The organism is Egibacter rhizosphaerae (assembly GCF_004322855.1).
Taxonomy (GTDB): Bacteria; Actinomycetota; Nitriliruptoria; order Euzebyales; family Egibacteraceae; genus Egibacter; species Egibacter rhizosphaerae.
This window is the reverse complement of sequence record NZ_CP036402.1, coordinates 1,136,669-1,194,169: the sequence shown is the minus strand read 5'-3', so window position 1 is coordinate 1,194,169 and position 57,501 is coordinate 1,136,669. Positions and strand designations below refer to the sequence as shown.

Annotated in this window: 49 protein-coding genes and 1 pseudogene (2 of these 50 only partly in view); 35 read left to right on the top strand and 15 right to left on the bottom strand. The window is 71.6% G+C overall.

Annotated elements, in window-relative coordinates:
* Positions 1-32: the 3' end of a sensor histidine kinase gene (locus ER308_RS05600; RefSeq protein WP_131154068.1), read on the top strand. Its footprint begins 922 nt before the window's first position; 32 of the gene's 954 nt are visible here — the last part of the coding sequence; its start codon lies off the left edge, out of view; it ends in the stop codon at positions 30-32.
* A gap of 96 nt (positions 33-128) precedes the next feature.
* On the opposite strand, the gene ER308_RS05595 is transcribed toward ER308_RS05600, so the two are convergent.
* Both ER308_RS05595 and ER308_RS05590 read right to left on the bottom strand, forming a co-directional pair.
* Positions 129-1,223, bottom strand: coding sequence for a homocysteine S-methyltransferase family protein (locus ER308_RS05595; RefSeq protein WP_131154067.1), 1,095 nt, complete (start codon positions 1,221-1,223; stop codon positions 129-131).
* 211 nt (positions 1,224-1,434) lie between these two features.
* The gene (locus ER308_RS05590) at positions 1,435-2,082 is read right to left on the bottom strand and encodes an alpha-ketoglutarate-dependent dioxygenase AlkB (protein WP_165491846.1); all 648 of its coding nucleotides are present in this window, start codon (positions 2,080-2,082) and stop codon (positions 1,435-1,437) included.
* Positions 2,083-2,226: 144 nt separating this feature from the next.
* Between ER308_RS05590 and ER308_RS05585 the strand changes: the two genes are divergently transcribed.
* A complete protein-coding gene (locus ER308_RS05585; RefSeq protein WP_131154066.1) occupies positions 2,227-2,697 on the top strand; it encodes a winged helix-turn-helix transcriptional regulator in 471 nt (156 codons plus the stop codon).
* Here ER308_RS05585 and ER308_RS05580 read toward each other — a convergent pair.
* Together ER308_RS05580 and ER308_RS05575 are read right to left on the bottom strand one after the other, a co-directional pair.
* Positions 2,694-3,851, bottom strand: a complete 1,158-nt coding sequence (locus ER308_RS05580) for a cystathionine gamma-synthase (RefSeq protein ID WP_131154065.1) — start codon at positions 3,849-3,851, stop codon at positions 2,694-2,696. The two genes, ER308_RS05585 and ER308_RS05580, sit on opposite strands and share 4 nt — an antisense overlap.
* A gap of 8 nt (positions 3,852-3,859) precedes the next feature.
* A complete protein-coding gene (locus ER308_RS05575) occupies positions 3,860-5,245 on the bottom strand; it encodes a cystathionine beta-synthase (protein WP_131154064.1) in 1,386 nt (461 codons plus the stop codon).
* 104 nt (positions 5,246-5,349) lie between these two features.
* Here ER308_RS05575 and ER308_RS05570 point away from each other — a divergent pair, with 104 nt between their 5' ends.
* Positions 5,350-6,129, top strand: coding sequence for an SGNH/GDSL hydrolase family protein (locus ER308_RS05570; protein ID WP_131154063.1), 780 nt, complete (start codon positions 5,350-5,352; stop codon positions 6,127-6,129).
* 92 nt (positions 6,130-6,221) lie between these two features.
* Here ER308_RS05570 and ER308_RS05565 read toward each other — a convergent pair whose 3' ends face one another.
* Positions 6,222-7,523 (bottom strand): cell wall-binding repeat-containing protein, encoded by a 1,302-nt coding sequence (locus ER308_RS05565; RefSeq protein WP_131154062.1) that lies wholly within the window; start codon positions 7,521-7,523, stop codon positions 6,222-6,224.
* A 321-nt stretch (positions 7,524-7,844) separates the two neighbouring features.
* Here ER308_RS05565 and ER308_RS05560 point away from each other — a divergent pair, with 321 nt between their 5' ends.
* From ER308_RS05560 to ER308_RS05545, 4 genes are all read left to right on the top strand, one after another.
* Positions 7,845-8,489 (top strand): lytic transglycosylase domain-containing protein, encoded by a 645-nt coding sequence (locus ER308_RS05560; RefSeq protein WP_165491845.1) that lies wholly within the window; start codon positions 7,845-7,847, stop codon positions 8,487-8,489.
* A gap of 125 nt (positions 8,490-8,614) precedes the next feature.
* Positions 8,615-9,037 (top strand): hypothetical protein, encoded by a 423-nt coding sequence (locus ER308_RS21385; RefSeq protein WP_165491844.1) that lies wholly within the window; start codon positions 8,615-8,617, stop codon positions 9,035-9,037.
* Positions 9,038-9,517: 480 nt separating this feature from the next.
* A complete protein-coding gene (locus tag ER308_RS05550; RefSeq protein WP_131154059.1) occupies positions 9,518-10,501 on the top strand; it encodes a COX15/CtaA family protein in 984 nt (327 codons plus the stop codon).
* Positions 10,502-10,611: 110 nt separating this feature from the next.
* A complete protein-coding gene (locus ER308_RS05545) occupies positions 10,612-13,575 on the top strand; it encodes a putative bifunctional diguanylate cyclase/phosphodiesterase (protein WP_131154058.1) in 2,964 nt (987 codons plus the stop codon).
* A 66-nt stretch (positions 13,576-13,641) separates the two neighbouring features.
* On the opposite strand, the gene ER308_RS05540 is transcribed toward ER308_RS05545, so the two are convergent.
* Positions 13,642-14,061: a thioredoxin family protein gene (locus tag ER308_RS05540; protein WP_131154057.1), complete on the bottom strand. Its 420-nt coding sequence runs from the start codon at positions 14,059-14,061 to the stop codon at positions 13,642-13,644.
* Between the two features lie 113 nt (positions 14,062-14,174).
* Positions 14,175-14,855 carry a PAQR family membrane homeostasis protein TrhA gene (trhA, locus tag ER308_RS05535; RefSeq protein ID WP_131154056.1) on the bottom strand — a complete coding sequence of 227 codons (681 nt, stop codon included), beginning with the start codon at positions 14,853-14,855 and terminating at the stop codon, positions 14,175-14,177.
* A 210-nt stretch (positions 14,856-15,065) separates the two neighbouring features.
* Between trhA and ER308_RS05530 the strand changes: the two genes are divergently transcribed.
* The 3 genes from ER308_RS05530 to ER308_RS05520 are packed head-to-tail and all read left to right on the top strand — an operon-like array spanning position 15,066 to position 17,635.
* Positions 15,066-15,845: an enoyl-CoA hydratase/isomerase family protein gene (locus tag ER308_RS05530; RefSeq protein ID WP_131154055.1), complete on the top strand. Its 780-nt coding sequence runs from the start codon at positions 15,066-15,068 to the stop codon at positions 15,843-15,845.
* 27 nt (positions 15,846-15,872) lie between these two features.
* Positions 15,873-16,787, top strand: coding sequence for a class I SAM-dependent methyltransferase (locus ER308_RS05525; protein ID WP_131154054.1), 915 nt, complete (start codon positions 15,873-15,875; stop codon positions 16,785-16,787).
* Complete coding sequence (locus ER308_RS05520; protein ID WP_165491843.1) at positions 16,784-17,635, top strand: acyltransferase; 852 nt, start codon at positions 16,784-16,786, stop codon at positions 17,633-17,635. Before ER308_RS05525 ends, ER308_RS05520 begins: the two co-directional genes overlap by 4 nt.
* On the opposite strand, the gene ER308_RS05515 is transcribed toward ER308_RS05520, so the two are convergent.
* Together ER308_RS05515 and ER308_RS05510 are read right to left on the bottom strand one after the other, a co-directional pair.
* A complete protein-coding gene (locus ER308_RS05515) occupies positions 17,602-19,251 on the bottom strand; it encodes a 1,4-alpha-glucan branching protein domain-containing protein (protein WP_131154052.1) in 1,650 nt (549 codons plus the stop codon). The genes ER308_RS05520 and ER308_RS05515 overlap by 34 nt on opposite strands.
* Complete coding sequence (locus tag ER308_RS05510; protein ID WP_131154051.1) at positions 19,251-20,105, bottom strand: class I SAM-dependent methyltransferase; 855 nt, start codon at positions 20,103-20,105, stop codon at positions 19,251-19,253. The genes ER308_RS05515 and ER308_RS05510 overlap by 1 nt, the downstream gene beginning before the upstream one ends.
* Before the next feature lie 304 nt (positions 20,106-20,409).
* Between ER308_RS05510 and ER308_RS05505 the strand changes: the two genes are divergently transcribed.
* From ER308_RS05505 to ER308_RS05490, 4 genes are read left to right on the top strand one after another with little or no spacing between them, the layout of a single operon-like run.
* Complete coding sequence (locus ER308_RS05505) at positions 20,410-21,201, top strand: electron transfer flavoprotein subunit beta/FixA family protein (protein WP_131154050.1); 792 nt, start codon at positions 20,410-20,412, stop codon at positions 21,199-21,201.
* A gap of 60 nt (positions 21,202-21,261) precedes the next feature.
* Positions 21,262-22,236 (top strand): electron transfer flavoprotein subunit alpha/FixB family protein, encoded by a 975-nt coding sequence (locus ER308_RS05500; RefSeq protein WP_131154049.1) that lies wholly within the window; start codon positions 21,262-21,264, stop codon positions 22,234-22,236.
* Between the two features lie 39 nt (positions 22,237-22,275).
* The gene (locus ER308_RS05495; RefSeq protein ID WP_131154048.1) at positions 22,276-22,770 is read left to right on the top strand and encodes a GNAT family N-acetyltransferase; all 495 of its coding nucleotides are present in this window, start codon (positions 22,276-22,278) and stop codon (positions 22,768-22,770) included.
* Positions 22,767-23,930, top strand: coding sequence for a cysteine desulfurase family protein (locus ER308_RS05490; RefSeq protein ID WP_165491842.1), 1,164 nt, complete (start codon positions 22,767-22,769; stop codon positions 23,928-23,930). The genes ER308_RS05495 and ER308_RS05490 overlap by 4 nt, the downstream gene beginning before the upstream one ends.
* A 124-nt stretch (positions 23,931-24,054) precedes the next feature.
* On the opposite strand, the gene ER308_RS05485 is transcribed toward ER308_RS05490, so the two are convergent.
* A complete protein-coding gene (locus tag ER308_RS05485) occupies positions 24,055-24,444 on the bottom strand; it encodes a globin (protein ID WP_131154046.1) in 390 nt (129 codons plus the stop codon).
* An 85-nt stretch (positions 24,445-24,529) separates the two neighbouring features.
* On the opposite strand from ER308_RS05485, the gene mnmA reads away from it, so the two are divergent.
* Positions 24,530-25,630 carry a tRNA 2-thiouridine(34) synthase MnmA gene (gene mnmA, locus ER308_RS05480; RefSeq protein WP_131154045.1) on the top strand — a complete coding sequence of 367 codons (1,101 nt, stop codon included), beginning with the start codon at positions 24,530-24,532 and terminating at the stop codon, positions 25,628-25,630.
* Positions 25,631-25,653: 23 nt separating this feature from the next.
* On the opposite strand, the gene ER308_RS05475 is transcribed toward mnmA, so the two are convergent.
* Positions 25,654-26,919, bottom strand: coding sequence for a hypothetical protein (locus tag ER308_RS05475; RefSeq protein WP_131154044.1), 1,266 nt, complete (start codon positions 26,917-26,919; stop codon positions 25,654-25,656).
* Between the two features lie 262 nt (positions 26,920-27,181).
* On the opposite strand from ER308_RS05475, the gene ligA reads away from it, so the two are divergent.
* The 11 genes from ligA to ER308_RS05420 all read left to right on the top strand — a co-directional run bounded on the left by ligA (position 27,182) and on the right by ER308_RS05420 (position 41,395).
* Positions 27,182-29,212, top strand: coding sequence for an NAD-dependent DNA ligase LigA (gene ligA, locus ER308_RS05470; protein ID WP_131154043.1), 2,031 nt, complete (start codon positions 27,182-27,184; stop codon positions 29,210-29,212).
* 144 nt (positions 29,213-29,356) lie between these two features.
* Positions 29,357-29,671, top strand: a complete 315-nt coding sequence (gene gatC / locus ER308_RS05465; RefSeq protein ID WP_131156912.1) for an Asp-tRNA(Asn)/Glu-tRNA(Gln) amidotransferase subunit GatC — start codon at positions 29,357-29,359, stop codon at positions 29,669-29,671.
* Positions 29,672-31,162, top strand: a complete 1,491-nt coding sequence (gene gatA, locus ER308_RS05460) for an Asp-tRNA(Asn)/Glu-tRNA(Gln) amidotransferase subunit GatA (RefSeq protein WP_131154042.1) — start codon at positions 29,672-29,674, stop codon at positions 31,160-31,162.
* A gap of 28 nt (positions 31,163-31,190) precedes the next feature.
* On the top strand, positions 31,191-32,663 hold the full coding sequence (gatB, locus tag ER308_RS05455) for an Asp-tRNA(Asn)/Glu-tRNA(Gln) amidotransferase subunit GatB (RefSeq protein ID WP_131154041.1): 1,473 nt from the start codon (positions 31,191-31,193) through the stop codon (positions 32,661-32,663).
* A 345-nt stretch (positions 32,664-33,008) separates the two neighbouring features.
* Entirely contained in the window at positions 33,009-34,043 is a 1,035-nt protein-coding gene (locus tag ER308_RS05450) for a polyprenyl synthetase family protein (protein ID WP_165491841.1), read from the top strand.
* Positions 34,040-35,608 carry a phytoene desaturase family protein gene (locus ER308_RS05445; protein WP_131154039.1) on the top strand — a complete coding sequence of 523 codons (1,569 nt, stop codon included), beginning with the start codon at positions 34,040-34,042 and terminating at the stop codon, positions 35,606-35,608. The genes ER308_RS05450 and ER308_RS05445 overlap by 4 nt, the downstream gene beginning before the upstream one ends.
* The gene (locus tag ER308_RS05440) at positions 35,605-36,711 is read left to right on the top strand and encodes a phytoene/squalene synthase family protein (protein WP_205745918.1); all 1,107 of its coding nucleotides are present in this window, start codon (positions 35,605-35,607) and stop codon (positions 36,709-36,711) included. Before ER308_RS05445 ends, ER308_RS05440 begins: the two co-directional genes overlap by 4 nt.
* Positions 36,712-36,754: 43 nt before the next feature.
* The gene (locus ER308_RS05435; protein WP_165491840.1) at positions 36,755-37,333 is read left to right on the top strand and encodes a secondary thiamine-phosphate synthase enzyme YjbQ; all 579 of its coding nucleotides are present in this window, start codon (positions 36,755-36,757) and stop codon (positions 37,331-37,333) included.
* 90 nt (positions 37,334-37,423) lie between these two features.
* Positions 37,424-38,512: a type 2 isopentenyl-diphosphate Delta-isomerase gene (gene fni / locus ER308_RS05430; RefSeq protein ID WP_131154037.1), complete on the top strand. Its 1,089-nt coding sequence runs from the start codon at positions 37,424-37,426 to the stop codon at positions 38,510-38,512.
* Between the two features lie 562 nt (positions 38,513-39,074).
* Positions 39,075-40,706, top strand: coding sequence for a sensor histidine kinase (locus ER308_RS05425; RefSeq protein WP_240732069.1), 1,632 nt, complete (start codon positions 39,075-39,077; stop codon positions 40,704-40,706).
* Complete coding sequence (locus ER308_RS05420) at positions 40,703-41,395, top strand: response regulator transcription factor (RefSeq protein ID WP_131154035.1); 693 nt, start codon at positions 40,703-40,705, stop codon at positions 41,393-41,395. Before ER308_RS05425 ends, ER308_RS05420 begins: the two co-directional genes overlap by 4 nt.
* A 13-nt stretch (positions 41,396-41,408) precedes the next feature.
* Here ER308_RS05420 and ER308_RS05415 read toward each other — a convergent pair whose 3' ends face one another.
* Complete coding sequence (locus ER308_RS05415; protein WP_131154034.1) at positions 41,409-42,356, bottom strand: carbohydrate kinase family protein; 948 nt, start codon at positions 42,354-42,356, stop codon at positions 41,409-41,411.
* Positions 42,357-42,366: 10 nt separating this feature from the next.
* On the bottom strand, positions 42,367-43,296 hold the full coding sequence (locus ER308_RS05410; protein WP_205745917.1) for a pseudouridine-5'-phosphate glycosidase: 930 nt from the start codon (positions 43,294-43,296) through the stop codon (positions 42,367-42,369).
* A gap of 638 nt (positions 43,297-43,934) precedes the next feature.
* On the opposite strand from ER308_RS05410, the gene ER308_RS05405 reads away from it, so the two are divergent.
* The 6 genes and pseudogenes from ER308_RS05405 (at position 43,935) to ER308_RS05380 (ending at position 51,507) form a co-directional block, all read left to right on the top strand.
* The gene (locus tag ER308_RS05405) at positions 43,935-45,746 is read left to right on the top strand and encodes an acetolactate synthase large subunit (RefSeq protein ID WP_131154033.1); all 1,812 of its coding nucleotides are present in this window, start codon (positions 43,935-43,937) and stop codon (positions 45,744-45,746) included.
* An 80-nt stretch (positions 45,747-45,826) separates the two neighbouring features.
* Complete coding sequence (gene ilvN / locus ER308_RS05400) at positions 45,827-46,351, top strand: acetolactate synthase small subunit (RefSeq protein ID WP_131154032.1); 525 nt, start codon at positions 45,827-45,829, stop codon at positions 46,349-46,351.
* Positions 46,352-46,499: 148 nt separating this feature from the next.
* Complete coding sequence (ilvC, locus tag ER308_RS05395; protein WP_131154031.1) at positions 46,500-47,504, top strand: ketol-acid reductoisomerase; 1,005 nt, start codon at positions 46,500-46,502, stop codon at positions 47,502-47,504.
* A 4-nt stretch (positions 47,505-47,508) separates the two neighbouring features.
* The gene (locus ER308_RS05390) at positions 47,509-48,705 is read left to right on the top strand and encodes an aminotransferase class V-fold PLP-dependent enzyme (RefSeq protein ID WP_205745916.1); all 1,197 of its coding nucleotides are present in this window, start codon (positions 47,509-47,511) and stop codon (positions 48,703-48,705) included.
* A 195-nt stretch (positions 48,706-48,900) separates the two neighbouring features.
* Positions 48,901-50,483 (top strand): annotated as a pseudogene (gene serA, locus ER308_RS23110) (phosphoglycerate dehydrogenase).
* A 103-nt stretch (positions 50,484-50,586) separates the two neighbouring features.
* The gene (locus ER308_RS05380) at positions 50,587-51,507 is read left to right on the top strand and encodes a D-isomer specific 2-hydroxyacid dehydrogenase family protein (RefSeq protein ID WP_131154030.1); all 921 of its coding nucleotides are present in this window, start codon (positions 50,587-50,589) and stop codon (positions 51,505-51,507) included.
* Here ER308_RS05380 and ER308_RS05375 read toward each other — a convergent pair.
* A complete protein-coding gene (locus ER308_RS05375) occupies positions 51,504-52,718 on the bottom strand; it encodes an MFS transporter (protein WP_131154029.1) in 1,215 nt (404 codons plus the stop codon). The two genes, ER308_RS05380 and ER308_RS05375, sit on opposite strands and share 4 nt — an antisense overlap.
* A gap of 72 nt (positions 52,719-52,790) precedes the next feature.
* Positions 52,791-53,744 (bottom strand): sirohydrochlorin chelatase, encoded by a 954-nt coding sequence (locus ER308_RS05370; RefSeq protein ID WP_131154028.1) that lies wholly within the window; start codon positions 53,742-53,744, stop codon positions 52,791-52,793.
* Positions 53,745-53,978: 234 nt separating this feature from the next.
* On the opposite strand from ER308_RS05370, the gene pdhA reads away from it, so the two are divergent.
* The 3 genes in view from pdhA to ER308_RS05355 are tightly spaced (at most 14 nt apart) and all read left to right on the top strand, a layout consistent with a single transcriptional unit that may run on beyond the window.
* Complete coding sequence (gene pdhA, locus ER308_RS05365; RefSeq protein WP_165491838.1) at positions 53,979-55,121, top strand: pyruvate dehydrogenase (acetyl-transferring) E1 component subunit alpha; 1,143 nt, start codon at positions 53,979-53,981, stop codon at positions 55,119-55,121.
* Positions 55,121-56,119: an alpha-ketoacid dehydrogenase subunit beta gene (locus tag ER308_RS05360; protein ID WP_131154026.1), complete on the top strand. Its 999-nt coding sequence runs from the start codon at positions 55,121-55,123 to the stop codon at positions 56,117-56,119. Before pdhA ends, ER308_RS05360 begins: the two co-directional genes overlap by 1 nt.
* A 14-nt stretch (positions 56,120-56,133) precedes the next feature.
* Positions 56,134-57,501, top strand: partial view of a dihydrolipoamide acetyltransferase family protein gene (locus ER308_RS05355; protein ID WP_131154025.1) — the 5' portion only. It continues 33 nt past the right edge of the window; only the first 1,368 of its 1,401 coding nucleotides appear in the window; it begins with the start codon at positions 56,134-56,136; its stop codon lies off the right edge, out of view.

Below are 57,501 nucleotides of genomic sequence, written 5' to 3'. Positions count from 1 at the left end.
CCGTGCTGCGCCTGGTCAAGCGTGTGCGCTGATCCCGCCCCGAACCGGTGATGCCGGACTGGGGATGTGGCACGCGCCCGGTGGCAGGGCGTCGGTCGCGAGTGGCAGGGCGTCGGTCGCGAGCCGGGTCACAGCGATGCCGCGACCTCTTCATGGTGGGAGGCGAGACTCGGGTCGGTGCCGAACGCGAAGTGCTTCGACATGTCCGGCGCGTAGCTGCTCGCAGGCCGCGTTCGTCCCAGCGCTTCCGCCATGGCCCGGATGTGATGCGGCGCGGCCCCGCAGCACAGCCCAAGGTAGCTGATGCCGGCCTCCCGCGCGGTGTCGGCGAACGCCGCCGCCTCGAAGCGGTTGCACTGGAACGGCTCCAGCGCGAGCGGGAACGGGCGGCCGTCCCCCAGCGCCGCGTGATCGGAATCCCGCAGGGTGAAGAAGGTGGGTTGTTGCGCGGTCGTGCGGTAGGGCACCGGTAACGCGGCGACCGGGACGTCGACGGCGGCGCGGATGCCCCGCAGGGCGGGCAGGATCGTGTCGAAGCCGCGGAAGCAATTGAGACCGACCACCGCCGCGCCCCGCTCCGCGAGCCGAACACAGGCGGCCTCGACCTCGATGTCGTCCAGGAGCACGCCCGTGGCCGGGAGGCCGAAGGTCACGACGGCCGGGAGCCCCGTCTCGGACATCGCCTCGAGGGCGAGTTCGGCCTCGTGGGCGTAGTAGAAGGTCTCGCCGATGAGGTAGTCGACCCCGCCTTCGGCGGCCCACCGGGCCTGCTCGGCGAACATGCCGCTGGCCTCCGCGGCCGTGCGCGGGTCGTCGGGGCGGTATGTGTTCGTGTTCGCGAGGTTGCCGGCCACCAGAGGGGGGTCGTGGGGGAACTCGGCGGCGACCTCGTGCGCGAGCTCGATGGCGCGGCGGTTCATCGGCTCGAGGAGGTGCTCCTTGCCGATCAGCCGGAGCTTCTCGCGGTGTGCGTAGTAGGTGAATGCCTCAATCACGTCGGAGCCGGCCCGCACGAGCTCGCGGTGGAACTGCGCGAGTGCTCCGGGGTGCTCCAGGACGACCTCGGGCACGAACGTGCCCGCCTGCAGGTACCCCCGCCGCTCGAGCTCGAACAGGTACCCCTCGGCACAGATCACCGTCCCGCTCTCGAGTCGCTCGAGGAGTCCTCGTGACGTCCTCGTCCCGTTCCGGTCGCGCGGATCGTCGTTCGCGTGTGCGCTCATGCCAACGCCACCTTCCCCCTTGAGCGACGTCCCCCGTCGCGCGTGTCCCCCGTCGCGCGTCGCCGATGGATCGACCGGGCTGTCCCCAGGGAGGACGTTTGGCGGTCGCCGCCGATTGCACGCGAGCCGCCCTGATCCGGTCGGCAGCCTCCAGCATGCTCCCGCCGCATGGTCCCGCACAAGCGTCGTTGTGCCGCCCGGACCTGGCCTGTCAGGCGCTGCGGTCCCGGTGGATCGGCGCGCCCGCGTCCCGACGTATCGAGACCATGTAGCGGGGCTCGTCGCCCAGCGCGCCGCTCACGGCGTGGAACGGCCGCCCGTCGTCGACGCCACCCAATCCGGGGCCGCGCAACAGCACGAGGTCCCCCGGCGCGATGCCCCAGTCGTGGACGGGTTCGCCGTGGCGCTCGCGGTGGACGGTGAAGCGCGCGCGACCGGCCACCGTGAACACGGCAACGAGAGGGCGGAAGCGGGAGCCGTCCAGGTGTGGCGTGATCCCCCCGCTGCCGGGGGCGTAACGCTGGACGTGGACCTGGTTCGCGTCGAACGAGGTGATCCCGTCAAGGTGTGCGCCCGCGTCCTGCACACGCTCGGTCAGCTCGCGGCGGAGGCGGTCGGCCAGCGGGTACGCGCCGGCTCGTACCGGATCCAACACGAAGCCCTCGACCTCCTGGCGGACCTCGCCGACCTCACGAGTGGCCGGGGTGAACGGTCCGGAGGCGACCTCCTCGAGTAGCCGTCCGCGAAACGCGGTATCGAGCGCGTCACGCAGCCGTGCCGCGCCGTGGCGGGCCGTCGTCCAGAGGCCCACGCCGAGTTCGAGATCGCGGCGCAGACAGGGGTCGATCGCGGCGGTCACGTGGCTGTTCCTTCCCGGGGAGCGCGGGCGCCTCACACGTGCGTGCCTGGTGGGAGCGCCACCTGATGGGTCTCCTTGTGCAACCCTACGATCGGATGTGCATTCGTTCGAACAACCCTGGTGGCCATTCGGTACGATCACGCCATGCGGCGAACGAGGTTCGACGACGCGCCGTGTCCGGTGGCGCGCACCACCGATCTGGTCGGCGATTGGTGGACGCCCCTGGTGTTGCGCGAGTGCTTCTACGGAGTGACCCGCTTCGACGACTTCTGCCGGCGGCTCGGGATCGGACGCAACGTGCTCACGCAGCGCCTCGGGCGGCTCGTGGACGAAGGGGTGCTCGAGCGCCAGCGCTACGAGGAGCGTCCGCCGCGAGACGAGTACCTTCTGACCGAGAAGGGGCGGGAACTGTTCGGGGTGCTGGCGGCGATGCTCGCTTGGGGCAACGCCTGGTTGTCCTCCGACGGGGACCTCGTCGAACTCGTCGACCGCACGACGGGGCGCAAGGTGGATCCCGTGCTCGTCGATCGAACGACGGGCCGGCGGATCGATCCGGATCGACTGTCGATGCAACCGGGTCCGGGCGTCTGGGCCGGCCGCGGGCGCCCGACCTAGCGCGCGCCGGTGACGGCCTGCTGCAGGTCGGCGGCGAGGTCCTCCGGGTCCTCGAGGCCCACCGAGAGGCGCACGAGATCGCCGGGCACGGCGATGGGGGAGTCCGCGGTCGAGGCGTGCGTCATCGCGGCGGGATGCTCGACGAGCGATTCGACCCCTCCGAGTGACTCCGCGAGCGTGAAGACCGTGAAGCGCTCGCACGCGCGCCTCGCCGTCTCGCCATCGGCCAGTCGGAGCGAGACCATGCCCCCCGGACCGCACATCTGGCGTTCCGTGATCTCGTGGCCGGGGTGCCCGGGCAGTCCGGGCCAGAGGACCTCACGGACCCCGGCGAGCGTTTGCGCGGCCTCGACGACCCGAGCCGCGCCTTCCATGTGCGCGCGCATCCGCACGGGCAGCGTCTTGAGGCCCCGCAGGACGAGGAAGCAGTCCCACGGGCCCGGCACGGCGCCCACGGCGTTGGCGTGGAACCGGTAGGCGGCGGCGCGGTCGTCGTCGTTCGTGACGACGGCGCCCCCGACGACGTCGCTGTGGCCACCCAGGTACTTCGTCGTGGAGTGCACGACGACATCGGCTCCCAGCGAGAGTGGGGTCTGCAGCACGGGGGTCGCGAAGGTGTTGTCGACCACGACGCTGATGTCCCGTTCGTGTGCGAGCTCGGCAAGGGCCGCGATGTCGAACACCGTCAGCAGGGGGTTCGTCGGTGACTCGACCCATAGGATCCGCGTCTGTGGGCGGAACGCGGCCGCGACGGCATCGAGATCGCCGAGATTGACGGGGTCGAAGGTCAATCCCCACGGTGCGTGCACCTTCGCCAGCTGGCGATAGGTGCCGCCGTACACGTCGTTGGCCATGACGACGTGGTCCCCGGGTCGCAGTTGGCGCAGGACGGCGTCCGAGGCCGCGAGGCCCGAGGAGAAGGCGACGCCGTGCGGCCCCACTTCGAGGGAGGCGATGGCCTCCTCGAGCGCGTCACGGGTCGGGTTGCCGCCGCGTGCGTAGTCCCAGCCCGCGTGTTCACCCACCGCGGTCTGCGCGAACGTCGACGTCTGGTAGATCGGCGTCATGACCGCGCCCGTGCGCGGATCGGGATCCTGACCCGCGTGGATCGCGCGTGTGGCCAGCCCGGTCGTGTCCCAGCGGCTCGAGGGCATCGTGGCTCCTACTGCTTGTGCATGAAGAAGTCGAGGATGTCCGAACGGGTCAGCACGCCGGTCAGTTCGGGACCCTCGCGAACGATGATGGCGGGCTGATCGCCGGTGAGGACCTCCATCGCCGCCTCGACCGTGTCCCGCACGTCGACGGTCGGAAGCGGCTCGTCCATCACGTCGCCCACGGGCCGGTCGAGCACGCCGGGCTCGCGGAACGCGCGATCGAGGATCGTGCGCTCGTGGATCGAGCCGACCACCGCGTCCCACCGCTCGCCCTCGGTTCCCGGCTCGTCGCGCTGCAGCACGGGCACTTGGCTTACGCGGTGTTCGTGCAGGATGGTGATGATGTCGCGCAGCTTGTCCTCGGGATGGGCGTGGACGATGGCGGGCAGCTCACCCGGCTTGGCCTCGAGGACCTGGTGGATCCGCGCCTCGGCACCGGCCTTGTCGAGGAAGCCGTTCGCCGCCATCCACTCGTCGTTGAAGATCTTCGAGAGGTAGTTGCGGCCCGTGTCCGGCAGGAGCGTGACGATCGTGGCGTCGGGCCCGTAGTCGGCGGCCACCTGCAGCGCCCCCCAGGCGGCCGTCCCGCACGAGCCGCCGAGCAGGATGCCCTCCTCGCGGGCGAGACGCCGGGTGGTGAGGAAGCTGTCGCGGTCGGAGACCCGGACCCACCGATCGACGATCGACGGATCGAACGTCCCCGGCCAGAAGTCCTCGCCCGCTCCCTCGACGAGGTACGGGTGGATCTCGTCGCCGGAGAAGATCGAGCCTTCGGGATCCGCGCCCACGATCTGCACGTTCGGGGCGCGCTCCTTGAGGTAGCGGCCGACCCCGGTGACCGTCCCGCCCGTGCCGACACTCGCCACGAAGCAGTCGATCCGACCGTCGAGCTGGTTCCAGAGCTCGGGACCGGTGACCTCGAAGTGGGCTTTCGGGTTCGCGTCGTTGAAGTACTGGTTGGGCTGGAACGCGCCGGGGGTTTCCTCGGTGAGCCGGTCCGCGGTCCGGTAGTAGCTCCGGAGATCCTGGGGATCGACCGCGGTGGGGCACACCACCACCTCGGAGCCGTAGGCGCGCAGCAGGTCGATCTTCTCGTGGCTCATCTTGTCCGGCATGACGAAGATGCAGCGGTAGCCGCGCTGGGCGGCGACCATCGCGAGTCCGGCCCCGGTGTTGCCGCTCGTCGGCTCCACAATCGTCCCACCGGGCTGCAGGTGGCCCGACCTCTCGGCGGCCTCGACCATGCCGAGCGCGATCCGGTCCTTCACGCTCCCGCCCGGGTTGAGGTACTCGACCTTGCCGAGGATCGTCGGCGCCACGTTGGCCGAGAACCGTGACAGCCGAACGAGCGGTGTGTCTCCGACGAGGTCGATCAGCGAGTCGACGATCGTCATCTGCCTTCCTCCCCGCTTCTGGCCGAGTGGGTCGACGCCGGCAGCCGACCGGGGGCAGCCTACCTCGCACGCCGTCGCGCGAGCGGGCGTGCGAGGCTGGCGGTATGCGTACCTCGTGGCTGCTGCTGGGCATGGCCGTTTCGTCGTGGGCTGCCACCGAGACCGTCCGGCTCCGGCGACTCCCGCGGCTTGCCGAGGTGGCGGCCGATCTCGACACGACCGTGGATCCCCCGGGTGAGGCAACGTCGCCGCCCTGCACCCTCGCGCTGCTCGGGGACTCCCTCGTGTCCGGGGTCGGGGTCGAGTCGGCCCGGCACGCGCTGCCGTCACAGCTCGGTTTGCGCGTCGCCTCGTTGCTCGATGCGCGAGTGCGTGTGTGGGTCAACGCACGCACCGGCGCCCGGGCCGCCGACGTCGCCCGGACGCAGGTCCCTGCGTTGCGTGACGCGGACGCGCCGGTGGATGCGGTCATCGTGAGCGTGGGGGCGAACGACGCGACTCATCTCACGAGGCCCACGACGTACACGAGCGCGCTGCGCGAGGCGGTGGTGGGTGCTCGCGAGGCGACCGGTGCAGCGGTCGTGCTGTGCGGGGTTCCGGACTTCCGCGGGTTCCGGGCACTCTCGCCGCCGCTGCGCCGGACCGTGCACGGGTACGGGACCTTGCTACACCACCTGCAGGCCGGCGTGGCCGCGCAAGCCGACGCGTGGTTCGTGCCGCGTGACCCTGCCGTCTGTCGTGAGTTCGCCCTCGACAGGGACCTGATGGCCCTCGATCGTTTCCACGCGTCCTCGACCGGGGTCGCCCGCCTCGCGGACGTCGCCGCGCCCGTGATCGCCGAGGCGGTGACAGAACACCGGGACTCGACCGCTGCCGCGTCCTAGCAGGGCATGGTCGGCCAGGGCCCACACGAGGACGGCCGCACCCCCGTCCAGGGATGCGGCCGCCCTGAACCGCTCATCCGACAACGCGCGGACTACTCGTCGCCGTTGTCGTCCTCGTCGTCCTCGTCGTCCTCGTCCTCCTCGTCTTCGTCCTCGTCTTCGTCGTCGCCGTTCTCGTCGTCCTCGTCGTCATCGCGTTGGAGGATCTCGGCGATCGCGTCCCCGACGCGCTCGGTAATGGCGCGGGGGCCACCGAGCACGACGACCTCCTCCAGGTCCAGGCGCTCGAGCTCGTCCGCCGTCGCATCCGGGATCTGCCCGGGGGTGACGAGCAGCGCGGGGGCGGCATCCGCACCCGCCGCGGCAGCACCGACGACCGCGTCGGCCCAGCCGACGCCGGTCGCCACGTACGCGGTGTCGGGCTCCCCGTGCTCCTCGGACAGGTAGACGCTGACCTCGACGGCCGTCTCGAAGCGGTCGTCTCCCCCGAGCCGGATCGACTCGGCGTCGCCCGCCGCCTCGACGGCCTCGTCCAGCACCTCATCGTCGAGCGCCCCGGGACCTCCGAGAGCGATGACGGTGTCCGGCTCGAGCTCGGCGAGCTCGTCCGCGGTCACCTCGGGCAGCTCACCGGCGGAGGTGAGCAGGATCGGGGCCTCCTCGGCGGCCGCGAGCGGACCACCCGCGAGGGCGTCGGGGAACCGGCCGCCGGTTGCCAGCACGACCGTGTCGACGTCGGCGTCGACGTGGGTCTCCTGGCTGACCGCGACGGCCGTTTCGAACCGGTCGTCGCCGGCCAGGCGCGTGACGTCCTCGACACCGTCGATGTCCTCGAGCTGGTCGGCGATGCGGGGCGACACGGCGCTCTGACCGCCGAGCACGGTCACGGTCTCGGGACCCAACGCCTCGATGCGGTCCGCGACGCCGTGAACGCTGAGGTTGCCCGGTGGGGCGAACAGCACGGGGGCGTCTGCCGCGGCGGCTGCGGGTGCACCGGTCAGCGCATCGGCGAACGCGCCCCCAGTGGTCACGAAGACGTGGTCGGCCCCGTCCTCGTGCGTGTGCTCGCTCAGCGCGACCGAGGTGCCGAAGCGATTCACACCGGAGATGCGGGTGACGACCGAGGCGTCCTCGTCCTCCTCGGCCTCCTCCTCGTCGCCGTTGTCGCCGTTGTCGCCGTTGTCGCCGTTGTCGTCGTTGTTGTCGCCCTCGTCGTCGTTGTCGCCGTTGATGTCGCCGTTGCCGTTGCCGTTGCCGTTGTCATTCTCCTCGCCCGGCTCAACGTCGTCGGCCGGCCCGTGCTCGTCGGCGACCGCTGCGGGGGCGGAGACCACGAGGGCGAGCAGTGCGATCAGCGCGACGAGTTGTCGGCGGCGTGCGTGGGGGGTTCGCATCCAGACCTCCTTGGCGTGCATCGGTGGGGCTCCGAGCGTCCGCCGTTGCGACGCCCGGCTCGACCGCGGGGCCTACGATCGGTCACTCACGCTGCGCAGGAGCCACACCAGGCAGGGTTTCGTAGAGGGGCCTGCGCGGCATGATCCTCGGTTATGTCGACACGTTCATCCGGCCAAGTGCTCGGTACTGCGACGCGCAACGAGGGCGGGTCCCGTGCCGTCACTTCGTTGTCAGCCACCGGTCAAGGTGTAGACGACGAGGAGGGGGAGGGCGATACGCGTCCCGACGGACGAGTGCGGCGCGGGGGTCTCGTCGGGTTCGTGGCCCTGAGCGTCGCGGGCGCGGCGGTGGCAGGCCACACGATGGCCGACCAGGCAGAGGCCGATGAGGCGCCCGCCAGCATGCTGGGGGAGCCCACGCTCGAGGTGCTCCCAGAGACCACGCGCGCCCCGGCCGACGATGCTGACGGCGCGGACGCTGATGACGGCGGGCACGGCGCAGGTGGCTCGGACGGCGAGCTCGAGCCGCTCGACGAGGACGTTCCCATCGAGGCAGCGCTGGTGGACGGGCCATCCGTGGTGCAGCCGATCGTCGCTGCCGCGGAGCGCAAGGACATCGAACCCGAACTCGCGCTGTCGCTGGCGTGGCACGAGTCCCGCTTCGACGCGGACGCGCAGTCGGTAGCGGGGGCGGTGGGGGTGATGCAGGTCATGCCCGAGACGGCGGAACGCATGGCCGATGAACTCGACGAGTCCATCGACCCCTGGGACCCGGCGGACAACGCACTCGCGGCTTCGGCCTATCTGACCCGCATGATCGATGAGCACGACAACGTCGAGAATGCGCTCATCGCCTACAACCAGGGCCCGGTGGCCCTGGCCGAGGATGGTGCGTACCCCGAGGCGCAGGAGTTCGCCGACAACGTGCTCGAGACACGAGACCGGCTGCGCGAAGTCGACTGGTGAGGAAGGCGTTGCCTCGCCGTGTCGATCCTGTGGATTGACGGTCGCCGGACCCTCGCAGGCTCGTAGGATCCCCGTCATGAGCACATGGATGCATGTCATGACGTCGATGATGGTGAGGTGGGAGCATGGAGGCTACGGGTGGCATGCAGGCGCAGGGTGTGTGGGGTCCCCTGGCAGCCCTCCTTCCCCCGGAGTCGCTCGCCGACTGGAGCTGGACGGGGACCGTGACCGCTCCCGACACGGGCGCACCGGTCGAGGGATATCGCCACGCGGTCAGCGGGGCCGAGCTGTGGCTCGACACGGGCGGACGCGTCTACGAGGTCGACGGGCGGGGTGGCGCTGCCCGGTTCGGTGACGGCGGCGCCGCAGCATTGCTCGCCGCCTTGCTGCGAGCCCATGCCGCCGAGGGTGTCGCGTTGCCCCGGCGGGTGGAGCTACCGGAGAGCCCGGCACCGTGCGTCGAGGACCTCCCGCGTCTCGCGGGAGCCCTCGCTCGTGTCGAGGCGGATCTGTGGCGGGCGAGTGAGGCCGCGCGGGCCGGGTCCTAGGTCCGCGCCCGTCGAGCGTCGGCTGGGGCAAGGTCCGTACGGACAGTTCCTCCCTGTGCAACCTTATGCGTTACACGCAACAGCCGACTAGGCTGGCAGGGCGATGCAAACCCGGGTGTACGGGGATGTACGGGGGCGAATCGAACTCGTGCGTTCGGCGCGTAGCCCAATCGGACCGATCGAGAAAGGGGGTCGACGATGGCCCTGCACACCACCGTTTCTGACCAGGGAACCGCCGAGCGGGCGCGGCTGCTCCGCCACGCGGGACCTCGGCAGGTCCTGCTGTCGACCCCGCGGGCACGTCGGCCCCGCCGTCCGGGTGCCGTGCGCCGCGTACGCGACGGGCTCGGAAGGAGCAGGCTGCGTCGCTGACGGTTCGGCCGTGCCTTGGTTCGGCCGTGCCTCGGAGCCGGCCGCGAGCGTCGTGACGCCCGCAGGCTAGGATGAGGGGGTCCCGCTGCCCCCCGACCCGAGGTGGCCATGACACGCCCGTCGGTGCGGCTGCTCGCCTGGGCGACGCTGGTCGGCACGTTCGTGCTGAACCTCCAGGGCACACTCGTGCGTGCGACCGGCTCGGGCGACGGCTGCGGGCCGAACTGGCCGCTCTGTCACGGCAACGTTGTGCCCGTGGATCCAGGCTTCTCGACGCTGATGGAGTACGGGCACCGCCAGCTGACCATCGCCGTCGGGTTGCTCGGTCTCGTGCTGCTGGTGCAGGCCGTGCGCCATCGGCGCCGACATCCCGGCGTGCTGGCCGCCGTGCTCGTGGCGGCCGCCTTCTTCGCCGCGCAGGCGCTGGTGGGCAGAATCACCGTCGTTTGGGAGCTGACGGGCGACAGTGCCGACCCGCTGCGCGCCCTCATCCTCCCAACCCATCTCGTCAACAGCTTCTCCCAGCTCGCGGCGCTCGCGCTCGCGGTGCTGTACGCGGGGCCGCGGGCGCCAGGACGCTGGAGGATGCGCGAACGGGCCGGCACGGCGGGGATCCTCCTCGTGTCGGCGGTCGCGTTCTACGGGCTGGTCTTCACCGGCGGCATCTCGGCCCTGGGGGACCTCTACGCGCCGGCGGACAGCGTCGCCGAAGGCGCCGCGCTCGACTTCTCGCCGGACGCCCCGTGGCCGGCGCGCGTGCGCCTCACCCACCCGGTGCTCGCGATGGTGCTCGCGTTCGTGCTGCTCGGAGGCGCGGCGGCCGTGCCCGGGCTGCGCCGTACCTGGCGGGTCACGCGTCTCGCGGCATGGCTCGGCGGCGTGTACCTGCTGCAGCTCGTGGTGGGCACGTGGAACCTGCTCGCGCTCGCGCCGCTGCCCCTCAGCGCCCTGCACCAGGCCCTCGCGATGGTCGCGTTCGCGCTGTTCGCGGTATTGGCTGCCGTCGCCTTGGGCGGGGGTGATGAGGGTTCGATGTCGAGCGCGGCCCCGGAGCGCGCCGGTCGTGCTCCCGCGGCCGACCAAGCCGACTGAACGAGTCCCCGAGCCGGCCTTGACCCGGTGCGCCCCCCGTCGACGGGGGCTAAATGGGACAACAAGGGCAGGGTTCAACGCCGCCGGACACGGGCCGGACTGGACGCCGGGTGGCACATCCACCGGTGGGGTTCGCCTCGGGGCCTCGCGAGGTCAGCTCGGGGCGTCGGGAGGTCAGCGGCATCGCGACCCAGCTGGTCATCGCTGCGGTCCGGGAGCGGCTCGGGGAGGGCGGGGTGGCGAGCCTCCTCGACGAAGCCGCGCTGCCCTACGCGCGGGCCGCGCTGGATGACGAGGGCACGTGGATCGGGTTCGACGAGTTCGTCGGGCTCCTCGACGCCGCGGCGGGGTTGCTCGGCGGGGAGGGGGCGCTCGAGGACATCGGGGCGCGCATCGTCACGCTCCAGGTGGGCGCCACCACGCGCCTGTTCATGCGGACGCTCGGGACCCCGGAGCAGGCGTTCCGCAAGCTCCCGCAGGCCGCTTCCAAGATCACGAACGTCGTCGAGACCAACTGCCTGCGCGCGGACCGGGGTTGGGCGCAGATTCGCTTGTCCTACCGGGACGGTCGCGAGGGCCGCGCGACGTACAACCGCTTCGGCCAGGGCTTGCTGTCGGCAGTGCCCACCGTGTTCGGGTTACCCAGGGGTGACGTCACGGTGCATCCCGATCCGGAGGGGGATCCGCAGGCCTGGCTGGCCGAGGTGCGTTGGGAGCGCCGGTGGGCGCGCTTTTCGGGTCGACGGCTCCGGCGCCACTCGCGACTCGCGGCCGCCGAGAACGAGCGTGAGGCCCTGCTCGCCCGGCTGCACAACCTGCAACGCACCGCCGCGGACCTCGTCGCTCCCGGCGAGGTCGAGGCCGTGCTCCGTGCGCTCGTCGATCGCACGGCCGCGGGTCTCCAAGCGGCCTGGGCGGTGCTGGCGGTCGAGCTGCCGGGGGAGTCCTCTCCGCGTTCCTTCGCGACCGGCTTGGACGAGGAGGTGGCACGTCGGCGCGCCGAGGATCTGCTCGCCGGGCGGATCGAGCCCGGGCCCTCCCAACTCATCGCGGACGTGACGTCCGCCCAGGCCTACCGCGGCCGCCTGCTCGTCGGCCATCCCCCGGGCTTCGAGTTCTACTCGGGCGAGCAACAGCTGTTGGAGATGTACGCGCGCTTGTCGGCGACGGCGCTCGACACCGTGACAGCCTTGGCGGCAGCGCGCCGTGGTGAGCGCACCGCGACGGCGTTGCTCGATCTCGCCGGCGACCTCGTCGGCGTGGTGGACGCCGAGAACGTCGCGCGGCGCATCGCCCGCGCGGTCCTGCCGCTCACCGGATGCGACCAGTCCACCGTGTTCCTCCGCGATGCGGGGACGGGGGCGGGCGACGGCCGTCTGCGCCTCGTCGCCAGCCACGGGCTCGATGCGGCCGTGGCCGCCCGCACCTCGGGGTTCGAGCTCTCGGAGCGTGACACCCCGTTGGTCACCCGGGCGCTGATGGAGCAGCAGATGCAGCTCCACGACCGTGCCACCAGCGACGATCGCGTCATCGTGCGGGCGATGGAGCTCTTCGGAGCGGAGCGGATCGCGATCGTCCCCCTGCGCGGCGGCGGTGAGGTGTACGGCACGGTCGTGGCGGGCTGGCGCGACGGGCCGCCCTCGACGCCCGAACCCGATCTCGACGCGCGCTTGCACGGCCTCGCGGACCAGGGCACGACCGCACTGCGCAACGCGCAGCTGCACGAGGAGATCAGGTACCAGGCGTTGCACGACGGGCTCACCGGACTGCCGAACCGAGCGTTCTTCACCGAGCGCGTGGAGCAGGCCGTCGGGCGCACTCGGCGGGCGGGTGAGCAGGCCGCGGTGCTCTTCGTCGACCTCGACGACTTCAAGGCCGTGAACGACCGGTTCGGACACGAGGTGGGCGATGAGGTCCTGCGAGAAGTCGCCGTCCGGGTACGGCGCGTCGTTCGTGCCGCCGATGTCCCGTGCCGCCTCTCCGGGGACGAGTTCGCGGTGCTCCTCGACGGCATCGCGGACCCCGAGGAGCCCATCACCGTGGCCCATCGTCTGGTCGAGGCCCTCGGGGACGAGATCGTGTTGCGTGACCGTGTTCTGGCGCTGTCCGCGTCCGTGGGGGTGGCGCGCAGCGACACCCTGGACGACCCGAGCGGGCTGTTGCGCAATGCCGACGCGGCCATGTACGTCGCGAAGGCCGCCGGCAAAGGCACGGTGCGGGTGTTCGAGGAGCGAATGCGTGGCGAGGTGGTGCGGCGTCTGGAGCTCGCCAGCGACCTCGAGTACGCGGTGGATCGCGGTGAGCTGTGGCTGGCCTACCAACCGCTGGTGACCGTCGCGGACGGGCACGTCACGGGCGTGGAGGCCCTGCTGCGCTGGGATCATCCGCGACTCGGGCGCATCGGACCGAACGAGTTCATCCCCGTCGCCGAGGAGACCGGTGCGATCGTGTCCATCGGCCGGTGGGTCCTGGAGCAGGCCTGCGCCCAGGTGCAGGACTGGAACGAGCGGCGGGCCGGCGCGCCGCTCGACCTCGCGGTCAACGTCGCCGGTCGGCAGCTGGCCGAGGCGTCGTTCGTCGACGACGTCGGCGCGGCACTCTCGGAATCGGGCCTCGATGTCCAGCGGCTGATCCTCGAACTGACCGAACGGGTCGAACCCGAGGCGCTCGGAGTGGCTGCCGAGACGCTCCGGGCATTGGAAGCGCTCGACGTGCGCCTTGCGATCGACGACTTCGGAGCCGGCTACGCGGGACTCTCATACCTGCGCCAACTGCGTCCCAACGTGCTCAAGATCGACGCGGGGGTGCTGCGCGCCGCGGCCGAGATCACCGGCAACGATGAGCGGGAGCTCCTCAAGGGGATCGTCGCCCTCGCGGAGAGCCTGCACCTGCGCACGGTGGCCGAGGGGGTCGAGCAATCCGCCGATCTCGACCGTCTGCGCGACCTCGACTGCGATCTGGCGCAGGGCGACTTCTTCGCGTACCCCCAGGAAGCCGCACAGCTCGAGCCCATGGTGCTGGGTGAGGAGGGGCTCCCCCGGGAATCGACCCTGGCGACGACCGCCAGCGGCTGACGCGCTCGTTTCCGTGCACGGGCGGGGCCGAGGGGGAGCCGACCGCTCCCACGCGCGCTGCGGGGATTACCGCTCCGACGAGTCGGCCGCCTCGGCGTCGGTTTCGCCCGACTCGTCCTCGCCCGCCTCGCCCTCCTGGGCCAGCTCGGCGTGGATCTCCTCCATGTCGAGCTCCCGCACCTTCTCGAGCAGCTCGTCGATCGCCTCGCCCGGCAGCACCCCGGGCTGGCTGAAGACGACGACACCCTCCCGGATGGCCATCAGGGTGGGGATGGACTGGATCCCGAGCTCGGCCGCGAGCTGCTGCTCCGACTCCGTGTCGATGCGGCCGAACATGACGTCGGTGTGCCGCTCACTGGCTTCCTCGTAGATGGGGGCGAACTGGTGGCAGGGACCGCACCAGTCGGCCCAGAAGTCGAGGAGGAGGATGTCCTGCTCGCTGATCTGCTGTTCCAGATCCTGTGCGGTGAGTTCGACGGTCGCCACGGGCGACTCCTATCGGATGGGGACGGCGTGAACAACGCCCATGTCCCAGGCTGCCATTCCCACGCCACGGTGCCCGCACCGGCTCCCCGGCGCCGCCGAGCGCGCGAGCGCTGCTACAGCACGGCTCGGGCGACGACGACGAAGTGCGTCGCCACCGCGGCGAGCACGAGCAGGTGGAACGTCTCGTGGGCACCGAACACGCGTGGCCACGGGTCGGGCCGACCCCGAGCGTAGACCAGGGCCCCCACCGTGTAGAGGGCGCCGCCGGCTGCGAGGAGTGCCACGTCGAACGGGCCGAGCGCGGTCCAGAGAGCCGGCAACGCGAGGATCGCGACCCAGCCGAGGGCGATGTACGGCAGCGATCGCAGCCACCGCGGGCCGTCGACCTTCCAGTTGCGCACCGCGATGCCCGCCACCGCGCCGACCCACACGGCGGCCAACAGGGCCGCGCCCGCCGTGCCCCCGAGGGCGTGCCCGGCGATCGGGGTGTACGTTCCGGCGATCGCGAGGAAGATGCACGAGTGGTCGAGGCGCTTCAGCCGGCGACGTGCCTCGGGCGACCACATGGGGACGTGGTAGAGGGCGCTCGCGCCGAGCATCGCCGTCACGCCCGCGATGTAGACCGCGAACAGCAACCCTGCCGAGCGGTCACTGGCGAGAAGCAGAACCGGTACGCCGGCTGCGACCACCGCCGGCGCGCCGACCAGGTGCAGCCACCCCCGCAGCAGCGGCTTGGGAGGCGGTGCGACCGCAGTCGCAGGTGTCGGCGCGGGCGTGGTGATGGATCGGGTCACGAGTGGTCCTTCGGGCTGCCGACGGCGAACCTACGGAAGCGTAGGTTACGCTCCAGTAGCCTACGGTAGCGTAAGTTCGGTCGGCCAGCGGCGACACCGCGCGGCGGGCGTCCCGCCCGTCCTGCCCGCTGGCTGCTCTGCCCGCCCTGGCCGTTGCGCGCCGGCCCTCTAGACTCGACGGTCGAGCCGAATCTCCCGAAGGGGGCCTGCGTGAGCGAGTTCGTGACCGTCGAGACCAACACCGATGGGGTCGCCACGATCCGGCTCGACCGCCCCCCGGTGAACGCTCTCTCCCCCGAGGTCTGGGAGCAGTTGGGCGCGGCGGCCCGCCGTTGCGCCGAGGACGATGCCGTGGGCGCCGTCGTCGTGACGGGTGGGCCGAAGGTGTTCGCCGCCGGGGCCGACATCAGGGAGATGTCGCAGGTGCCGTTCACCCAGCAGTTCAAGGACGCGGGTCGCCTGCAGGAGGCGGTGGCCGCGCTCGCGCGTCTGCCCAAGGTGACCGTCGCGGCGATCGCGGGCTACGCGCTGGGAGGCGGGTGCGAGGTCGCGCTGGCGTGCGATTTCCGCGTGGCCGCGGATTCGGCGAAGCTCGGTCAACCCGAGATCCAGCTCGGCCTCATCCCCGGAGCGGGCGGCACGCAGCGGCTCGCCCGGCTCGTCGGCGTCCAGCAGGCCAAGCGACTCGTGTACTCCGGCGACATGGTCACCGCGGAAGAGGCTTGCGAGATCGGCCTCGTCGATCGCGTGGTCGAAGCCGAGGAGCTGCAGGAGGCCGCTGACGCGGAGGCGGGCCGCTACGCCCATGGGCCGTACGCGTTGCGGATGGCCAAGCGGGCGATCGACGAGGGCGTCGAGCAGGACCTCGACAGCGCACTGCGGCTGGAATCCAGCCTCTTCGCGGCGACGTTCGCGACCGAGGACGCGCAGATCGGCATGCGGTCCTTCCTCGAGCACGGGCCCGGTCAGGCCCGCTTCACCGGCCGATAGTCGACGCCCCCCGGCGGGACGCACCGGATGGACATCAAGACCAAGCAGGTCGTGTACCACGACTGGGAGGCCGACCACTACGACGAGAAGTGGTCGATCTCCTTCGACGATCGCTGCATCAGCTACGTCGCGGATCGTTTCCGGACCGCCGCCCCTGAGCCGGACGGTCCGTACGATGCTGCGCTCGAGGTGGGCTGCGGCACGGGCTTCTTCGTGTTGAACCTCGCGCAAGCCGGCATCGTGCGCCGCGCGACGGTGACCGACGTGAGCCCGGAGATGGTGCGAGCCTGCAAGACCAACGGGCAGCGACTCGGCATCGAGGTGGACGGTGGCCCCGCCGACGCGGAAGCACTGCCGTTCGATGACGCGTCGTTCGACCTCGTCGTGGGGCACGCGGTGGTGCACCACCTGCCCGATGTCGCCGCCGCCTTCCGCGAGTTCCGCAGGGTGCTCCGACCGGGCGGGCGGCTGGTCATCGCCGGGGAACCCACCCTGACCGGCGATCGCATCGCGGCGCAGTTCAAGCGTGTGGGGCGCGTGGGCGTGAAGCTCGCGGCCGTGGTCGCCGGTGCCGAGCGAGTGCTCGCCGATCCCGCGCACGTCTCGACCGTCGAGGACGCGCGTGCCGCGGCGCTCGAATGGGAGGTGGACCTGCACTGCTTTCGTCCGGACGAGCTGGAGGCCCACGCGCGTGCTGCGGGCTTCGAGGACGTGCGCAGCGAGACCGAGGAACTCACCGCGAACTGGCTGGGGTGGGTCGCACGGACCGTCGAGGGGATGGTGGGCGCTCAACGCCTCGGTCCGCGCTACGCCTGGACCGTCTATCGGGCGTGGCAGCACCTCTTCGCGTTCGATCAGCGCGTCGCCGCCCGCGTCGTGCCGAAGGCCGCCTTCTACAACTGTCTGGTGACCGGGATCGCCGGAGGCGAGCGCGCCGGATGATGGAGGCCGACTGGCCGGACGCGTCGCCGACGGAGCGGCGGGACGTCGCCCGCGACCTCGCCCGGCGCCACCGTGAGCTGCTCGTCGCCGCCGCGACCGCGCGAGAAGGGTTGCGGCGCGCCGAGGCCATCGCCGCGGCCGACGATCCCGACCGCCCCGGGCCCCCGCCCGGTCCGCGGCTGCCCCAGCGGCACTGGCGACGGGCCGTCCGGTTCGCCGTCGAGCACCGGATGTTCACCCCGCAGCATCTGGCCCAGTACGCGAGGTTCCTCACGGCTCGGCTCCGCCACCCCACGATCCAGTGGCAGGGCGCCGCGTTCCTCGGCCGCCGGGTCGAGCTCCGACAGCGCCGCGGCCGCAGTCGGCTCGTCCTGGGACCCTGGTGTTGGCTCGGCGACCGGACCGCGCTGCGTGCGCACGAGGGGGAGCTCCGCCTCGGGACGAAGGTCGTGCTGGGGCGCGGCAACGTGGTCAACACCTACCTCGACGTGGAGATCGGCAGCGACAGCCTGCTGTCGGACTGGATCTACGTGACCGACTTCGACCACCGCCACGAGCGCCTCGACGTGCCCATACGCCAGCAGGGCATCGCCAAACGTCCGGTGCGGATCGGCGAGGACGTCTGGGTGGGCGAGAAGGCCTCGATCCTGCGAGGCGCCGACATCGGGTCGGGCAGCGTGATCGGCAGCCAGACCGTGGTGAACCGGCGCATCCCGCCCTATGCCATCGCGGTGGGGGTGCCCGCCCGGGTGGTGCGCAGCCGCCTGCCCGCCGGCATGACCGCCGAGGAGGCGAACGATCTCCGCCGCCGTGGTCAGTCCATCCCCGGCGACCCACTGGACGGCTGAGACCCGGCAGCTCCCGCGGCGCGGGCCACCGGGGGCCCGTCGACGTGCTCGAGTTCCGGGAGGGCCTCGCCCCGGAGGGCGGACGCGAAGCGGGCGTGGTGCGTGAGTGCTCGCTGGCGGCCGTACCGGGCGGTCGTGCCGTGGCTCACCATGAAGGGCCAGTCGCTCGCTTCGAGCAGCTCGAGCTGTCGTGCGCACACCTCTCGGCGTCGGCCGCCGGGGACCCCCGCGAACGCGCGCTGTGCATCTTCCACGCGCTCCCAGAGATCCCGCGTCTCGGGGGTGGCCCACGCCGCGTGTCGCTTGCCCGCGCCCCACGAGGACTCCGGCAGGTCCAGGCGTGGCGCTGCCGCACCCCGCCCGAGGTGTCCCGCGAGGGAGGTCGGGCGCAGGGTGGGGTCGTCGACGAGTCCGCGGAGCACGCGCTCGAGCCAGACCGGCCCTTCGTGCCACCAATGCCCGAACAGCTCGGTGTCGTACGCGGCGACGACGATCCCGTCTCTGCCCTCCGCGTACCGACGGAGCAGCCGTAGGAACTCGTCCGCGTGGGCGATCGCTCGCTCGCGCGCGGCCACGGGGTCGTACGGTTCTTTGCCGCCTGCGGCGCGCCCGTCGTCACCCGCGAAGCGCGGCCCGGTGACGCGCCAGGTCTTGAAGCCGCCCTCGAGGTCGCGCGCGTGGAAGTCCCGGTACGCGGGGTCCGCGGGATATCCGCCGACGGGGCTCCACACGGCGTAGCTCACGGGCAGATTGCGGCCGAAGGCGAGGACGTCGCTGGTGCCGATGCGCACCGGGCCGTCGACCGCGTCCAGCGACCATCCGGGGGCTGGCAGCGTCGCCCCGACCCGCGACCAGTCGCGGGGAGCGGCGCCGGCCCCCTCCGCGAGGGTCGGCCCGTCGAGGACCACGTGGTCGATCCCGACCTCCTCCCAGAGGGCCTCCAGGCCGGGGAGGTCGACGCCTTTCCCCGGCAACCGCAGGCTTCCGTCCGACTGCCTGCCCACCGCTACCCGCGCGGGGTCGTCGACGTCCCCTGCGGGCCGGTAGCCGAGCTCCGGTGGCCACATTCCTCGGGCTGCCAGTCCGAAGCGGGCGCGGTGGGCGGTGAGCCCGTCGGCGAGCTGCGCCCTCGCGCGATCGAGGTCGGCGTGCAGGGGCAGGTAGGGATGGGTCGCGGGTCCGCCGAGGAGCTCGATGACGCCGGTCTCGGCCAGGGTGGCGAACGGTCGCACGAGGCCGTCACGCCGGACGCGCCCCTCGACCAACTCGTGGGTGCGCTGCCAGCGGCGCCACTCGTGGCGCCACGCGCCGTGCAGCCGCCCTCGGTCGGTCGCGCCGTACCGCCCGATGGTCCACTGCAGGTCGATCAGCCGTCGGCCGGTCCAGCCGCGCAGCTCGTCGATCACGTAGGGGTCCGCGAGCTGCTCGGCCAGCACGGGCGTCACGCCCACGGTGGCCAGATCCCGGTGACCGGCCGAGGCGAGCCGCTCGAGCACCTCGAGCACCGGCAGGTACGACTCGGTGACGGCTTCGTGGAGCCACTGCTCGCCCACGGGGAAGGCGCCGTTGCGGGCCAAGCGGGGCAGGTGGGTGTGCAGTACGAGCGCGACGTCCATCAGTGCGCCACCGCGACGCTCCGACCCGGGGCGGTGCCACGTGCCGTCGCGACGGCCACGAGGTCGAGCGACTCCGTGGGAGGACGGGCCCGCGAAGGTGGTCCCGGGACGAAGTCCTCGGGTCGTGTTCGCGTGACGGCTCGGTGCAGCCACCGCGGCCAACGATCGGGGGATCGATCGGCCTGGGCCGTCGGCAGCGTCGTCCGGTGCAGTCGCTCCACGCGGCGCAGGCGTCGACCGTGCCAGACCCCCCAGAGCCGCACGGACGCGAAGTGACGGGTCAGGCGCTCGTGCAGCTCCGGCGGTGCGAACTCGATCGTGTGGAACGGATCCTCCGGCTCGTCCTGGTGAGGGGTGAAGGTGCGTCGGTTGGGGGTGAGGACCGCGAGCGTCCCACCGGGTGCGAGCACGCGTCGGACCTCGCGCAGCCAGCCATCCACGTCCCACAGATGCTCGATGACCTGCGAGGCCACCACCGCGCCGAACGCGTCGTCGGCGAACGGGCTGTTGGTGACCTCGGCGGTGCAGAACTCGGCGAGCCGGCCGTAGGCCGTTGTCGCGTGGGCGATGGAGGCGGGATCGAGGTCGACGCCCACGACCGCCCGGCGCGCCCGGTGCGATCGGGCCAGCAGGGCGCTCCCGAAGCCCTCGCCGCAGCCCGCGTCGAGCAGCCGCTGCGGACGCCGCGTGTCGGGCACGTCGATGAGCGCGTCGGCGAGGGCATAGCCGGCGACGTGACGGGCGAACCAGTACCGCTCCTGGGAGACCCCCGGCAGCGTGCGCTCACCGGTGAGGGGCAGGGGATGGCCCTCGTCGCGCCACCAGTCCGGCCACGAGCGCACGATCGAGGACATCGGGTGGCGAGGCTAGCAGCCGGTCGATCGGCGCCCGGCCGTTCCTCTGGAGCCACTGGCGGGCGGCCCGTCTGGCGTCCCGCGCGCGGACGTGAGAACGTACTCGGGGGCAGCGCACCCGGTCGTTCGGTGGCTCGTCGCGCCGACAGCATGTTACCGTGGAGTAACAAATTGAGCGTCGAACCGCCGAGGCGATCGTCGCCGGCAGGCACCGGACTGCGGGCCGCCCCCGGTGGCACCAACCCGTCGCACCCGACATCACAGCCCCGCACCCCGATCCGACGAGGACGTGTCAGGAGGCACCGTGAGGATCATCTGCCCGGTCAAGCGCGTACCGGACACCGCGGCCGACAAGAAGATCGACGAGTCCACCTGGACGGTCGATCGTGACGCCTCGGAGCCCGTGCTCAACGCGAACGACGAGTGGGCCATCGAAGAGGCGATGCGCATCAAGGAGCGCACCGACGACACCGAGGTCGTCGCCCTCAACATGGGCCCCGACAGCGCCCAGCAGATCATCCGCAAGGCCTTGTCCTACGGGCTCGACGGCGCGCTCCAGGTCACCGACGAGCAGATCGAGGGCTCGGATGCCCTGGCGACCGCGCGCGTCCTCGCCAAGGCCCTGGAGGGGGAATCGTTCGACCTGGTGCTCATGGGCAACCAGTCGTCCGACGCTCGGACCACGCTGGTGCCGGCGATGCTCGCGGAGTTCCTCGGACTGCCGGCGCTGACGTTCGCGAAGTACCTCGAGGTCGACGGCGACCAGGTGCTCGCCCACCGTGAGACGGCCAGCGGCCACGTCGCCGTGAAGGCCACCGCACCGGCCGTCGTGAGCGTCGTCGAGGCGATCAACGAGCCGCGGTACCCCAGCTTCAAGGGGATCATGGCCGCGAAGAAGAAGCCGCTCGAGCAGCGTGACCTGGCGACGCTCGGGCTCGACGCGAGCGAGGTCGGCCAGCAGGGCGCGTCGACCAAGGTGGTCGACATCAGCCCCAAGCCCCCGAAGGAGGCGGGCCAGAAGGTCGAGGACGACGGATCGGGCCAGGTGGGGGCGCAGTCGCTCGTCGAGTGGCTCGCCGAGCAGAAGCTCGTCTAGCCCCTGCCCGACGCGGTCCTCAGCCACGACACCGACACCCCGGTTCCCAAGGAGCACGCGATGCCCGAAACCCTCGTCCTGGTCGACCACGACGCAGGCGCCCCGAAGAAGGTCTCCAACCAGATCCTCACCGCCGCTCGGCAGCTCGGCGCTGGCGGCGTGGCCGCAGCGCTCCTCGGCCCCGGCGCGAGCGACGCGGCGGAGAAGGTGGGTGCCTTCGGCGCTGACACGGCCTACACCTGGGACGATCCCGACGCGCAGCAGTACGACACCGAGCCCGAGACCGCGGCGCTGGTGGCCGCGATCGAATCGTCGGGCGCGTCGATCGTCCTCTACCCGGCGGACCCCTTCATCACCGACATCGTCGCGCGAGCCGCCGTGCGGACCGGCGGTGGCGTGATCGGTGACGCGACCGACCTCGAGCTGGACGATGACCGGGTCGTCGCCACGAAGGCGATCTTCGGCGGCGACATGATCAGCCGCTGCCACGTCGTCGGGGACCGGCCGCAGTTCATCGGCGTCAAACCGAACGCGTTCTCGGCCGAGGAGGGCGGGGACGGGTCCGCCCAGGTCGTTCCGCTCGACGTGAGCCTGCCCGAGACCGCGCGCCGCGCCGAGATCGTCGAGGTGCACGAGGAGGAGTCGGGCGGCCGGCCCGAGATGACCGAGGCCTCCATCATCGTGACGGGGGGACGAGGGCTCGGGGACGCCTCCGGGTTCGAGACGATCGAGCAGCTCGCCGACACGCTCGGCGCGGCGGTGGGTGCCAGCCGCGCCGCCACCGACGCCGGCTGGTACCCCCATCAGCACCAGATCGGCCAGACCGGCAAGACCGTCGCGCCCGGGCTCTACATCGGGTGCGGGGTCTCGGGAGCGATCCAGCACCGCGCGGGTATGCAGACCAGCCAGCGGATCGTCGCGATCAACAAGGACGCGGAGGCGCCGATCTTCTCGATCGCGGACTTCGGGGTGGTGGGCGATCTCTACAAGGTGATCCCGCCGCTGATCGAGGAACTCGAGAAGCGGCAGCAGTAGGCCCGACGCGGGACCGCCGGCCGTGTCATGCTTGCCGCGATGCGGATCCGCCCGGTGGCCCCCAACGAGCACGACGCCGTCGGTGAGCTGACCGTCGCGGCGTACGCGACACTCGGCGAGCCGCTCGGCGACTACGCCGGGGTGCTCCGTGACGTGGCCGCGCGCGCCGAGGCCTGCGAGGTGATCGTGGCCGAGGAGGGCGGAACCTTGCTCGGGACCGTCACCTACATCCCGGGGCCGGGGCACTTCGCCGAGTGGGACGATCCCCGCGCGGCCGGGATCCGCTTCCTCGCGGTCGACCCGGCGATCCGCCGCCGGGGCGTCGCCGAGGCGCTCGTGCGGTGGTCGCTCGCGCGCGCTCGCGACGAGGGTTGGGCGCGGTTCGTCCTGCACACCACCGACTGGATGCACGCCGCGCACCGTCTGTACGAGAAGCTGGGGTTCGAGCGCGCCCCCGAGCTCGACTGGGAACCCGAGCGCACGGTGAAGCTGCTCGGCTACCGCACCGACCTCGACTCGAGGATCAGCTCGTGATCTATCTCGACCACGCCGCCACGACCCCGCTCTCGTCCGAGGCGCTCGACGCGATGCGCCCCCACCTGGTGGAGGGTCCCGCCGGTCACGCGGCGAACGCCTCGTCGACGCACGGGGTCGGACGGCAGGCCCGCGCGGCGGTCGAGGCCGCCCGCGACCGGGTGGCGGGGGCGTTGGGCGTCCCAGCCCTCGACGTCCTGTTCACCTCCGGCGGCACCGAGGCCGACAACCAGGCCGTGCTGGGGATCGCCCGGGCCGCGCGCCACGCCGGACGCGGCGCGCACCTGGTGACCACGGCGATCGAGCACCACGCGGTGCTCGACCCCGCTCGCTGGCTCGCCCAGCGCGAGGGCTTCGACCTCGACGTGGTGGCGCCCGAGCCCGACGGCGTCGTCGACCCCGATCGGCTCCTCGCTCACGTGCGCGGGGACACCGTCCTCGTGTCGGTCATGGCCGCGAATAACGAGCTCGGGACGATTCAGCCGCTCGAGACGCTCGGACCCGCCCTCGCCGAGCGGGGCGTCCCCCTGCACACCGACGCGGTCCAGGCCTTCGGGCGGATGCCCCTCGATGTCGAGGGATGGGGGTTGGCCGCGCTGAGCCTGAGCGCCCACAAGTTCGGGGGTCCTCAGGGCGTCGGCGTGCTCGTGCTGCGCCGCGACGTGCCGGCGGACCCGGTGCTGCTCGGCGGTGGCCAGGAACGCGGCGTGCGCTCGGGCACGCTCAACGTCGCGGGGATCGTGGGCTGCGGCGCGGCCACCGCGGCGGCGGGCAAGCGGATGGACGACGAGGTCCCACGCCTCGCGAGCCTCGGCCGACGCCTGCGGGAGGGGTTGACGAGCCTCGACGGCGTGACGCTCAACGGCTGCCCCGACCGCCGGCTGCCCCACAACGCGAACGTGGCCGTCGAGGGCTGTGACGGCGAGGCGCTCCTCTTCGCGCTGGATCAGGCCGGCGTCGCGGTGTCGGCGGGCTCCGCGTGCCAGTCCGGTGCGGCCGCCGCCAGCCACGTGCTCGAGGCCATCGGCGCCCGCGCGGACGCGGCCCACGTGCGCCTCACCGCCGGGGCCACCACCACAAGCGACGACGTGGAGGCCGCGCTCACGCGCACTCGTGACGCGATCGAGCGGCTCCGCGGCGGCGGCGGGGGCTACGTCTGACACCGCCCGCTCGTGAGCGGGCCGGGTCGTGTTCTACGGTGTCCTCACCGTGATTCGGCGCTTGCAACGAGGCCGGGGCCACGGTGGACCGAGCCACCGGAGGTCGGCCGGACCGTCCAGCGGGTCAGCGGTTTCGCATCGCCTCCGCGGCCATCGTGAGGTACTCCCACAACACCGCGTCGTGCTCGGGGTCGAGGCCCACCTCGTCCATGGCGGCGCGCATGCGGGCGAGCCAGGCGTCGCGCTCGGCCTCCCCGATCGCGAACGGGGCGTGCCGCATACGCAGCCTGGGATGCCCGCGCCATTCGTCGTAGGTCCGTGGCCCGCCCCAGTACTGCATCAGGAACAGCGTGAGCCGCTCCCGCGCACCCTCGAGGTCGTCGGAGGGATAAAGCGGGGCGAGGACCGGGTCGTCGGGCACGCCCGCGTAGAAGCGGTCGACGATCGCGCGGAACGTCGGCTCGCCTCCGACCCGCTCGTAGAAGGTCTCCTGGGGCGTCTCCAATGGTTTCATCGACCCCCATGGTCGCACTCGTGCCGGACGTTGGCCGCCCCGCCGGGGGAGTCGAGGGACCGCGGTGCCCGATACCGTGGGCGGCATGCGCGTGCTCGTGGCGATGAGCGGTGGCGTCGACTCGTCGATGACCGCCGCACTGCTCCAGGACGCCGGCCACAACGTGACCGGCGTGCACCTCAAGCTGGCCGACACCCCCTCGGGGCTGCCCGGCAAGGGCTGCTGCACGCTCGACGACGCGCGGGACGCCCGGCGCGTGGCGGACCTGCTCGGCATCGACTTCTACGTGTGGGATCTGTCGGCGGCGTTCCAGGAGCGCGTCGTCGAGGACTTCGTCGCCGAGTACGCCTCCGGTCGCACGCCGAACCCGTGCATCCGCTGCAACGAGCGGGTGAAGTACACCGCGCTGCTCGAGCGGGCCACCGCCGTCGGGTTCGACGCGCTCGCGACCGGCCACCACGTGCGCTTGCGTCACGAGGGTGGCCGCTACGTGGTGCGCCGCGCCGCGGACCGGGGCAAGGACCAGACCTACGTCCTCTACATGGCGACGCAGGCCCAGCTCGGGCGCACGTTCTGGCCGGCCGGCGAGCACACGAAGGACGATCTGCGCGCGATGGCGGCCGAGCGAGGCCTCGTGACGGCCTCCAAGCCCGACAGCCACGACATCTGCTTCATCCCGTCGGGTGACCTCGCGGGGTTCCTCCGCCCCCGGCTGGGCGACCGCTCGGGACCGATCATCGGGCCCGACGGCACCGAGCTGGGCCGACACGACGGGGCGTACCGCTTCACGATCGGTCAGCGGCGGGGCCTCGGGATCTCGGGGCTGGGCGAGCCCCACTACGTCACCGCGATCGACGGGGACACCGTCCACGTGGGCCCGCGTGAGCACCTCGCCGCGCCGGTGATCGACGCCGAGCAGGTCTCCTGGGTCGCGGGGGAGGCACCGAGCCCCGCGGAGCTCGCATCGGCTCGGCTGGGCGCCCAGGTCCGGTATCGCGGCCAGCCGCTGGCGTGCGTCGCGGAGCTCGACGCCGACGGTGGTTTGCGGATCCGCTTCCCCGACGAGGTTCCCGACGGGGTGGCCCCAGGTCAGGCCGTGGTGCTGTACCGGGGGGACGAGGTGCTCGGCGGCGCGACCATCACCGGCACCCACGCGGAGCTACCCGCGCCCGCATTGCCGTCCTGACCGGCGACGCGCCGGGGCGACTCCTACGGCTCGGCGATACCCGTCGCGGTGTCGGGATCGGGGCCGAGGCCCGCGCGGACGTCGTCGCCGTCACAGGCCACCGCCAGCACGTCCCCGCGGCCGTCGCCGGCCTCGAGCAGTCGCCCGTCCCGCTCCGGCCGGTCCACGGGGCCCCCGTCGGCGGCCGCGACGTACCACTCGCTCATGAGCTCGCAGACGTCCTCCGCGGCCTCGTCCTCCTCGTCGACGGCCACGCGGATGCCGAGCGCCTGCTGATCCCCGTCGGTCCACGACACCAGCTCGCCGCCGCGCCACGCGCTCGTCGTCCCGGCCGCCCGGAAGCGGTCGGCGTGGCCGAGCAGCACGAACTGGTCGAACGCCCCGAAGGGCAGGCGCAGTTGCTCGTCCCATCCGTCGCCGGGCTCGCCCGCGACCGTCACGTCGCTCGGCTCGAACCCCCCGAGGTAGCGGTCGGGGTGGAAGATCTCGGCGCTGGTGGCGGGCGGGTCCGCGAGCGCCCCGTCGACGGCCTCCCAGCCCCCTTCCTCGCGGAGGGCGTCGACGAACTCCGCGCCCTCGACGTAGGTGAACTGCAGCTGGTCGGCCACGTAACCCGGCAGCGCCTCGAGGGCCTGTTGCTCCTCGTCGCTGAGCTCTTGCCCTCCGCGCAGGTACTCGGCCCGGTCATCCGGATCCTGGTGCTCCTGCGACCACGCCTCCTGCACGGCCACCGCGTCGCCCTCCACCACCGCGTTGAGCCCGAGGAAGGCTTCCGTGTCGAGGCCCTGCTGGAACTCGATCAGGCGGTCGAGCCCGACCGCGCGGTCCTGGAGCGCGTGCTGGATCTCATGAGCGGCCGTGACCTCCTCGAGCCCGGTGAACTCGCCCTCGGGGTCGCGGACGTAGAACGTCTCCCGCTCGGGGGCGTACACCCCGCCCACGACATCGATCCACTCCTCCTCGTCCTCCCGGAGCGGCTCGTCCGGTGCGAGGTGGCGCAGGGAGATCAGGACGTCCTCGCTGGCGGCCCCGGCCTGGCTCGTCCCCTCGCGCTCCTCGGTGATCTCGCGCATGACCTCGACGAACGCGTCGTCGTCGAGCACTTCGCCCTCGAGCGGTTCGTCGAGCTCCAGGTCGCGGAGCTCGGCGACGTCCTCGGCGATCTCGTCGAGCCGGACGTCGACGTCCATCTCGTCCTGCGCGAGCGCGGTGCACGCCGAGAGCGTGAGCAGCCCGCCGGCGAGGACCAACGGGACGACGCGCCGGGTCGCAGGCGATGAGCGTGTCATGCGGTGCCTCTCTCGCGGTCGGTACTCGTGTGCGGCTCGCGCCCTCGGGAAACGCCCGTGGCCGGGCGCGCGGACGCGGTGCCGCCAGGCGATGCCATGAGAGGGAGCGTAACGCGCTCTCGGCACGTCGCGTCCGCTTCGCGACGCACCGGGGTCCCGCCCGAGGGGTGGCGCGGTGACTCGCCGCGCCCGCGATTGGCGCGACGAGCGGCTCCCGGACGGTTCACGGTCGAGCTGTGTCCGGCGTGTGAGACTGCCGCACATGGCCGACGAGGAGACACGACGCCGGGCGACCGACCTGCGGGTGCGCATCGAGTACCACCGGTACCGGTACTACATCCTCAGCGACCCCGAGGTCTCCGACGACGAGTTCGACGCGCTCGTCCGGGAGCTCACCGAGCTCGAGCGCGCCCACCCCGAGCTCGATGACCCCAACAGCCCGACGAAGCAGGTGGGGGCACCGCCGGACCCGGCGTTCCAGCCGGTCACCCATCGGGTGCCGATGCTGTCGCTCGACAACGCGTTCGAAGCGCACGAGCTCGACGCGTGGTTCGAGCGGGTCGAGAAGGGCCTCGACGGGCGTCGCCCCACCTACGTCTGCGAACTCAAGATCGACGGGGTCGGCTGCAGCCTCGTCTACCTGGACGGCCACCTCGCCCAGGCCGTGACCCGCGGCGACGGCCGGGTCGGCGAGGACATCACCGCGAACGTACGCACGGTCGAGGCGGTGCCCGACTGGCTGGACCTCGACCGGCCGCCCCCACGGCTCGAGGTGCGCGGCGAGGTCTACTACCCGGTCGACGCGTTCGAGACGATGAACGCCGATCGCGAGGCCCGGGGGGAGCCGCGCTTCGCGAACCCCCGCAACGCCGCGAGCGGGGCGTTGCGGCAGAAGGATCCCCGGATCACGGCGACGCGGCCGTTGTCGATGGTCTGTCACGGGATGGGCGCCCTGGAGGGCGTGAACGTGCGGCGCCACACGCAGTTCCTGGAGCTGTTGCGCGACGCGGGGCTGCCGACGACGGCCGAGACCCGGACGTTCGACTCCCCCGAGGGCGTGAACGAGTTCATCGCCTACTGGGGCGAGCACCGTCACGATCCCGAGTACGAGATCGACGGGGTCGTGATCAAGGTCGACGACCACGGCCAGCAGCGTCAGCTCGGGTCCACGAGCGCCGCTCCGCGGTGGGCGATCGCGTGGAAGTACCCGCCCGAGGAGCAGGAGACGCGGCTGCGCGACATCGAGGTCAATGTCGGGCGGACCGGGAAGGTGACCCCCTTCGCGCAGCTCGAGCCGGTGACCGTGGCCGGCTCCACCATCGGGACGGCCACACTGCACAACGAGGACCAGGCCGCCGCCAAGGACGTGCGTCCCGGCGACACGGTGCGGGTCCGCAAGGCCGGCGACGTGATTCCCGAGGTGCTCGGGTACGTCGCGTCGAAGCGACCTCGCGAGGTCGAGGAGGCGGGTCCGTGGCGGATGCCCTCGGTGTGCCCGTTCTGCGGCTCCGACCTCGTGCGGCTCGAGGGCGAGGCGGCGACCTACTGCACCAACGTCGACTGCCCCAACCGCCAACTCGAGTCGCTCGCCCACTTCGCGTCCCGCGGGGCGCTCGACATCGAGGGTCTGGGCTACGAGACCGCGAAGCTCCTGCTCGACACGGGCCTGGTGAAGGACCTGGCCGACACGTTCCACCTCGACCGCGATGCGCTCCTCGACCTCGAGGGCTTCGGCGAGAAGAAGGCCGACAACCTGCTCGCGGGCATCGAGGCCGCGAAGCAGCAGCCCCTCGAGCGGCTGCTCGTCGGCCTCAACATCCCGCACGTCGGCGGCACCGTTGCCCGGCTGCTGGCCCGCGCCTTCGGCAGCCTCGAGACCCTGCGCGAGGCCGACGAGGAGGCGATCGCCTCGGTCGACGGGGTCGGGCCGATCATCGCGCAGGCGGTGCGGCGGTGGTTCGAGAACCCCCGCAACGCCGAGCTCGCCGACAAGCTGATCGCCGCAGGGGTGCGCACCGACGCGGAGGCGGGCGAGCGCAGTGACCTGCTCGACGGGGTGAGTGTCGTCATCACCGGCTCGCTCGAGGGTTTCACGCGGGACGAGGCGAAGGAAGCCGTCACCGACCGTGGCGGCAAGGTCACCTCGAGCGTGTCGAAACGGACCTCCGCGGTCGTGGTCGGGGCCGAGCCCGGCAGCAAGGCCGACAAGGCCGCCGAGCTCGGGGTACCGACCCTCGACGAGGCAGGGTTCCGTCGCCTGCTGGAGACCGGTGAGGTCGCATCGGGCGGTTGATCCCACGGCAACGTGCGGCCGCACCGAGGCGCACCGACCTCTCGTGCCGCGGCTGCGGGGGGGCTCCGGCTCGCCTCGCCGATGGCCGGGGCACTACCCTCGGGGGCGATCCGCACGCCCGTACTCCGATGCCCGGGAGGGACCCTGGTGGCGCTGTCCGACGAGGAAGTGCAGCACGTCGCGCGACTGGCGCGGGTCGCGCTGTCGACATCCGAGCGGGACCAGCTGCGCGGGCAGCTGTCCGACATCCTGGCGTACGCCGAACAGGTGGGTGAGGTCGCCGCGGAGGACGTGCCCCCGACCAGCCACCCGTATCCGCTGGTGAACGTCGACCGGGCCGACGACCCCCGCCCCTCGCTCGACCGGGAGGCCGTCCTGTCGCAGGCCCCCCGGGCCGAGCAACAGCGTTTCCGCGTCCCCCGGATCCTGGGGGAGGCCCCCGACGGTGAGGAGGCGTAGGTGGCCTCGAGCGACCCGACCCGACTGGACGCCGCGTCGTTGCTGGCCGCGTACGCGGACGGCAGGCAGACCGCCGAGGCCGCGACGCGCGCGCACCTCGCCCGGATCGATGCCACCGACGGCGCGCTCGGAGCGTTCCTGCGGGTGACGGGTGAGGACGCACTCGCGCACGCCGTGGACATCGACCGGCGACGCGAGGAGGGCCGACCGCTCGGCCCGCTGGCGGGCGTTCCGCTCGCGCTCAAGGACATACTGGCCACGCGCGGGACCCCGACGACCTGCGGGTCGCGGATGCTCGAGGGCTGGACGCCGCCGTACGACGCGACCGTCGTGGAGCGGTTGCGCGCCGCGGACGCGATCGTGCTCGGCAAGACGAACATGGACGAGTTCGCGATGGGCTCGTCCACGGAGAACTCCGCCTTCGGGCCCACGCGCAATCCCTGGGGTCTCGATCTGGTCCCGGGGGGGTCCTCGGGCGGAAGCGCCGCGGCCGTGGGGGCCTTCCAGGCCACCCTCGGGATCGGAACCGACACCGGGGGCTCCATCCGGCAGCCCGCCGCCTTCTGCGGGATCGTGGGGATGAAGCCGACGTACGGCCTCGTCTCCCGCTACGGATTGGTCGCGTTCGGCTCCTCGCTCGATCAGGTGGGCCCGCTGGCACGCACCGTCGGCGACGCCGCCCGGCTGTACGAGGCGATCGCCGGCCACGACCCCCGGGACGCCACCTCGATCCACGAGGCCCCGCCGACGGTGGCCGACCGCTTGGATCGGGGGGTCGCCGGGTTGCGCGTCGGAGTGGTGCGGTCCTTCCTCGACGGGGACGGGGTCGACGCCGGCGTCCGTGCACGCTGCGCCGAGGCGATCGAGCGGTTCGAGGCGCTGGGTGCCGAGGTCGTCGACGTCGCGCTGCCGCACGCCGACCGGGCGCTGCCCGCCTACTATCTGATCGCGCCCAGCGAGGCGTCCTCGAACCTGTCGCGCTTCGACGGTGTCCGCTACGGGCTCCGCGTCGACGGCCCGACCGCCGAGGAGATGATGGCGCGCACCCGCGCGGAGGGCTTCGGTCCCGAGGTCAAGCGCCGCATCATGATCGGGACATATGCGCTGTCGGCTGGCTACTACGACGCGTACTACCTGCAGGCCCAGAAGGTGCGTACCCTCGTCCAGCGCGACCTCGCCACGGCGTACGCCGACTGCGACGTGCTCGTGAGCCCGGCGACCCCGTCCACGGCCTTCGGGATCGGCGACAAGGTGGACGATCCGCTGGCGATGTACCTCAACGACGTCTTCGCGGTGCCCTCCAACCTGGCGGGGACACCCGCCCTGTCGCTGCCGGTGGGCCACGACGCCGACGGGCTGCCCGTGGGGCTGCAGATCATGGCGCCGCACCTCGGCGAGCCGGTGCTGTTCCAGGCCGCGGCCGCCCTCGAGGCCGACATGGGCTTCGAGGCCGCCCCGGCAGCCGTCGACGCCGCGGTCGCGGCGTCCTGACGCGTCCGAATCGAAGAGGAGCCACCCGATGACGACGATCCCGGACGACGTCACCACCCGCTACGAGGCCGTCATCGGACTCGAGGTGCACGTCGAGCTCGCCACCGCGACGAAGATGTTCTGCGCGTGCGCGACCGAGTTCGGCGGCGAGCCGAACAGTCGGACCTGCCCGGTGTGCCTGGGCCTGCCGGGCAGCCTGCCGGTCCCCAACCGGGCCGCGATCGAGGCCGCCGTCCGCCTCGGCCTCGCCCTCGACTGCGACGTCGCCCCGTCGAGCCGATTCCACCGCAAGAACTACTTCTATCCCGACATGCCGAAGAACTACCAGATCAGCCAGTACGACGTGCCGATCTGCTCGGACGGGCGGCTGGAGGTCGACGTCGACGGCGAGCCGACGACGGTCGGGATCACGCGTGTGCACATGGAGGAGGACACCGGCAAGTCGCTGCACGTCGGCGGGACCGGGCGGATCGCCGGCAGCGACCACTCGCTCATCGACTACAACCGCGCCGGCATCCCGCTGCTCGAGATCGTGAGCGAGCCCGACATCCGCTCGGCGGCGCAGGCCCGCGCCTACCTCGCCGAGCTCCGCGCGATCGTGCTCGCCCTGGGGATCAGCGACGCGAAGCTCGAGGAAGGGTCGATGCGCTGCGACGCGAACGTGTCTCTGCGCCCACGGGACACGCAGGCGTACGGCACGCGGGTCGAGATCAAGAACATGAACTCGCTGCGCAGCCTCCAGCGAGCGGTCGACTACGAGATCCGGCGGCACACCGAGCGGCTCGAGGCCGGTGACCCGGTCGTGCAGGAGACCCGGCACTGGGACGAGGACGCGGGCGCGACGAGCACGCTGCGCGCCAAGGAGGAGGTGTTCGACTACCGCTACTTCCCGGATCCCGACCTCGTGCCGGTGGAGCCCGACGCGGCCCGGATCGAGGAGCTGCGGGTGGGGCTGCCCGAGCTCCCGGCGGCGCAGCGCCGGCGCCTGGTCGACGACCTCGGGATCGAGGCGGAGCAGGCCCGCACGCTCGTCGGCAGCGGGCTGGCCTCGGTGCTCGACGACGCCTCGGCCGCCGGAGCGGACGCGCCCACGGCGGCGAAGTGGCTGGCGAACGAGATCACCTCCTGGTGCCACGACCAGGGCATCGAACCGGCCGACGCCCCCATCGAGGGCTCCGCGCTCGCCGAGCTGCTCGCGATGGTCGAGGAGGGGACCCTGTCGACCAAGCTCGCACGGGCAGCACTCGACGGGGTGTTGGCCGGGGAGGGGTCCCCGCGCGAAGTGGCGCAGGCGCGCGGCCTCGAGCAGGTGAGCGACGAGGGCGAGCTCGAGCGGCTGGTGGACGAGGCGATCGCGAGCCAACCCGAGGCGGCGGAGAAGGTCCGAGGGGGCAACGACAAGGCGATCGGAGCCCTCGTCGGAGCGGTGATGAAGGCGAGCCAGGGCCAGGCGAACCCGCAGCGGGTGAACGAGTTGCTGCGCGATCGGCTCGCGAACTGAAGTGAGGTGGTTGTTCCGGTTCGCGGGCATGACGAGGGCAGACCGCGCGACGTCGGGCCGCGGACACTCCAGTGGTGCTGAGGCTCACGTTAGTCCGTATTCGTCGGCGGGGATGGTTATGGCATCCGGGGTGAATCAGCGTCGGAGTGCACGCTGGTGGAACGCCGGACGGCCCGATCGACGACCGAGGAGTGCATGCGGCCTTCCACACGAGACGAGCTCGATGTGGCGCGGTCTCGTGCCGTTCCCGACGAGGATCCCGTGAGCCGAGGGCGTTCAGCACGACCGTCGGCTCACGCCTCCCGGTCGACCGTGGACACGCCTTCCGTGGACCCTTTCGCGCCGGTGTCCGGCCCGATCGATCGCCTGCTCTCCGACTTCCTCGACACGCAGGTCGACGAGCTCGTCGAGCTCGACCCGGCGCTGGCCACCGTGGGACGTGAGATCGCAGGGCTCGTCGCGGCGGGCGGTAAACGGCTCCGTCCCGCGTTCGTCTACTGGGGTCACCGGGCCACGGGTGCTGACCACGATCACGCCGTGCTCCACCCGGCCGGAGCCGTCGAGCTGCTGCACACGTTCGCGCTCATCCACGACGATGTGATGGACCGGTCGGACGAACGGCGGGGCCGCCCGGCAGTGCACAGCGCGCTGACGACGGCCCACGCCGACGAGGGTCTTGCCGGGGACCCCGCGTGGTTCGGTGTCGGGGGAGCGATCCTGGCGGGCGACCTCGCCTTCGTCTGGGCCGACCGCCTCCTCGATGAGGCCGCGGTGCCGGTCGACGCGCTCGAGCGCGCCCGGCGAGTGTTCACCCAACTGCGGGTCGAGGTGATGGCCGGGCAGTACCTCGACCTGCGGCTCGCCGGCGACCGTGGAGCGGACGAGGAGCGCGCGCGCCGAGTGGCGCTCCTGAAGTCCGGCCGCTACACCGTGACGCGTCCCCTGCAGCTCGGAGCGGCGCTCGGCGAGGAGGGGTCCGCCATCGACGACGTTCTCACCTCGTACGGGGATGCGGTGGGTCTGGCCTTCCAGCTGCGGGACGACGTGCTCGGGCTCTTCGGCGATCCCGCGGAGACGGGCAAGGGCGCGACGGAGGATCTACGCGAGGGCAAGCGGACGCTGCTCGTCTTGCGCGCGTTGGCCTTCGCCGGGGAGGCCGACCGAGCGACCCTCGAGGCCACGCTCGGCCAGGACCACCTGGGCGAGGACGACGCCGACCGTGCACGCCAGATCGTCGTCGACTCCGGGGCCCTCCGCTCGGTGGAGCGTTTGCTGTCCGCCCAACACGAGCGCGCACACGAGGCCGCGCAAGCGCTCCCGGAACCCGCGCGGGCCGCGCTGGTCGAGCTGGCCGACCGTGCGGTCGCGAGGATCGAATGACCCTGGCCGGGCAGGTCCCCTCGAAGGCCGATGACCGCGCGCGTGCGACGGCCTCGAACGCTCGGGGTCGCGTGGTGGTCGTGGGAGCGGGGTTCGGCGGACTCGCGACCGCGATCCGCCTCGCCGTCAGCGGGGTGCGGGTCACGCTGGTCGAACGCGACGACCATCTCGGCGGTCGCGCCGGCCGTCTCGAGCAGGAGGGCTTCGCGTTCGACACGGGTCCCAGCGTCCTCACGATGCCGCACCTGTTCGCGGAACTGTTCGCGCTCGCAGGTGAGGACATCGCCGATCACGTCGCGGTCGAGTGTCTCGATCCCGCCTATAGAGCCGTCTTCCACGACGGATCGGTGCTGCGCGTACGTGGGTCGGTGGAGGCCATGACCGAGGAGGTCCGGGACACCATCGGGCCGGATGAGGCGGTGCGCTTCCGGCGGCTGGCCGACCGCTTGCGGGCGTTGTACGAGGTGGAGTACGCGACCTTCATCGACCGCAACTTCTCCGGTCCCCTGAGCCTGGCCCGCCCGGCAGCTATGGCGCGCTTGCTGGGCCTCGGCGGATTCCGTCGCGTCTATCCGCTGGTGGCGAGCCTGGTCGACGACTGGCGCCTGCGGCGGCTGTTCACGTTCCAGGCGATGTACGCCGGGATGAGCCCGTACCAGGCACTGGGCATCTACGCGGTGATCGCCTACATGGACACGATCGCGGGCGTCTACGCGGCCAGGGGAGGGGTCTTCGCGATGAGCCGGGCGCTCGGGGACCTCGCCGAGCGCGTGGGGGTGGACGTGCGCCTGTCGACCGAGGTCGAGCGCGTCGATGTGCGCGGGGATCGGGCCCGCGGGGTCGTGACCGACGACGGGGACCAACTGCCCGCCGACGTGGTCGTGCTCAACGCGGACCTGCCGACCGCCTATCGCGAACTGCTGCCCGCGCACGTGCGTCCAGCCCGACTCGGACGGCTCGAGTACTCCCCCTCGTGTGTCGTGGTGCACCTCGGGCTCGATCGCGGCCTGGCCGGTGCCGCTCATCACAACATCCACTTCGCGGAGGACTACCGGGCGTCGTTCGACGACATTCTCGCGGGCCATCTGCAGCGCGACCCGTCGTGGTTCCTGTCCGTCCCGACCGTTTCCGATCCCGGTCTCGCGCCTGGCGGCGGGGAAGTGGGGTTCTGGCTGATGCCCTGCCCGAACCTGCAGGGCGATGCGATCGATTGGGACGCGCAGGCGCCGCGGGAGGTCACACGCGCCCAACGGCTCATCGCCGAGGCCGGCTACGGACCGGCCGCCGAGGCGACGGTGACCAGCGCGGTCGTCACGCCGGCGGATTGGGCGCGGCAGGGCATGGCCGCCGGCACGCCGTTCGCCGTCAGCCATCGGTTCGGCCAGACGGGGCCGTTCCGTCCGCGCAACCTGGCCTCCCACGTCGCCGGGGTGGTGTTCACGGGCTCGAGTACGACGCCGGGCGTCGGGGTGCCGATGGTTCTCGTGTCCGGTCGGCTGGCGGCCGAACGAGCCCGCGAACAGTTGGGGTTCTCGAGCGGGCGCTTTCGGAGGGACGCGCCGTGAGCAGCGGTCGGCCGAGCATGGACGTCGTGTCGACGCGGCGGGGGGTGGGTCCACCGCCCGAGGTCCGCCTCCGGCCGGGCGCCGGCGCCGGAACGGATGCGGCCGGGGGCTATGTCCACCCGCCCCCCTCCGTGGCGTTGGTCGAGCGAGCGCTCGCCCGACGCGGCAGTGGGGTGGGTGAGCGGGTCGATCTGGCGACCAGCTATGCGATGTGTCGGCAGCTGAACGCTGCGCACGGACGCACCTACTTCTTCGCGACCCGCTTCCTCGCTCCGGCGCAACGCCCCCACGTGCATGCGCTGTACGGGTTCGCGCGGTACGCCGACGACCTCGTTGACCACCTGCAACTGTCGTGGACGCCCGAGGAGCGGCGGGTGGCGCTCGAGCGGTGGGGCGAGACCGTCCTCGCCGATCTCGACGCCGGCGACAGCCACGACCCGATCCTCAAGGCGGTCGTCCACACGGTGCGCACCCTCGGCATCGAGCGTGACGAGCTCAGGGCGTTCCTGCACTCCATGGCGATGGACCTCACCGTGACGCGCTACCCGACGTACGCCGACCTGGCCGAGTACATGCATGGGTCCGCGGCGGTCATCGGCTCGATGATGCTTCCGATCCTCGGCCAGCCGCCCTCCCACTACCCGCACCCTCGGGTTCGGGCACGAGCGATGGATCTCGGCGTCGCGTTCCAGCTCACCAACTTCCTGCGCGACGTCGCGGAGGACTGGGAACGCGGCCGGATCTACCTGCCGCTGGAGGACCTCGACCGGTTCGGCGTCGACGAGGAAACGCTCAGCCAGCGACGGACCACCCCCGACCTGCAGCGGCTCGTGGCCTTCGAGGCGGCGCGCACCCGCGAGCTGTACGCCCGGGCCGAGGAGGGCTGGGCGATGCTCCCTCCGCGCAGCCGCACGGCGATCCGCATCGCCCACCGGTTGTACGCGGGGATCCTGGACGATCTCGAGACCGCCGACTGGGACGTCTTCGCCGTCCGAGCAAGCGTCCCGGCGCCCCGTAAGATCGGCCTCGCGTTGCGCGAGCGCGTTCTCCCCACTCGTCCGCGGCGCCGCGGTGACCGAACCGAACGAGGTGCACAATCGTGAGTGTGCTATTCTCCGCTCACTAATGTTCGAGGACGAGGCTTCGATGAACGGGAACGGTTCGGCCCCCTCGGCCCCGAGCCAGGCGGGCGCCTTCGCCGACGGCTCGCCGGCAACCGTTCCGAGTGCCGCGGCCGAGGCGACGTCGCTGGCAGGACGAACCCCGGTCCTCGCACGGCAGGTCCTCGAACTGACGACGGCCCACAGTTTCCACGTCGTGGATGTGACCGACCAGTGCGTCGAGCTGATCCGGGCGAGTCAGATGCAGGAGGGGACCCTCACCGTCTTCAGTCCGCACACGACGTGTGCCGTGAAGATCAACGAGCGCGAGGACTGCTTCCTCGAGGATCTGCGCCACTTCATGGAGGGGCTGATCCCGCGGGACGCCTACTACCGGCACGATGACTTCTCGGTGCGGGATCCGGCGACGGTAGCGACCACGGTCGAGGAAGAGCCGATCAACGGCCATGCCCACATCAAGCAGATGCTGCTGGGCTCGTCGTCCGAGCACGTACCGATCGTCGCGGGCGCGCTGGCCCTCGGCCGCTGGCAGCGAATCATGTTCATCGAGCTCGACCAGTCCCGCCCCCGCCGGATCCAGCTGACCGCACAAGGCTGGGGCTGACGGACGGATCCCGCCGGGTGGCCACCCCGCGGGCTCGGTCGTGTGAATGGGTCCCTCCCCGAGTGAGCGTCGCGCGTAGGGTGCGGGCGTATGAGTGACGTCCCGGGTGCGGCAGCCGAACCCCCCAACGAGCCCGGAGAACCCCCCAACGAGCCCGGAGAAGACAACACGGCCCGCAAGGCCGATCACTTGCGGATCGCCCTGGGCGACCACGCGGGGTTCGTGGGTCTCACGACGGGTTTCGAGCAGTTGCGGGTACGTGCCCGCGCCCTGCCCGAACGCGATCTCGACGAGGTCGACCTCTCGACCGAGCTCTGGGGCCACCACCTGACCTGGCCGCTGCTGATCTCCTGCATGACGGGCGGCACGACCGAGGCCGGCCCCGTGAACCGCGCCTTGGCGGTGGCGGCACAGCGGCACGGGGTGGCGGTGGGGCTCGGGTCCGGCCGAGTGCTGCTCGAGGATCACGCGCGTGACGAGGGCTTCATGGTGCGGGAGGCGGCGCCCGACGTCCCGATCCTCGCGAACCTCGGTGCGGCGCAGCTCGCCGAGTACGGTCCGGACGCGTGCGAGTGGCTGGTGAGCCGGTGCGCGGCAGACGCGCTCGTGATCCACCTGAATCCGCTCCAGGAGGCCGTGCAGCCCGGTGGGGACACGGGTTTCAGCGGGCTCACCGCACGCATCGACGGCCTGGCCAGGGAGCTGTCCGTTCCCGTGGTGGTGAAGGAGGTCGGCTTCGGTCTCGCTCCCGAGGACATCGAGCTCCTCGCGGGAAGCGGCGTCGCGGGGATCGATGTCGCGGGGGCGGGCGGCACGAACTGGGCCCGCATCGAAGGGCAGAGGGAGGACGAGGCCGGTGCGGTCGCGGCCGCCTTCACCGACTGGGGCTGGCCGACCACCGAATCCGTGCGTGTAGCGCACGAGATCCTCGGACCGAGAAGATTACGGACCGTATATCTCATCGCCTCGGGTGGTGTCCGTGATGGTGTCGACGCACTCAAGGCCCTGTGCCTCGGGGCGGACCTCGTCGGCGTGGCTCGCGGGCTGCTCTCGGCTGCGGTTGAGGGTCCCGAGGCGGCCGACCGTGCGGTCGGTGTCATCGCTCGACAGCTTCAAGTCGCGGCATGGGCAGCCGGTGCCGGCCGCGTGGACGATCTCGAGAGTCACCTCCTCCGCTGACGGAGGCGGGCGGGGGTGGCGCGAGAAGGTTCCCCCAGACGAACTAGTCCGTTGTGACTAAGCAGCAGGTCGGATTGCCCTGAGTGACATAGATTGCGCGACTCCTGAGCGGGCCGTCTTTCGGAAGACTAGTCCGCTTGGTATAACTCTCAGTGCTTGGAGGCCTCCAGCAGCGGTGCGCAACAGCCCCACCACAGCCCCCGGTTGTGGCGTGCGCCGAAGCCCTTTCATATTGGACTCATGGAGGTTGCTCCCAGTGAAGAAGCTCCCACCGCGCGTAGTCATGATCCTCACCGCTCTCGGCGCCCTGATGGCGTCCGGCGCAGCAACGAAGTCTGTCTGGTAGCTACAGTCCCCACATCCGTGGGATGCAGGTGAATCGGGCCGGCCCTTGGGGGCCGGCCCTTCTCGCAGGTCATCAGGTCATTCGACACTGACACCCCAGCACAAGTCGGACACTGGAGCTATGTCGCTCCGCCGAACTAGGCCCAGAACACCCCAAGGCAGGAACGGGTCGCCGCCAGCAGCGACCACGGCAGGCTTCAAGGTGTTCGTGGCGATCATGGCGGCATCGCTGGTCGGAGCTGTCCCGCTGGCGGTGGAGACCCTCCGTGCCGAGCCCGGAGTGGTCTGGCAAGCCGTCTTCTGGACGGTCTTCGTCGCGGCCGCGAACTTGCTTCGCATCCCGATGCTTCCCCGGTCCGGTGTCGATGTCAGCCTCGGTGCGCCGGTGGCGATCGCCGGCGCCGTGTTGCTTCCCCCGTTCGTCGCCGCGCTGGTCGGGTTTCTCGGTTTCACCAATCAGCGCGAGTTCAAGGAACGGCCGTCCTCCTGGATGATCCTGTACAACCGTGCGCAGGTCGGCCTGAGTCTGGGCATCACTGCGCTGGTCGTGAGCTTCGTCCAGTCGTGGTTCGCGACTCCGGTGCTGAGTCTCGCGGGCGGGGTCGTGGCGGGGACGATCACCTACAACTCCGTGAACACGGCGCTCGTTGCCCTCGCCTTGGCCCTTCTTCGGCGGCTGACACCCTCGGATGCGGCACGTGATGCCGCCTCACCGTTCCCTCGATTCTTCACGAACTTCGCGGTCGCCTCTCTGCTCTCGGCCCTGATCGTTCTTGCCTATGAGCAGGTTGGCGTACTCGCTGTCTTGCTCCTGAGTGTTCCGCTGTGGTTGGGCTACGACGCCCTTCGCGCCGCACGCGAGAGCGAGGACCGCGCAGAAGAGCTCGCCGATCGGGTTCGCGAGCTGGAGACCCTCAACGAACTGAGTCGCCAGCTGTTGACTGCTCGCACGCCGGACGAGGTGATCCGAGAGGCGAGTGCGGGCCTGAACCACGCGCTGGCGACGGACTCCATCGAGGTGCGCCGGGACGGGAACGTGGCCGAGCACCTCGACGTCCTCAAGATCCCCGAGTGCGAGCCGGCAGCCATCGGCATCCCCCACGATCTCTCGGAGAAGTCCACCGCGATGGTCGAGGCCGCCGCAGGTCTGGCCGGCCTCTCCCTGCAGCGCCTCGAGCTCGAGGAGGAGCTGGCCGAGATGGAGAAGGCTCGTCGGCGCCTCTCCGAGCAGATCCTCGAGGAAGGTCAGTCCGAGCGGAGCCGAATCGCCTTGTCGATCCACGACGAGGTGCTGCCCTACCTCGCAGCGGCCGAGATGCAGGCCGACAACGTTCGCACGATCCTCGAGACGCCCGATCCCCAGCGAGCGGCCGAGCTGGTCGACGCGACCGGTTCGGCGGTCCGCTCGGGCATCACGCAGCTCCGGGAGGTCCTCGAGGTCCTCCGCAAGCAGGTGCTGACCCCCGGGGACCTGCGACCGAGCATGGAGCGGCTGCTCAAGGAGCTGGAACTGGGGGAGGGCGTCACGACCCGCCTCGACGCGCCGGATCCGCTCCCGCCCTTGCCGCTCGCGGTCGAGATCCTTGCGCTCGAAACGGTCCGGGGATGCCTCGCGAACATCGCCCGGCACGCGCAGGCCGAGCATGCGACGATCCGCATTGATGCGGATGCTGACCGTATTATCGTCGATGTGCTCGACGATGGTGTTGGCTTCGCTCCCGAGGACGTAGATGATGCGCGGCACGGACTCCAGCTCATGACCCAACGGGTGGAGCTGGCGCGCGGTCGCTTCGATGTCAGCAGCGCCCCTGGTCGGGGGACGCACGTCCGTTTGGAGGTCCCCCTGTGAGCAGTGCGTTCGGCCCCGCCGTCCAGGACGACGAGACCGGCGACTCGACGCCCGCGGTGATCCGGGTCGTGATCGCCGAGGACCACGGCGTCGTTGCCGACGGGATCGCGACGATGTTGTCCTTCGAGGAGGACCTCGACGTGCTGAGCATCGTCGACTCGGGCGAGGACCTCGTCTCGGCGGTGCGCACCCACCAGCCCGATGTCGCGCTGGTGGACATCAACCTCGTGGGCATGGACGGGCTGACCGCCGTGCGAACGCTCAACCGCGAGAACACCCCGACGCGCGCGATGGCGCTCACGATGTTCACCGATCACGACACCGTCACGCGCGCCGTGGCGGCCGGTGTGGCCGGTTACCTCCCCAAGAACGTGCGGCGGCAGGAGCTCGTGCAGGCGGTCCGCGCGGTCGCGGCCGGCAAGGGTTTCCTGCACCCGGACGTCACTCGACCCTTCCTCGACCGGGTCGGGCCGATCTCCTCGCACTCGGGGATCACGCCGCTGTCGGAACGGGAGCAGGAAGTGCTCGAGGAACTCGCCAAGGGCAGCTCCACCCGCGAGATCGCGAGCGAGCTCGGGCTGGGTGACGAGACCGTCAAGTCCCACCTGTCCCGGATCTATCAGAAGCTCCGCGCGCAGGACCGTGTGCAAGCGGTCGTGATCGCGATGCGTCACGGCCTCGTCCAGTAGCGATCGGAGGTCGCTACGGACCGCGACGCCCCGGAGGCTGGGCCCCGGGCCGGCTCACGGCACGCGCAGCCAGGCGCACCGCCGCGTCGAGCCCGTCGTCACCGGGGTCGTCCGGCCTCCCGCTCAACCGTGCCGCGATCAATCCGGCGGCGAAGGCGTCGCCGGCACCGGTCGTGTCGACGGCCTCGGAGGGCTGGGCCTCGATCCGCCGGGACCGTTGCCCGTCGGTCCAGTGCGCGCCCCCGCCGCCGAGGGTCACGACCACCTGGCGGTAGACCTCCGTGAGCGCGCGGGCCCCGTCGACCGGGTCCCGAGTCCCGCTCAGGGCCTCGAGCTCGTCGAGGTTGGGAAGGCAGAGATCGCAGCCCTCGGTCCAATCGAGGAACCGCCCGGGCCCGAGATGACGTAACGGCGTGGCGGACGCGGGATCGACCGAGGTCGGGACTCCCGCGTCGCGGGCCTCGCGTAGCGCTGCCAGGCCCGCCGCTCGGGGCCCCTCGGCGAGGAGCGCGTAACCCGAGAGGTGGAGGTGAGCCGCGGAGGCGATGTCGGCGGACCCCACGTCCGCGGGAGCCAGGTGCAGGTTCGCCCCGCGGTCGGCCAGCATGCTGCGCTCCCCGCCGGGTTCGACCAGGACGACGATCGTTCCGGTGGGGTGATCCGGGTCCGTCGCGAAGGCGCACGTCACCCCCAGTTGCTCGAGCGAACGCCTCCGCGCCTCCCCGGCCTCGTCGTTGCCGACTCGGGCCACGAGGACCGGGTCGGCTCCCGCCACGGCCAGCCAGGCCGCGACGTTGGCGGCGGCGCCACCGCCGGCCGAGCGGATCGTGGCGCTCGCGTCGCTGCCGGTCGCGATCGGCTCGGCGAGCTGTGCCAGCACGTCGGTGACGACGTCGCCGACGACGATCACGCGTGGCCCCCCGACGCCGTGCGACGGGTCCGATGCCCCGACCGTCGTCATGGCCGGGTGCTCAGCCGCGCGCCAGGGCACTCGCCGCGGCGGCGATCTCCCCGGCCAGGCGGGCATTCCGCCGCACGATCGCGACGTTCGCTCGCAGGCTCTCGCCGCCCGTGGCCTCGTGGAACCGCTCGAGCAGGAACGGCGTGACGTCCTTGCCGTGGACTCCGCGATCACGCAGCTCGGCGAGCGCGTCCGCGAGGACCTGATCGTGCAGCACGGGGTCGACCTGCTCGTCCTGCGGCAAGGGCTGCGCGACGACCAGCGCGCGGCTGCCGAGGTCGAGCAGGGCCTGCGTCTGCCGCGCCCGCGCGATCGCGTCCGGCGTGTCCAGCCGCCAGTCGAGCTCGTGGCCGGAGTCGGTGAGGTAGAAGCCGGGGAAGGAATGGGTGCGATAGCCGACGACCGGCACGCCGAAGGTCTCCAGTCGCTCGAGCGTGGCTCCGACGTCGAGGATCGACTTCACCCCCGCGCAGACGACCACGGTGCCCGCGCGCGAGAGGGCGACGAGGTCGCCGGACTCGTCCCAGGTGTCCCTCGCCTCCCGATGGACTCCGCCGAGCCCTCCCGTGGCGAAGGCGTCGATGCCCGCGCGCGCGGCGACGTGGGCGGTGCTGCCGACGGTGGTGGCCGCATCCATCCCGCCCGCGACGGCGAGCGGCAGCTCCCGCACCGACGCCTTGACCGCCTCGGAGCGAGCCAGGTGGGCGAGTTCGCTGTCGGTCAGGCCGACGCGCAGCGTCCCCCCGAGGACCGCGATCGTCGCCGGGACCGCACCGCCCGCTCGGACCTCGTCGGCCAACTCGTGGGCGATCCGCTCGTTGTCGGGACGCGGCAGGCCGTGGACCAGAAGCGTGCTCTCGAGTGCGACCACCGGCTGGCCGTCCGCGAGCGCGGTACCGACCTCGTCGCTCACCGCCGCTCCGCGCACGATGTCGTTCACAGGACCTCCCTTGTACGTGGGCGCGAGGGGCGTGCGCGCGAGGACGCTAGCCCGGCGCCAGCGCCATGGCAATCGGAGGGGGAGGGGGGTGCACCGTCTGCGCGGGGAGGGGGCGGGAACCCGCCCCGCGCATGGTGCCTTGAGGTTGCAATCCCGATTCTGCCCCAGTCGGCTGGTCGGGAACAGCGTCGGAGCAAGATTTCCCGGCGAATTCCCAACACTGCGGTCGGACCTTGTCCGGGTCACCACCCCCGGTCGGGGTACCCCGGTCGATCGGAGGGCGCGCTCCCCGGACGGTTGACAGCGCCTGCGGTGGCGGACCAGACTCGCGTGTAGGGTGGAGGCATTCCCGACCCCCTGCGGGTCCGATCCTGCGGGGTTCGGGGCGAGCGGCGGACACCGCTGCGGACCCCCGCCGGGTCCCGGACCGACGACCGGAAGGTGCGCTGATGAGTGACGCGGTGTGTGCGCTGCGTCGCGGCGTTCTCATTCTCGTACCCCGGCCGCGTCTGGTCGGCGGGTAGCTCGTACGCTCGCAACCGGACGCGGACCTCTCAGCCGAACACCGGCCGGGGGGTCTTTTTCGTGAGTGGACCGGATCGACCGTCAGCCACCGAACCACGAGCACCGAGGGAACCATGGAGATGACCGGCGCGAAAGCGGTTCTGAAGGCCCTCGAGAACGAGGGCGTCGAGGTGATGTTCGGCCATCCGGGCGGGGCGATCCTTCCGGCGTACGACCCGATGATCGACTCGTCGATCCGCCACATGCTCGCGCGCCACGAGCAGGGCGCCGGGCACATGGCCGAGGGGTACGCGCACGCCACCGGACGGGTCGGCGTGTGCATGGCGACCAGCGGCCCGGGTGGCACGAACCTGGTGACCGCCCTCGCCGACGCCTACATGGACTCGATCCCCGTCGTGGCGATCACGGGCCAGGTGCCGACCGGTGCCGTCGGTGGCGACGCCTTCCAGGAGGCGGACATCACCGGCATCACGATGCCGATCACCAAGCACAACGAGATGGTCACCGACCCGCACCGCATCGCCGGCGCCATCCGCGAAGCGTTCCACATCGCCTCCACGGGTCGTCCGGGCCCGGTGCTCGTGGACCTGCCCAAGGACGTCCTCAACGCGACGTTCGACTATGAACCCGCGGAGCGGCTGCAGCTGCCCGGCTACAAGCCGACCACGCGCGGGCACTCGAAGATGGTCCGCGAGGCCGCCCGCCTGATGCGGTCCGCGGAGCGTCCGGTCCTCTACGTCGGTGGTGGGATCGTCAAGGCCGGCGGCCACGAGGCGTTGCGCGAGCTGTCCGAGCGCCTCGAGATCCCCGTCGTGACGACCCTCATGGCACGCGGCGCGATGCCCGACAGCCACCCCAACCATCTCGGCATGCCCGGGATGCACGGCCACTGGACGGCCGTGACGGCGATGCAGAAGTCCGACCTGCTCGTCGCTCTGGGGTCGCGTTTCGACGATCGGGTCACCGGCCGCCTCGACGCGTTCGCCCCGGACGCTCGGATCGTGCACGTGGACATCGATCCGGCCGAGATCGGCAAGAACCGCATGGTGGACGTCCCGATCGTCGGCGATTGTCGCGTGGTGGCCGAGCAGCTGCTGGAGGCGCTCGACGGCGAGCGCGCCGGCGTCGACCGCGGCCCGTGGTGGGAGACCCTGCGCACCTGGCAGACCCAGCACCCGCTGCGCCGCGAGCAACCCGAGGAGGGGCCGCTCAAGCCGCAGACCGCGATCGCGGCGATCGGTGAGCGCCTGAACGCCGAGGGCGGCGGCGTCGTCGTCACCGGCGTCGGCCAGCATCAGATGTGGGCGGCGCAGCTCATCGATTACGAGCAGCCCCGCAGCTGGATCAACTCGGGAGGGCTCGGAACGATGGGCTTCTGCGTGCCGGCGGCGATCGGCGCGAAGGCCGGCCGTCCCGGGGATCGGGTCGTGGCCATCGACGGCGACGGCAGCTTCCAGATGACGCTGCAGGAGCTCGCGACCGCGAAGACCGAGAACATCCCGGTGGTCTTCTGCGTCATCAACAACGGCAGCCTCGGCATGGTCCGGCAGTGGCAGGAACTCTTCTACGACGAGCGGTTCAGCCAGATCGACCTCGGTTTCGAGGTGCCGGACCTCACCAAGCTCGCGGACGCCTTCGGGTGTCCGGGATTCCGTTGCGATGATCCCGCCGACGTCGCCGCGACACTCGACAAGGCCTTCGCGGTCACCGACTCGCCCATCATCGTGGACTTCCGGTGTGACATCACCGAGAAGGTCTTCCCCATGGTGCCGGCCGGCGCGAGCAACGACGACATCATCGAGTCCGCCGAGCAGTGGTACGCCCAGGTCGGCGGCGGGCCCGCCGGCGGTGCCGGGGAACCCGGCGGCGAGCCCACCCGATCCGAGATCCCCGAGCATCTGCGCGAGGGCGAGAACGTCGTCTGACCGCCCACCCGCCCATCCCCACGGGCGGTGGGCGGTCCGTCGCCGTTCCGCTGCCCACCCGACGCTTCCCGGAGGTCACCGTGTCGAAGGTCACGCTCTCGGTCCTGGTCGAGAACAAGCCCGGAGTGCTCTCGCGCGTCTCCGGCCTGTTCAGCCGACGCGGGTTCAACATCGAGTCGCTCGCGGTCGGCCCGACCGAGGTCGACGAGGTGAGCCGCATGACGATCGTTGTCGACGCGGCCAGCCAGTCGCTCGAGCAGGTCACCAAGCAGCTCAACAAGCTGGTGAACGTCCTCAAGATCGTCGAGCTCGAACCCGACGACGCGGTGACCCGGGAACTCTGGCTCATCAAGGTGGCGTGCGAGGGGGACAAGCGCGGCGAGGTCAAGGAGCTCGCCGAGGTGTTCCGCGCCCGGATCGTCGACGTCGACATCGACGCGATCACGCTCGAAGCGACGGGGGCGACCGACAAGCTCGAAGCGCTGGTGCGCATGCTCACCCCGTACGGCATCCGCGAGTTGGTGCGCAGCGGCATGATCGCCGTCGGGCGGGGATCCAAGAGCATCACCGAAGGGCGTGCACTGCGCCTCGAGCGCAGCGCCTAGCTCGCCGCACCCCAGTAGGCTGCGTCCTGCTCCGGGCCGGTGACCGTCGACGTGGGCGGTGCGCCCGCCCGCGCGCCCGCTCCGGTGGACCCGACCGGTCACAGCCCCCACAGCCCCCGTTCCAGACCCCCGAACCGAGGAGTGTCCCATGGCCACGCTGTACTACGACGACGACGCCGACCTGACTCGGATCCAGCAGAGGACCGTCGCGGTTCTCGGCTACGGCTCCCAGGGGCACGCCCATGCCCGCAACCTGGCCGAGTCCGGGGTGCCGGTCGTCGTGGGTCTCCCCGAGGGCTCCCGCAGTCGCGAGCGGGCCCGCGAGGCGGGGCTGGAGGTCGCGTCGACGCGTGAGGCCGCGGAGCGCGGGGACGTGGTGGTCGTCCTCCTGCCCGACACCGTCCAGCCGGAGGTCTTCGAACGCGATGTGCGCCCGGGGCTCGCACCGGGCAACGCGCTCGTCTTCGGGCACGGCTTCAACATCCACTACAACCAGATCGTGCCCCCGGCGGACGTGAACGTGTTCATGATCGCGCCGAAAGGCCCGGGGCACATCGTGCGTCGCACCTACACCGAGGGGACGGGCGTTCCGGCGCTCCTGGCCGTGCACCAGGACCCGACGGGGGACACCCACGAGCTCGGCCGAGCGTACGCGAGGGCACTCGGTGCGACGCGGGCCGGGCTGATCGAGACGACCTTCGCCGAGGAGACCGAGACCGACCTCTTCGGCGAGCAGGCGGTCCTGTGTGGGGGCGTCTCGAGCCTCGTGGAGAAGGCGTTCGAGACGCTCACCGAGGCCGGCTATCAGCCCGAGGTGGCCTACTTCGAGGTGCTGCACGAGCTGAAGCTCATCGTGGACCTCTTCTACGAGGGAGGGCTGTCCCGGATGCGGTACTCGGTGTCGGACACCGCCGAGTTCGGCGACTACCACTCGGGCCCCTACATCGTCGACGGGACCGTCAAGGAGCGCATGCGCGAGGCGCTCACCGCGATCCAGGACGGCTCGTTCGCGCGCACGTGGATCCTCGAGAACCAGGCGGGCCAACCCGGGTTCCAGGCGATGCGCCGCCGGCACGCGGAGCACCCGATCGAGGAGGTCGGCCGCGGGTTGCGCGGCATGATGCCGTTCCTGCCGCAGCCCGGCGAGGACTGATCGCGTGGCGGAGTCTCGGACGGGCACGCGGGCCACGCCACTGGATCCGCAGCGGGACGCCTTCGAGTTGGCCGACGACGTCGCCTACCTCAACACGGCCTACATCGGCCCGCTCCTGCGCGATGTCGCGGCCGCGGGCCATGCGGCGATCGAGCGCCGCGCGGCCCCGTGGCGCATCCGCCCCGAGGACTTCTTCTCCGAGGTCGAGCGGCTGCGCGCCCGTACCGCCGAGCTGCTCGAACGCAGCGGGCTCGAGGGAGCGACCGCCGAGGGGGTGGCGCTCGTGCCGTCCGTCTCCTACGGGATCACGACGGCCGCGCGCAACGTCGGCCTCGGAGCCGGCCGGACGGTCATCGTGCTGGAGGAGCAGTTCCCCTCGAACGTCTACCCGTGGCGCGAACTCGCGACCGACGTGGGGGGACGGGTCGTCACCGTGGCGCGTCCCTCCGACGACGACTGGGCGGGCGCGGTCGAGCGGGCGATCGACGAACGCACCGACGTCGTGGCCGTGCCACCTGTTCACTGGACCGACGGCACTCGCGTGGACCTCGCCCGCGTGGGGGCTGCCGCGCGTGCGGTCGGTGCGGCGCTCGTCGTCGATGCGACCCAGGCGCTCGGCGCCGTCAGCCTGCCCCTCGCAGAAGCCGAGCCGGATTTCCTCGTCGCGGCTTGCTACAAGTGGCTGCTCGGGCCGTACAGCCTCGGGATCCTCTGGGCGGCGCCGCAGCGTCGGGAGGGCCGTCCGCTGGAGGCCTCCTGGATGGCCCGCGAGGGCAGCGACGACTTCGCGCGCGTTGCCGAGTACCGCGACGACCTGCGCCCCGGAGCGCGCCGCTACGACGTCGGCGAGACGGCGAACTTCACGCTGGTGCCGATGGCGGTCGCCGCGATGGAGCGTCTCCTGGACTGGGGCGTTGAACGGATCGAGGCAACGCTCGCGGCCCGCACCCACGAGCTGGCCGCGGCCGCCTCGACGGTCGGCGCGACGCCACCCCCGGTCGCGGCGCGCTCCTCGCACATGCTCGGACTCAGCCTGCCCGGTGGCATCGGGACCGAAGGGCTGGCCGCGTCGCTCGCCGATCACGCGGTGCACGTCTCGGTGCGGGGCGCGGCGGTGCGGGTGGCGCCGCACCTGCACACCACCGACGAGGACGTGGCACGCTTTCGGGAGGCGTTGGCCGCTGCCGTCGCCCGCGGGTGAGACGGCCGTTCCCGGTCCGGGGTGGTCACGGGTGTCGTGATCGGAGCGGCGGGGTCGTTCTCGCTGGCCAGCCCCTCACTTTGTGAGTGCGCGCACAAGCGGGCTACGGTTGAGGCACCCCCACACGCCACGCGAACCGATGGGGCTGCCGAGGCTCGACGCCCGGTGACCGCTCGACCCAGGGAGTTGTAGATCATGCGCGTGCTCGTCGCGGACAAGCTCAGTGAATCCGGCGTCGAAGAGCTCGCCGAGCACTTCGACACGCACGTCCGCACCGGCCTGTCCAAGGAGGAGCTCGTCGACGCGATCGGCGAGTACGACGCGGTGGTCGTGCGTTCGTCGACCACGATCGATGCCGATGTGATCGCCGCCGCGGACAACCTGAAGGTGATCGCCCGGGCGGGCATCGGTCTCGACAACGTGGACGTGAACGCGGCGACCGAGAAGGGCGTGATCGTCTGCAACGCGCCCCAGTCGAACGTGATCAGCGCCGCTGAGCACGCGGTCGCGCTCCTGCTGTCGCTCGCGCGGAGGGTCCCGCCGGCCCACGCGAGCCTGACGGCCGGCGAGTGGAACCGCAGCGCCTTCAGCGGGACCGAGCTGCACGGCAAGACGCTCGGTGTGCTGGGGCTCGGGCGCGTCGGTGCGCTCGTGGCGCAGCGCTGCGCCTCGTTCGGTATGCGCCTCATGGCCTATGACCCGTACGTGTCGCAGGAGCGCGCGGCTCAGATGGGCGTCGAGCTCGTCCCCACGATCCCCGAACTCTGCCGCACCGCGGACGTCCTCACGGTGCACCTGCCGAAGACGGCTGACACGGTCGGCGCGATCGGCGAGGACGAGCTGCGCGCGATGAAGCCGACGGCCCTCGTCGTCAACACGTCGCGCGGGGGATCGTCGACGAGCAGGCGTTGCACCGGGCGCTCAGCCAGGGCTGGATCGCCGGCGCGGCACTGGACGTCTTCGAGACCGAGCCGACCACGGAGAGCCCGCTCTTCGAGCTCGACAACATCGTGGTGACCCCGCATCTGGGGGCGTCCACCGAGGAGGCCCAGGACAAGGCCGGCACGATGGTCGCGGAGGCTGTGCGCCTCGCGCTGGCGGGTGACTACGTGCCCAGTGCGGTCAACGTGCAGGTCTCCTCCGGCATCCCCGAAGCGGTCAAGCCGTTCATGACGCTCACCGAGAAGCTCGGTCGCACCTTCACGGCGCTGCACGCGGGCGCGGCGAACGAGATCACGATCGAGTACCGGGGCAAGCTCGCCGACGAGGACACCCAGGCGCTGACGCTGTCCGCGCTGCGGGGCCTGCTCACCGACGTCTCGGGCGAGCCGGTCACGTTCGTGAACGCCCCGCTGCTGGCGGAGGAGCGCGGGCTCAAGGTCTCCACGCTGGCCACCCGTGAGACGCAGGACTTCGTGTCGCTCGTCCGCCTCAGCGCCGGGGGCGTGCACGTGGCCGGCACGTTGGTGGGGACCGGGAACCGTGAGCGCATCGTCGAGGTCATGGGCTTCGACGTGGACATGGACCCCGCGGACCACATGGTGTTCTTCTCGTACTCGGATCGCCCGGGGATCGTCGGGCTGATCGGCAGTCGCCTGGGCGAGGCCGGGGTCAACATCGCGTCCATGCAGGTCGGACGCCACGACGCCGGTGGCGAGGCGCTGATCGCGATGACCGTCGATTCGACCATCCCGCGCGACACCGTGGATGCGATCGCGCGCGAGATCGGCGCCACCACCGCCCGCCAGATCGACCTGGAGAGCCACGGACTCACCTGATCGGTGCGCGGGTCCGCTCGCGGGGTCCGATAGGGTGCAGGCCTCCGAGGCGCTGATCGCCTCACGCCGGACGCGTTTGGACGTGCGGTACAAGGAGGGAACCATGGGCGGGCCCCGCGTGGCGGTCGCCCCGGTCGGGACGCGCGACTATGTCCGCGAGGCGGTCCGTCGGGGCGGTGGCGAGCTCGTCGACCCGGTCGACGCTGAGGCCCTTGTCTGGACCGATGTCGCGGATCCCGAGGGCCTGACCGACCTGCTCGCCCGATACCCCGACATCCGCTGGGTGCAGCTCCCGTGGGCCGGGGTGGAGCCCTATGCCGCGGCGGGCGTCTTCGACGACGACCACGTCTGGACGTGCGGGAAGGGCGTCTACGCCGAACCGGTCGCGGAGCACGCGCTCGCCCTCGGCCTCGCCGGATTGCGCGAGCTGCAGCGCTACGCTCGCGCCGAGGGGTGGAGCGGAGAAGCCGGGATCAGCCTCGTCCGTGGTCGGGTGACGATCTTCGGGGGTGGCGGGGTCACCGAACATCTGGTGCGACTGCTGCGGCCGTTCGAGTGCCACATCACGGTCGTCCGACGTCACGCGCAGGAGATCGAGGGCGTCGACCGAGTGCTCGACTTCGAGCGGCGGTACGAGGCCCTGAAGGGCGCGGATCTGGTGGTTCTGGCGCTCGCGCTGACACCCGAGACGCGCAGCCTCGTGGGGCAGGTCGAGCTCGAGCTGATGGAGCCGCACGCCTGGCTCGTCAACGTCGCGCGCGGTGGCCACGTCGTGACCGAGGAACTCCTCGAGGCGCTCCGGGACGACACGATCGGCGGTGCGGCGCTGGACGTCACCGAGCCCGAGCCGCTACCGGACGGTCACCCCCTCTGGTCGTTGCCGAACTGCCTCATCACCCCCCACATCGCGAACACCGAGGACATGGCCCAACCGCTCCTGGCCGCGCGCATCGAGGAGAACGTGCGGCGCTACGGCGAGGGTCGTGACCTGATCGGGTACGTGGACCCGCGACTCGGCTATTAGACCGACCCGCTGTGGCGGCCCGGAGTCCTCGTGCGTGCGGGCTCCGCGACGCCTGTGAGCAGCGCTCCCGCGGCCGCGACCAGCGCGGCCGCGGCGAGTCCCGATGCGGCGATCCCGCCCAGCTCGTACAGCGGCGGCCCCAGCAGTGCCCCGATGCCGCGCGCCAACGCGATGGTCGACACCATGAGCGAGAGCAGCCGGTCCCTCGACTCTGCGGCGAGTTCGGACACGAGCGGGATCGTCGCGGTGATCGTGACCTCGAAGCCGACGAACCAGACGACGACCACGGCGACACCGGCGACGAGCGACCCTCCCACGGCACCGAGGCTCGCGTAGGCGATGCCGCTCACTAGCAGCCCGAGCAGGATCGTGCGCCTGGGCCCGAGCCGATCCGCGAACCCGACGACTCCGCCCTCGCCGACGAGCTCGCTCACGACCACGACGATGGTGAACACGCCGATGGCGGTGACCGACAGCCCGAGGTCGTCCTCGAGCCACGCTCCGTAGACGACGAACATGAGCTCGGCGGCGACGCTGTAGGCGAGGATCACCACGAGCATGCGCACGCGGGTGGACGTGAGGCGCAGAGGTCGGGGCGAGCGCTCCTTCGGCCGATCGGGGGCGAGCAGGAGGCGGACCGCCAGCAGACCGGTGACGGCGAGGGTCGCCACGATCACGAAGGCGCTCTGCCACCCGAAGCGGGGGATCAGCACGCCGGCCAGAGGGACGGTGGCGAGCAGCGACAGTGCCCACGTCAGCTCGGTGATGCCGAGCACCCGGCCGCGCTGTGCGTAGGGCACGCGCGCCCCGAACCAGCCCTGCATCGGCACGTCGAAGAGCGGCTTCGCCGCGCCGGCGGCCACGAACCCGGCCGCCGCCAGGGCGAGGGGCCCGAACAGGGGCGACTCGCCCGCCAGCGGGGCGGCGACCACGAGCAGCGCCCCCACGAACGCCGTGCCGAGCCCGACGAGCATGACGTTGCGGCGGCCGAGGGACTCGGTGATCCGTGCCACAGCGGGGGCGGCGATGCCCACGAGCGAGCGCAGGGCCACGAGGCCGGAGACGACCGCGAGGGACACCCCGAGCCCGCGTGCGATCTCGGGGAGGAACGGGTATACGACCCGGACCCCGCCGTTGATCGCGAGCCGCGCGAGCAGGACCGCCGCAAGCGCGGCGACGACGTCACGGGCCAGACGCTGCGGCGCATTCACGGCTGGACAGCCTAGCCGCCGCGGTCACCGGGTCCTCCGGGGTCGCGCCTCCCGAGCACAAACGGGCGGGAGCTAGGCCTTCTTCCAGTCGAGATAGTTCGGATCGTCGGCGCGGCTCGCCTGGATCGCCGCGGCGTCGGCGCGGATCCGCTCGCCCGTGCCGCCTGCACTGGGTAGCCCGGCGCGGTTCTCGCGCCCCGGCAGCGGCAGGCGGAACTGGCAGAGATCGCAGTTGCTCCGCGGGTCCCCGTGCAGAGCCTCGTGGTAGCGGTCGGCGACCGCATCGGCGACCTCGTCCGCGGGCCCGAAACGCCCCGCGTCCACGATCTCGACGCTCGGAATGTCCTGCCACGCCTCGTTGATCAGGTCGTCCACCCGAGCCTCGAGCTTGCCGGCGAGCAGCGACCACGAGAACCGGGTGATGCGCTCGAAGCCGGCGCGGTGGAGGCGGCGCACGGCCTCGTCGGGTCGCGGCCAGGTCACCCCGGCGAACGCGATCTCGGCCCAGCGGTAGCTGGAGGTGTCGGCGACGAAACGAGCGGCCTTGGCCAGCTCGCTGTTGGCGTCGGGATCGGAGCTGCCCGGACCGGTCACGAGCAGCGCCTCCTGCTCCCCGGCCTCGGGGGGCAGCCCCAGGGTCCGGCGGGCATCGGCGATCCGCCGACGGGCGAGGTCGTGCAGGCGCGGGTGCTGTCCCAGCACGAGGCCGTGATACAGGGGCAGATCCGGGTGCGCATCGTGGAACGGCGCGAGCTCCCCGGGGACGTCGGTCTTCGAATGGCCCGCCGCGAACGCGAGGAACGGCAACGTGACCAGCGCATCCGCACCGTCGGCCAAGGCCTGCTCGGCCGCCTCGGCCGGGCTGGGCTCGACCAGGTCCCACTCGACCCAGCCGTACCTGACGGGCGCGGCGATCCGACGACGCACCTGTCGGCAGAGGCCCTCGATCTCGTCCACGGCGTCGAGGTTGCGGGTGCCGTGGGCGACGAGCACGAGACCGGGACTGCGGGGCGTGTCGACTGTCATGGCCCCAGAGTGCCCCCCGTTTGTCCCCGTCACAGCGGTGACCGAGGTTTACCGGGATGGGGCACTGCACTACGCTCAGGGCACCTCGCCGTGCGAGGCCGAGCGCGATCCGCGATCGCAACCCGGTCGCATCGTGCCTGCCCCAGCGCCACGTCCGAGTCCTTCGGGAGGGGCGTGGCGACCGCCCGCGGATGCGGCAACCCCGCGCCCGCGATGACAGGGAGCTATCCGGCCATGAGCGACGACGCTGTCCGCCCTCAGGGCGTCTCCCCGAACACGTCCGATGATCCGGCCGAACTGCTGCCGCCCCTCGAGCCCGTCCAACTCCTCGACGACGACGGCGCGCTGCACGACGTCAGCGGGTTCCCGCTCGACCTCAAGGATGCCGATCATCGTGAGCTCTACCGCTACATGGTGCTCTCACGCCGAGCGGACAAGCAGTCCATCAACCTGCAGCGCCAGGGACAGCTCGGGGTGTACGCCTCGTTGCTGGGTCAGGAGGCCGCGCAGGTCGGGAGCGCGTACGCGCTCGACGCCCAGGACTGGGCCTTCCCCAGCTACCGCGAGATGGGCGCGGCGCTCGTGCGCGGTGTTCCGCCGGAAGCGATTCTGCACACCTTCCGCGGCACCTGGCTCGGTGACCACGACCCCCACGAGCACCGTTTCGGATTGCTGTCGATCCCCATCGGGACGCAGGCGCTGCACGCGGCCGGGTTCGCGATGGGCGCGAAGTTCGACGGAGCCGACCTCGTGGTGGCGAGCTACTTCGGTGACGGCGCGACGAGCGAGGGCGACGCGCACGAGGCGCTGAACTTCGCAGCCGTGTTCGAGGCGCCGTGCGTCTTCCTGGTCCAGAACAACCAGTACGCGATCAGTGTCCCGCTGTCGCAGCAGACGAAGGCGCCGACCATCGCCCACAAGGCCGTCGGGTACGGCATGCCGGGGTACCGGTGCGACGGCAACGACGTGCTCGCCACCTACGCGGTCATGCGGCGCGCGGTCGATCGTGCGCGACAGGGGGAGGGCCCCGCGCTCGTCGAGGCCGTCACCTACCGCATGGAGGCGCACACCACCGCCGATGATCCCACCCGTTACCGCTCCGACGACGAGCTCGCGGAGTGGCAGCGCCGCGACCCGATCGCCCGCTACCAGTCCTTCCTCGAGCGCGAGGGGATCCTCGACGCCGCGACCCGCGAAGAGATCGACGCCGAGGCGGACGCGCTCGCGCACCGGCTACGCGAGAACGTCTACGACGCCCCGCACGGCGACCCGCGCGAGTTGTTCGAGCACGTGTACGTGCACCCCCCGGGGACCTACGCGGAACAGCGCGCGCTGCTCGACCGCGAGCTCACCTCGCGCGAGGGGGGTGACGCCTGATGTCGGTGACGATGGCGGCAGCCCTCAACACGGCGTTGCACGACGCGATGGAGATGGACGACGGCGTCGTGGTGTTCGGCGAGGACGTCGGGGTGCTCGGGGGAGTGTTCCGCATCACCGACAAGCTGCAGGAGCGCTTCGGCGGCACGCGCTGCTTCGACACGCCACTCGCCGAGTCGGGGATCGTGGGGACCGCGATCGGGATGGCGATGTACGGCTACAAGCCGGTCGTCGAGATGCAGTTCGACGGGTTCACCTATCCCGCGTTCGAACAGCTGGTCAGCCATCTGGCGAAGATGCGCAACCGCTCCCGAGGGGCCTTGACCACCCCCGTGGTCGTGCGCATCCCCTACGGGGGCGGTATCGGAGCGGTGGAACACCATTCCGAGAGCCCCGAGGCCTACTTCGCCCACACGGCGGGGTTGAAGGTGGTCTCGCCGGGCACCCCCGGCGATGCCTACTCCCTGCTGCGTGAGGCGGTCAGTCAGCCCGACCCGGTGATCTTCTTCGAGCCCAAACGTCGCTACTGGTCGAAGGAGGAGATCGAGCTCCCGATCGAACGTGAGCCGTTCGGTACCGCGGTCGTGCGTCGGGCCGCGACCTCCCCCGGGGACCCGGCGAGTGCTCCCACCGCCACGCTGTTCGCCTACGGTCCGATGGTGCGTACGTGCCTCGACGCCGCCACGGCTGCCGAGGACGAGGGGTGGGATCTGGAGGTCGTCGACCTGCGCACCCTCGTGCCGCTCGACGTCGCCACCATCGTCGACAGCGTGCAGCGCACCGGCCGGGCCGTGGTCGTGCACGAGGCCCAGGTGTTCGCGGGCTACGGCGCAGAGCTCGCCGCCCGGGTGACCGAGAGCGCCTTCTACCACCTCGAGGCGCCGGTCCTGCGGGTCGGGGGGTTCGACATCCCCTATCCGCCCGCCAAGCTCGAGGAGTACTTCCTGCCCGACGTTGACCGCGTGCTCGACGCGGTCGAGCGCAGCTTCGCGTTCTAGGGGGTGTGATCGCGATGGATGCGCAGACCTTCAACCTGCCCGACCTCGGTGAAGGGCTCGAGAGCGGCGAGATCGTGCGCTGGCTCGTCGACGTCGGCGACACCGTGGCCGTTGACCAGCCGATCGCAGAGGTCGAGACGGCCAAGGCCGTCGTCGAGGTGCCGATCCCCTACGACGGCGTGGTCACGGCGCTGCACGCCGCGATCGGTGCCGAGGTCGCCGTCGGGGATCCGTTGTTGTCGGTGAGTGCTGAGGGTGCGGACGCGTCCGCCGACGGCGGGGACGAGTCGAGCGGCTCGGTGCTCGTGGGATACGGCACTGCCGCTGAGGGCACCCGGCGTCGTCGCGGAGGCCAGGCGCCCGGGTCGGCGGAGGTGGCCGCGCCGCCCGGGCCGAACGGAGCCACGGGCGCCCCGCCGACCGACCGCCGCGGTCGGCCCCTCGCGAAGCCCCCGGTGCGCAAGCTCGCCAAGGACCTGGGCGTCGATCTCTGGGCCGTCCAACCCACCGGGCCGGACGGTCTCATCACCCGCGAGGACGTCCACGCGGCGGCAGGGACGACCGTGCCGAGCACGCCCGAGTCGGCCGCTCCCGCGGCGGAACCCACCTCCTCGCGAACCCCCGCTCCCGCGGCCGACGAAGGGGAGGAGTCCGCTCGGGGAACCGCTGCAGGGGCGGAACCCGCCGCCACCGGCCCGGCACGGGACGACGAGGTCGAGCGGATCCCCCTGTCGGGCGTGCGCAAGCGGATCGCCGAGCGGATGTCCACCTCGCGTCGGGAGATCCCGGAGGCAACCACCTGGGTCTCGATCGATGCCAGCGATGTCATCGCGTTGCGCGACGGGCTGCGCGCGCGGCACGAGGACGTGAAGATCTCGCCGCTCGTGATCGTGCTGCGGGCGTGCGTGGCGGCCTTGCAGCGGTTCCCCGAGTTGAACGCCCATTTCGACCCCTCGGCTGCCGACGGCGCCGGGGAGATCGTGCGGTACCGGCCGATCCACCTCGGTGTTGCCGTGCAGACCGAACGTGGGTTGCTCGTCCCCGTCATCCACGATGCGGATCAGCGCTCGACGCTCGAGATCGCTCGCGAACTGGAGCGGCTCGCGGCCGGCGCCCGCGAGGGACGGCTCGAGCCCCGGGAGCTCACGGGCTCGACCTTCACGGTCTCGAACTTCGGTGCCTTCGGCATGGACGGCGGGAACCCCGTCATCAATCACCCCGAGGTCGGGATCCTCGGGGTCGGGCGGATCGCCGACCGGCCGTGGGTGGCCGACGGTGAGCTCGCCGTCCGACCGGTGCTCGAGCTGTCGATCGCGTTCGACCACCGCGTCGTCGATGGCGGTGAGGGGGCCGGATTCCTCCGGGAGCTGGCCGAGCTTCTG

Excerpts from the sequence above, each read along its gene's own strand:
- ER308_RS05475 (WP_131154044.1), bottom strand. The coding sequence starts at position 26,919 with ATGACACGCTCATCGCCTGCGACCCGGCGCGTCGTCCCGTTGGTCCTC.
- mnmA (WP_131154045.1), top strand. The coding sequence starts at position 24,530 with ATGCGCGTGCTCGTGGCGATGAGCGGTGGCGTCGACTCGTCGATGACC.
- ER308_RS05370 (WP_131154028.1), bottom strand. The coding sequence starts at position 53,744 with ATGACAGTCGACACGCCCCGCAGTCCCGGTCTCGTGCTCGTCGCCCAC.
- fni (WP_131154037.1), top strand. The coding sequence starts at position 37,424 with ATGAGTGACGTCCCGGGTGCGGCAGCCGAACCCCCCAACGAGCCCGGA.
- ER308_RS05445 (WP_131154039.1), top strand. The coding sequence starts at position 34,040 with ATGACCCTGGCCGGGCAGGTCCCCTCGAAGGCCGATGACCGCGCGCGT.
- ER308_RS05595 (WP_131154067.1), bottom strand. The coding sequence starts at position 1,223 with ATGAGCGCACACGCGAACGACGATCCGCGCGACCGGAACGGGACGAGG.
- ER308_RS05580 (WP_131154065.1), bottom strand. The coding sequence starts at position 3,851 with ATGCCCTCGAGCCGCTGGGACACGACCGGGCTGGCCACACGCGCGATC.
- ER308_RS05550 (WP_131154059.1), top strand. The coding sequence starts at position 9,518 with ATGACACGCCCGTCGGTGCGGCTGCTCGCCTGGGCGACGCTGGTCGGC.
- ER308_RS05485 (WP_131154046.1), bottom strand. The coding sequence starts at position 24,444 with ATGAAACCATTGGAGACGCCCCAGGAGACCTTCTACGAGCGGGTCGGA.
- ER308_RS21385 (WP_165491844.1), top strand. The coding sequence starts at position 8,615 with ATGGAGGCTACGGGTGGCATGCAGGCGCAGGGTGTGTGGGGTCCCCTG.
- ER308_RS05510 (WP_131154051.1), bottom strand. The coding sequence starts at position 20,105 with ATGTCCTCGATCGTGCGCTCGTGGCCGGACTGGTGGCGCGACGAGGGC.
- ilvC (WP_131154031.1), top strand. The coding sequence starts at position 46,500 with ATGGCCACGCTGTACTACGACGACGACGCCGACCTGACTCGGATCCAG.
- ER308_RS05500 (WP_131154049.1), top strand. The coding sequence starts at position 21,262 with ATGCCCGAAACCCTCGTCCTGGTCGACCACGACGCAGGCGCCCCGAAG.
- ER308_RS05565 (WP_131154062.1), bottom strand. The coding sequence starts at position 7,523 with ATGCGAACCCCCCACGCACGCCGCCGACAACTCGTCGCGCTGATCGCA.
- ER308_RS05425 (WP_240732069.1), top strand. The coding sequence starts at position 39,075 with ATGGCGGCATCGCTGGTCGGAGCTGTCCCGCTGGCGGTGGAGACCCTC.
- ligA (WP_131154043.1), top strand. The coding sequence starts at position 27,182 with ATGGCCGACGAGGAGACACGACGCCGGGCGACCGACCTGCGGGTGCGC.
- ER308_RS05405 (WP_131154033.1), top strand. The coding sequence starts at position 43,935 with ATGGAGATGACCGGCGCGAAAGCGGTTCTGAAGGCCCTCGAGAACGAG.
- ER308_RS05435 (WP_165491840.1), top strand. The coding sequence starts at position 36,755 with ATGAACGGGAACGGTTCGGCCCCCTCGGCCCCGAGCCAGGCGGGCGCC.
- ER308_RS05495 (WP_131154048.1), top strand. The coding sequence starts at position 22,276 with ATGCGGATCCGCCCGGTGGCCCCCAACGAGCACGACGCCGTCGGTGAG.
- ER308_RS05415 (WP_131154034.1), bottom strand. The coding sequence starts at position 42,356 with ATGACGACGGTCGGGGCATCGGACCCGTCGCACGGCGTCGGGGGGCCA.
- ER308_RS05525 (WP_131154054.1), top strand. The coding sequence starts at position 15,873 with ATGGACATCAAGACCAAGCAGGTCGTGTACCACGACTGGGAGGCCGAC.
- gatB (WP_131154041.1), top strand. The coding sequence starts at position 31,191 with ATGACGACGATCCCGGACGACGTCACCACCCGCTACGAGGCCGTCATC.
- pdhA (WP_165491838.1), top strand. The coding sequence starts at position 53,979 with ATGAGCGACGACGCTGTCCGCCCTCAGGGCGTCTCCCCGAACACGTCC.
- ER308_RS05570 (WP_131154063.1), top strand. The coding sequence starts at position 5,350 with ATGCGTACCTCGTGGCTGCTGCTGGGCATGGCCGTTTCGTCGTGGGCT.
- ER308_RS05360 (WP_131154026.1), top strand. The coding sequence starts at position 55,121 with ATGTCGGTGACGATGGCGGCAGCCCTCAACACGGCGTTGCACGACGCG.
- ER308_RS05520 (WP_165491843.1), top strand. The coding sequence starts at position 16,784 with ATGATGGAGGCCGACTGGCCGGACGCGTCGCCGACGGAGCGGCGGGAC.
- ER308_RS05585 (WP_131154066.1), top strand. The coding sequence starts at position 2,227 with ATGCGGCGAACGAGGTTCGACGACGCGCCGTGTCCGGTGGCGCGCACC.
- ER308_RS05575 (WP_131154064.1), bottom strand. The coding sequence starts at position 5,245 with ATGACGATCGTCGACTCGCTGATCGACCTCGTCGGAGACACACCGCTC.
- ER308_RS05380 (WP_131154030.1), top strand. The coding sequence starts at position 50,587 with ATGGGCGGGCCCCGCGTGGCGGTCGCCCCGGTCGGGACGCGCGACTAT.
- ER308_RS05515 (WP_131154052.1), bottom strand. The coding sequence starts at position 19,251 with ATGGACGTCGCGCTCGTACTGCACACCCACCTGCCCCGCTTGGCCCGC.